Annotated in this window: 42 protein-coding genes and 5 pseudogenes; 21 read left to right on the top strand and 26 right to left on the bottom strand. The window is 70.9% G+C overall.

Annotated elements, in window-relative coordinates; translation table 11 throughout:
* Positions 1–663: 663 nt before the first annotated feature.
* Positions 664–1395, bottom strand: a complete 732-nt coding sequence (locus ACF053_RS27320; protein ID WP_391956433.1) for a hypothetical protein — start codon at positions 1393–1395, stop codon at positions 664–666.
* Positions 1396–1884: 489 nt separating this feature from the next.
* On the opposite strand from ACF053_RS27320, the gene ACF053_RS27315 reads away from it, so the two are divergent.
* Positions 1885–2085: a RapZ C-terminal domain-containing protein gene (locus tag ACF053_RS27315; protein WP_391956432.1), complete on the top strand. Its 201-nt coding sequence runs from the start codon at positions 1885–1887 to the stop codon at positions 2083–2085.
* A gap of 188 nt (positions 2086–2273) precedes the next feature.
* On the opposite strand, the gene ACF053_RS27310 is transcribed toward ACF053_RS27315, so the two are convergent.
* Positions 2274–2651 (bottom strand): hypothetical protein, encoded by a 378-nt coding sequence (locus ACF053_RS27310; protein ID WP_391956431.1) that lies wholly within the window; start codon positions 2649–2651, stop codon positions 2274–2276.
* Between the two features lie 23 nt (positions 2652–2674).
* On the opposite strand from ACF053_RS27310, the gene ACF053_RS27305 reads away from it, so the two are divergent.
* Positions 2675–3646, top strand: a complete 972-nt coding sequence (locus tag ACF053_RS27305) for an alpha/beta fold hydrolase (RefSeq protein ID WP_391956430.1) — start codon at positions 2675–2677, stop codon at positions 3644–3646.
* A 475-nt stretch (positions 3647–4121) separates the two neighbouring features.
* Positions 4122–4349: a hypothetical protein gene (locus ACF053_RS27300; RefSeq protein WP_391956429.1), complete on the top strand. Its 228-nt coding sequence runs from the start codon at positions 4122–4124 to the stop codon at positions 4347–4349.
* Between the two features lie 51 nt (positions 4350–4400).
* Here the strand turns inward: ACF053_RS27300 and ACF053_RS27295 are convergent, their stop codons facing one another.
* The 5 genes from ACF053_RS27295 to ACF053_RS27275 form a co-directional block, all read right to left on the bottom strand.
* Positions 4401–4745: a hypothetical protein gene (locus ACF053_RS27295; protein WP_391956428.1), complete on the bottom strand. Its 345-nt coding sequence runs from the start codon at positions 4743–4745 to the stop codon at positions 4401–4403.
* Positions 4746–4779: 34 nt separating this feature from the next.
* Entirely contained in the window at positions 4780–5373 is a 594-nt protein-coding gene (locus ACF053_RS27290; RefSeq protein ID WP_391956427.1) for a hypothetical protein, read from the bottom strand.
* Complete coding sequence (locus ACF053_RS27285; RefSeq protein WP_391956523.1) at positions 5370–5705, bottom strand: hypothetical protein; 336 nt, start codon at positions 5703–5705, stop codon at positions 5370–5372. Before ACF053_RS27285 ends, ACF053_RS27290 begins: the two co-directional genes overlap by 4 nt.
* A gap of 526 nt (positions 5706–6231) precedes the next feature.
* Entirely contained in the window at positions 6232–7122 is an 891-nt protein-coding gene (locus ACF053_RS27280) for a hypothetical protein (protein ID WP_391956426.1), read from the bottom strand.
* Between the two features lie 277 nt (positions 7123–7399).
* Entirely contained in the window at positions 7400–7642 is a 243-nt protein-coding gene (locus ACF053_RS27275) for a DUF6411 family protein (protein ID WP_344422623.1), read from the bottom strand.
* Between the two features lie 1775 nt (positions 7643–9417).
* Here ACF053_RS27275 and ACF053_RS27270 point away from each other — a divergent pair.
* Entirely contained in the window at positions 9418–9939 is a 522-nt protein-coding gene (locus tag ACF053_RS27270) for a pyridoxamine 5'-phosphate oxidase family protein (protein WP_391956425.1), read from the top strand.
* A 2-nt stretch (positions 9940–9941) separates the two neighbouring features.
* Positions 9942–13133 carry an amino acid adenylation domain-containing protein gene (locus tag ACF053_RS27265; RefSeq protein ID WP_391956424.1) on the top strand — a complete coding sequence of 1064 codons (3192 nt, stop codon included), beginning with the start codon at positions 9942–9944 and terminating at the stop codon, positions 13131–13133.
* 44 nt (positions 13134–13177) lie between these two features.
* On the opposite strand, the gene ACF053_RS27260 is transcribed toward ACF053_RS27265, so the two are convergent.
* The 5 genes and pseudogenes from ACF053_RS27260 to ACF053_RS27240 all read right to left on the bottom strand — a co-directional run bounded on the left by ACF053_RS27260 (position 13178) and on the right by ACF053_RS27240 (position 19451).
* Positions 13178–14671: an FAD-dependent oxidoreductase gene (locus ACF053_RS27260; protein WP_391956423.1), complete on the bottom strand. Its 1494-nt coding sequence runs from the start codon at positions 14669–14671 to the stop codon at positions 13178–13180.
* A gap of 49 nt (positions 14672–14720) precedes the next feature.
* Positions 14721–15749 carry a cytochrome P450 gene (locus ACF053_RS27255; RefSeq protein WP_391956522.1) on the bottom strand — a complete coding sequence of 343 codons (1029 nt, stop codon included), beginning with the start codon at positions 15747–15749 and terminating at the stop codon, positions 14721–14723.
* A 654-nt stretch (positions 15750–16403) separates the two neighbouring features.
* Positions 16404–16724, bottom strand: a complete 321-nt coding sequence (locus ACF053_RS27250) for a hypothetical protein (protein WP_391956422.1) — start codon at positions 16722–16724, stop codon at positions 16404–16406.
* Between the two features lie 1180 nt (positions 16725–17904).
* Positions 17905–18297, bottom strand: a pseudogene (locus tag ACF053_RS27245) (hypothetical protein); the annotation flags it as partial.
* 299 nt (positions 18298–18596) lie between these two features.
* Complete coding sequence (locus tag ACF053_RS27240) at positions 18597–19451, bottom strand: hypothetical protein (RefSeq protein WP_391956421.1); 855 nt, start codon at positions 19449–19451, stop codon at positions 18597–18599.
* Between the two features lie 86 nt (positions 19452–19537).
* Between ACF053_RS27240 and ACF053_RS27235 the strand changes: the two genes are divergently transcribed.
* From ACF053_RS27235 to ACF053_RS27215, 5 genes are all read left to right on the top strand, one after another.
* A complete protein-coding gene (locus ACF053_RS27235; protein ID WP_391956420.1) occupies positions 19538–19987 on the top strand; it encodes a hypothetical protein in 450 nt (149 codons plus the stop codon).
* A 387-nt stretch (positions 19988–20374) separates the two neighbouring features.
* Positions 20375–21262, top strand: coding sequence for a protein kinase domain-containing protein (locus ACF053_RS27230; RefSeq protein WP_391956419.1), 888 nt, complete (start codon positions 20375–20377; stop codon positions 21260–21262).
* Positions 21256–21759: a GNAT family N-acetyltransferase gene (locus ACF053_RS27225; protein WP_391956418.1), complete on the top strand. Its 504-nt coding sequence runs from the start codon at positions 21256–21258 to the stop codon at positions 21757–21759. The genes ACF053_RS27230 and ACF053_RS27225 overlap by 7 nt, the downstream gene beginning before the upstream one ends.
* Before the next feature lie 39 nt (positions 21760–21798).
* Positions 21799–22449, top strand: coding sequence for a hypothetical protein (locus ACF053_RS27220; RefSeq protein WP_391956417.1), 651 nt, complete (start codon positions 21799–21801; stop codon positions 22447–22449).
* A 2404-nt stretch (positions 22450–24853) separates the two neighbouring features.
* On the top strand, positions 24854–25087 hold the full coding sequence (locus tag ACF053_RS27215; RefSeq protein WP_391956416.1) for a hypothetical protein: 234 nt from the start codon (positions 24854–24856) through the stop codon (positions 25085–25087).
* A 2335-nt stretch (positions 25088–27422) separates the two neighbouring features.
* On the opposite strand, the gene ACF053_RS27210 is transcribed toward ACF053_RS27215, so the two are convergent.
* Positions 27423–27809 carry a DUF6233 domain-containing protein gene (locus ACF053_RS27210; RefSeq protein ID WP_391956415.1) on the bottom strand — a complete coding sequence of 129 codons (387 nt, stop codon included), beginning with the start codon at positions 27807–27809 and terminating at the stop codon, positions 27423–27425.
* Between the two features lie 202 nt (positions 27810–28011).
* Between ACF053_RS27210 and ACF053_RS27205 the strand changes: the two genes are divergently transcribed.
* From ACF053_RS27205 to ACF053_RS27195, 3 genes are all read left to right on the top strand, one after another.
* Positions 28012–28500: a relaxase domain-containing protein gene (locus ACF053_RS27205; protein WP_391956414.1), complete on the top strand. Its 489-nt coding sequence runs from the start codon at positions 28012–28014 to the stop codon at positions 28498–28500.
* Positions 28501–28747: 247 nt separating this feature from the next.
* On the top strand, positions 28748–29209 hold the full coding sequence (locus tag ACF053_RS27200; protein WP_391956413.1) for a hypothetical protein: 462 nt from the start codon (positions 28748–28750) through the stop codon (positions 29207–29209).
* Between the two features lie 221 nt (positions 29210–29430).
* Positions 29431–29778 carry a hypothetical protein gene (locus tag ACF053_RS27195; RefSeq protein ID WP_391956412.1) on the top strand — a complete coding sequence of 116 codons (348 nt, stop codon included), beginning with the start codon at positions 29431–29433 and terminating at the stop codon, positions 29776–29778.
* A 421-nt stretch (positions 29779–30199) separates the two neighbouring features.
* Here the strand turns inward: ACF053_RS27195 and ACF053_RS27190 are convergent, their stop codons facing one another.
* Positions 30200–31090: a hypothetical protein gene (locus tag ACF053_RS27190; protein WP_391956411.1), complete on the bottom strand. Its 891-nt coding sequence runs from the start codon at positions 31088–31090 to the stop codon at positions 30200–30202.
* A gap of 58 nt (positions 31091–31148) precedes the next feature.
* On the bottom strand, positions 31149–31895 hold the full coding sequence (locus ACF053_RS27185; RefSeq protein WP_391956410.1) for a hypothetical protein: 747 nt from the start codon (positions 31893–31895) through the stop codon (positions 31149–31151).
* A 940-nt stretch (positions 31896–32835) separates the two neighbouring features.
* Here ACF053_RS27185 and ACF053_RS27180 point away from each other — a divergent pair.
* Positions 32836–33126 (top strand): hypothetical protein, encoded by a 291-nt coding sequence (locus tag ACF053_RS27180; RefSeq protein ID WP_391956409.1) that lies wholly within the window; start codon positions 32836–32838, stop codon positions 33124–33126.
* Positions 33127–34629: 1503 nt separating this feature from the next.
* Here the strand turns inward: ACF053_RS27180 and ACF053_RS27175 are convergent.
* Positions 34630–34848, bottom strand: a complete 219-nt coding sequence (locus ACF053_RS27175) for a hypothetical protein (RefSeq protein WP_391956408.1) — start codon at positions 34846–34848, stop codon at positions 34630–34632.
* Between the two features lie 1613 nt (positions 34849–36461).
* Between ACF053_RS27175 and ACF053_RS27170 the strand changes: the two genes are divergently transcribed.
* Positions 36462–36602, top strand: a complete 141-nt coding sequence (locus ACF053_RS27170; RefSeq protein WP_391956407.1) for a hypothetical protein — start codon at positions 36462–36464, stop codon at positions 36600–36602.
* Here the strand turns inward: ACF053_RS27170 and ACF053_RS27165 are convergent.
* Together ACF053_RS27165 and ACF053_RS27160 are read right to left on the bottom strand one after the other, a co-directional pair.
* Positions 36590–40639, bottom strand: a complete 4050-nt coding sequence (locus ACF053_RS27165) for a CHAT domain-containing protein (RefSeq protein ID WP_391956406.1) — start codon at positions 40637–40639, stop codon at positions 36590–36592. The two genes, ACF053_RS27170 and ACF053_RS27165, sit on opposite strands and share 13 nt — an antisense overlap.
* Positions 40636–41217 carry a hypothetical protein gene (locus tag ACF053_RS27160; RefSeq protein WP_391956527.1) on the bottom strand — a complete coding sequence of 194 codons (582 nt, stop codon included), beginning with the start codon at positions 41215–41217 and terminating at the stop codon, positions 40636–40638. Before ACF053_RS27160 ends, ACF053_RS27165 begins: the two co-directional genes overlap by 4 nt.
* Here ACF053_RS27160 and ACF053_RS27155 point away from each other — a divergent pair.
* From ACF053_RS27155 to ACF053_RS27145, 3 genes and pseudogenes are all read left to right on the top strand, one after another.
* Entirely contained in the window at positions 41138–42118 is a 981-nt protein-coding gene (locus ACF053_RS27155; RefSeq protein ID WP_391956405.1) for an effector-associated domain 2-containing protein, read from the top strand. The two genes, ACF053_RS27160 and ACF053_RS27155, sit on opposite strands and share 80 nt — an antisense overlap.
* A gap of 367 nt (positions 42119–42485) precedes the next feature.
* Positions 42486–42795, top strand: a pseudogene (locus tag ACF053_RS27150) (hypothetical protein).
* Positions 42792–43664 carry an LLM class flavin-dependent oxidoreductase gene (locus tag ACF053_RS27145; RefSeq protein WP_391956404.1) on the top strand — a complete coding sequence of 291 codons (873 nt, stop codon included), beginning with the start codon at positions 42792–42794 and terminating at the stop codon, positions 43662–43664. Before ACF053_RS27150 ends, ACF053_RS27145 begins: the two are co-directional and overlap by 4 nt.
* Positions 43665–44565: 901 nt before the next feature.
* Here ACF053_RS27145 and ACF053_RS27140 read toward each other — a convergent pair.
* The 7 genes and pseudogenes from ACF053_RS27140 to ACF053_RS27110 all read right to left on the bottom strand — a co-directional run bounded on the left by ACF053_RS27140 (position 44566) and on the right by ACF053_RS27110 (position 50732).
* Complete coding sequence (locus tag ACF053_RS27140) at positions 44566–44862, bottom strand: hypothetical protein (RefSeq protein ID WP_391956403.1); 297 nt, start codon at positions 44860–44862, stop codon at positions 44566–44568.
* Positions 44859–45062: pseudogene (locus tag ACF053_RS27135) on the bottom strand (helicase associated domain-containing protein); the annotation flags it as partial. The gene ACF053_RS27140 and the pseudogene ACF053_RS27135, both read right to left, overlap by 4 nt.
* Before the next feature lie 60 nt (positions 45063–45122).
* A complete protein-coding gene (locus ACF053_RS27130) occupies positions 45123–45377 on the bottom strand; it encodes a hypothetical protein (RefSeq protein WP_391956402.1) in 255 nt (84 codons plus the stop codon).
* 324 nt (positions 45378–45701) lie between these two features.
* Positions 45702–46658, bottom strand: coding sequence for a TniQ family protein (locus ACF053_RS27125; RefSeq protein WP_391956401.1), 957 nt, complete (start codon positions 46656–46658; stop codon positions 45702–45704).
* Positions 46655–47640: pseudogene (locus tag ACF053_RS27120) on the bottom strand (TniB family NTP-binding protein). The gene ACF053_RS27125 and the pseudogene ACF053_RS27120 overlap by 4 nt, the downstream one beginning before the upstream one ends.
* A gap of 116 nt (positions 47641–47756) precedes the next feature.
* A complete protein-coding gene (locus ACF053_RS27115) occupies positions 47757–49913 on the bottom strand; it encodes a Mu transposase C-terminal domain-containing protein (RefSeq protein ID WP_391956400.1) in 2157 nt (718 codons plus the stop codon).
* Positions 49894–50732 (bottom strand): annotated as a pseudogene (locus ACF053_RS27110) (TnsA-like heteromeric transposase endonuclease subunit). Before ACF053_RS27110 ends, ACF053_RS27115 begins: the two are co-directional and overlap by 20 nt.
* Positions 50733–50915: 183 nt before the next feature.
* On the opposite strand from ACF053_RS27110, the gene ACF053_RS27105 reads away from it, so the two are divergent.
* Genes ACF053_RS27105 through ACF053_RS27095 form a run of 3 tightly spaced genes read left to right on the top strand, consistent with a single transcriptional unit; the run spans position 50916 to position 54678 of the window.
* On the top strand, positions 50916–52316 hold the full coding sequence (locus tag ACF053_RS27105) for a 3'-5' exonuclease (protein ID WP_391956399.1): 1401 nt from the start codon (positions 50916–50918) through the stop codon (positions 52314–52316).
* The gene (locus ACF053_RS27100) at positions 52313–52996 is read left to right on the top strand and encodes a DarT ssDNA thymidine ADP-ribosyltransferase family protein (RefSeq protein ID WP_391956398.1); all 684 of its coding nucleotides are present in this window, start codon (positions 52313–52315) and stop codon (positions 52994–52996) included. The genes ACF053_RS27105 and ACF053_RS27100 overlap by 4 nt, the downstream gene beginning before the upstream one ends.
* A 17-nt stretch (positions 52997–53013) precedes the next feature.
* Positions 53014–54678 (top strand): ADP-ribosylglycohydrolase family protein, encoded by a 1665-nt coding sequence (locus tag ACF053_RS27095; RefSeq protein WP_391956521.1) that lies wholly within the window; start codon positions 53014–53016, stop codon positions 54676–54678.
* Between the two features lie 33 nt (positions 54679–54711).
* Here ACF053_RS27095 and ACF053_RS27090 read toward each other — a convergent pair whose 3' ends face one another.
* Positions 54712–57543: a helicase associated domain-containing protein gene (locus tag ACF053_RS27090; RefSeq protein ID WP_391956520.1), complete on the bottom strand. Its 2832-nt coding sequence runs from the start codon at positions 57541–57543 to the stop codon at positions 54712–54714.
* Positions 57544–57671 lie beyond the last annotated feature (128 nt).

The following is a 57671-nucleotide window of genomic DNA, read 5'->3' as shown; positions in this document are numbered from 1 at the left end:
CAGTACGGCCGGGGCCGCCCCCCACCCCGCACCGCCGCGCCTGCCCGGCCCGCGCCCCGCGGCGGCCCCTGGCCTGTGGTCCTGGTCCTTGGGGTCGTCTTGGTGGTGTTCGCCGGAGGCGTCAGCCGCTTTCTCCGCCCAAGAGGTTCGTGAGAATGCCGAGGGTAAAAAGTTCTGCGCCGCCGCAGTGCTGGTAGCTGTCGTCCTGGGGGACCTGGGTGACGTTCCCGCCGGCGGTGCTGGCGCTGGCCGCTGCCGTGCCGTCGGCACCGGCGTGGGAGGTGTTGTGGCAGAGGTTGCCGAAGGCCGGTCGGGCAGGATGCCACCAGCCGAGGCGGGTTGGGCGCCGGCGAGTACGCCGAGGACGACCGTGCAGCCGATACCGACACTTCTGGTGAAAATCCGTGTGCGCATGCCGCACTCAACGTGCCGGTGAGCGGGGTGGTTAGACATGCCCGACGGCTGACACCAGGCCCTTGGCCCTGCCGGGAGGGCCCTGTTCGTCGTCCTGGCGGTGCTTGATGAAGCCGGCCCCGCCCCGCGCGACGTCCACCGTATCGATCTGGCGGGCATGCTCCGCGTGCCGAATGTGACGATAACGGAGGGGTGGGAAGCCACGCGGACCAGGTAAAGGGCGTGCGGACTGCGGGCCCACGAAGAACATCAAGGACGAAGAGTGTCGTCATCGGTGTCGAATGAGTAGCGTGATGCCGTGTCGGAGTAGGACAGGAAGGGGCGGCCGCCGTTATCGATTTCCGTCTTCCCTTCTTTTCCGTCAGCCACCCAGTGGAGTGTTGCGGTCCACTCCACCATTTTTTCTGAATAGCCGTTCAGTTTGAAGACTTCAGGGTCATCGGACGATACCTTGTATGGGAAGTCCGGTGTTCGCTTTCCGCTAGCATCTATCTGTGGGGACAGCTTGGGATTGCCCGCGTCGAGATCAATGCTGAACAGTCTCTCTTGCAGCCCTTCGCCACATCCGGTGCCTACATGCATCAACGCGTTTGGCACGGGCTCGGTGCGCTTTTTGACAGATATCTCCAACCGTGTCAGCACGATGGCCTTATCGGATGGGTTCTGAATTGTGACCTCGACCAGGGACCCTGTTGGCAAGTCCGACCCCGTCGCCCGGCGGACGCGGTCGAAGATTTCCGCTCGACGGTGCCCATCCGCATTGGACGAAGCCGAGGTGTTGCGAAGCGCTTTCTTCAACTCCCCGGCGACTGATGTTGCGCCTTGATGCAAAAGCCACGTCGTGCATGTGGCGTCGTACTCCCTCGGGGCGACATGTATTTTTGGCCGGAGCGCATCGTCACCACTGAAAATGGCAGAGACCAGTGAAGTGCCGCCCTGCTGCAACCAGCCGCTGACCACAGTCACAGCGACTGCTGTCACGGCCGCCAGAACTGTCGGTCGCCGCCACCAAGGGACGGTTGCCGCCGGGCCATCAGGCCCTGGCTCTGGTGCCGTCGGGTCACCGGACCCAGGATCTGTCACTCTTCCACCAGCGCTGGACACTTGCCCCCCGAAGCAGTCCTAGAAGAGAAGACGAAGATACCGCCTGGGATCCAGGGGCGGGGCGGTAACGACATCTCACCGGGTCCTCATAGCCTTCCGACACTGCCACCCGGCCGGGAGGGTGGGGGCATGCAGGCCACGCACCTTGCCGGTACCGCCCTGTCGCCGCCGTCATCCGCTCGATCGGTGCCCGCCACGCCGGCGCCCACGACCTGGTCACCGACGGCCTCTACCTCGACCTGCGCCGCGCGCTGCGCAACCCGGCCGACGATCCGACGATGCGTCACCGCACCGGTCTGGACGCGGACGTCCACGCCCACGTCCTGGCCACCCCCGGCGGCCCGGGAACTGATCACCCGCACCGCCGTGCAACTGCGCGCCCTGGCCGACGAGACTCTCCCGGGCCGCCTGGTCCGCCTCACCGTGGCGTGCCAGGGAGGCCGCCACCGCTCGGCTGCGGTCGCGGAAGTGGTCGCCCGCCGGGTGTGGAGCGCGTGGGGCGGCACCTACGGCGTCGACATCGAGCACCACCACATCGACCACCCCGTACTGCCCGCCAAGGACTGATCCGGAAGGCCGGCCGCCGCGCCGGATGGGCTACGTTCACACCGGCCCCGCCCGGCGGCGGTTGCCGGCCGCCACCGCCGCCGTCACTGCCGCCGAAGGGCCGGGGTGCGCCAGTCCCCGCGCTGGGAGAGGCGCTGTACGGCATCTCAGCACCTACGAGGCCGGAAAGCCAAGTAGTTCCTTGGCGCTCAGCTGTCTTTTTTGTTCCGGACATCGGCGGTCATCATCTCGACGAGCTCTGCGTACTTGGTTCTGTCCTGTAGCTGCTCGCGTAGATCCCTCGGCCCCGTGAAGCTCAGCAGCTTGTCCCGGAGCGGTTGGTTCGCGACGAGCAAGGCCTCGGAGAGTTTCGTGCCGACATCGAGGTCGTCAGCACCCACTCGGTGCACTGCCTCAAGCAGGCCGGCGTACTTTTCGCGCCTATGCACCTGCCAGGCCGCGGCGCGCGCCATATCCTCCACCTTGATGGTGGCCCCGCTGGCGTGCTTGGCTTGCCGCACGCCGAACCACCCGCCCGCCATCGCGCCGAGCAGGCTCAGCACTGCTACCAAGGCTGTATCGGCCATACGCCACCTCCTGCCTTGATGAAGTGCGCTCTTTAACGAGCTGGTCAACCCACATCGTGAACGCTGCGGCAGCGTGCGAAGGCCACCGGAGGTTCCCTTGGGACCGCGGCGGAAGCGTCAGCACGCTTGGGCGCTCTTCTACCGTCACCCGCTGCGGAAGGTGTCGCCACTGCGGCGGAGGCGCCCGCCCGCGGGCCCGCCCCGGCCGGGCGCCGCGCCCCTCTCCCGCTCCTCCGTGCCGATACGGCGGAAGCGGTCGGCCGGCGGGTGTGGAGCGGGTGGGGCGGCGCGTACGGCGTCGACATCGAGCACCACCACATCGACCACCCCGTACCTTCGCTCGCCTGGCCAATGAGCTGCAGGAGCGTTGGTGGATCATCGCACCTGACCAGGGAGGGCACGGCCATTCCGACCGTCCTGCGGACTTTTCCCGCGACGGCTACGTGAGAGACGCAGCCAACCTTCTCGACTGCTTGGGGCTCATTGACACCGTCGTGCTCGGGCACTCACTGGGAGGCGTCAACGCCTACCAACTCGCCGCTCGACACCCGCACTTGGTCAGCGCTCTGATCATCGAAGACATCGGCGCCGAGGTCGATGATGACCTGTCTTTCAGCCGGTCTTGGCCGCATCGAGCCCCGACCCGAGCCGGGCTTCTGGAGGGTCTCGGGGCGTCAGCGAACTACCTCACCGACGCCATCCGCGAATACCCCGACGGGTGCGGCCTCGCGTTCAGTCCGCAGGACATGATCACCTCACAGCAGCAGCTTAACGGCAGCTACTGGAGCGACTGGCTCGCCAGCGATTGCCCTGCCCTGCTTATCCGCGGCAGCCGCAGCTCGGTTCTCAGCAGCCAACACGCGAAAGAAATGGCGGCACGACGCCCCCACACCCAGCTCATCGAGCGGCCGACTGGTCACACCGTCCATGAAACCGACCCGGTCGGCTTCGCTGCCACTGTCAGCAGCCTTCCTTGCCTCCTTGTGACCCCATAGCGGCCAGCCGTGTTCCACAGAGGCCTCTGCCCCTGTTGTGCACTGTTCCTCGTCTGGCTGCCGCCGTGGCGCACCACGCCGCTGCTGGATGTGCAGTTGCCGCCCCGTTCACCCGCCGCCGTGCGGGTGCCTGGTCGATCCCTGGCTGCGCCTGGCGTGCCGCGGCCGCCGACGGCTCCGGCACCACCGCTTCCTCGGGCCGGGCCGCAGACGGCGGTCGGGTCGGTAATCAGAGGGCACGGTGCCCACTCCGGGCGGCCTCCTTCCGCGGGTGCCTCGCCGCAGCGGTTGCCCGCCGGGCCGCCTGTGCCTACTGTCCGGTCGCTGCCGGCTGCATGGCCGCGCGGGGCGGCAGTCTCAGTCCTGGGTGATGACCGAGCCGTCCTCGGCGGCCCGGTCCACAGCTTGCTGTAGACCCGCAGGTCTTCCTCGGACAGGTTCGCATCGCCGTAGACGCGGACGGTGGTGGTGCCGCGTGCTGGAACTGCGCGACGGCAGCGATCACGGCAACAGGGGAACCGAGATCTGGTCGAGTCAGCTTGGCATCAACCAACTCGCCCGCGCCGTGATCCGCTGCTTCGACGAGGTCGCACAGACCCATGGCGAGAGCGGCTACCGAGGCAAGTGGGGCGAGCACTTCCCCCGAACCGAACTCGAAGCTCGCAGACGCCTCTGGCGTATTCACCAGCCCCAAGCAACGTAGTCGCGCCAACAGACTGCTCAGGTTGAGTGAGACAAGTCAGCAGGGCAACTGTCACCGCTCAGCTCCGCGGACTCCCGTACAGGCGAGGACTGCGTCGGCGTCGTCGGCGAGGAAGAGCATGAAGGCCCACGTCCGGTCTGGTGAGAAGATGCAGCCGATCCTGACCTGAGCGGCTTCGAGCCGGGTGAGGATGTCGACGGTGGACGGCAGGGCGAGAGTCTCAGCACCTCGCTTCCTCGCCCGTCGGAGACGAGCCGCGTAGATGCTGGCAAGCTGCTGACTGGGAACGCGGCCGTCCCATACGACGAAGTCGCCTCCGGCGAGAAGCGCCTCCCTGGCGGCTTCGCAGGCCGTGGTCTGGTCGCCCAGCATCCCGGCGAGTTCCGCCCGGTCCATCTGTCCTCCTCCCGCCTGCTGTCCCGTAGTCCGCTCAGTCGTCGAAATGGAGGCCGGGCCGGGTCCAAAGTGTGAGGTCACTGCTGGTGGCGACCGCCAGGGTCAGGCCGGAGGGAGAGAACCCGGCCGCGCGGAGTTCTGAGTACTCGGAGTGGAAGACGTGCCACCACGTCCCTCCCGCCAAGCCTTTGTGGGACCCACCGTCGGCGGAGAGGATGACGCGGTCGTGGGGCCACTCGGGGCTGACGACGTCCAGGGTCCAGCCGTCCGGCGTGGTGCTGTGCAGGCCGCCGCCGAAGAGTCCGGCTATGCGTACCGGGACGCCCGCGATTGGGCCGAGCCCAGGGCAGGTGAGGTCCGGGTGGGCGTCGGGGGTGCTCGTTTCCGGGGCAGGGTCCCGGTCACGGGCGATCTTCTCGCCGGTGACCGCGTCGAAGAGTCCATGGCCGTTGCTGGACACGGCCATGATGAGGTCGTGTCCGCTGTCGGGATGGACGGCGAATCCAATACCGAGAAGGCCCCCGATGGGAGTTCTGCGGTCCATCACCGGCTGCCATGGCTCGGGAGCCGGCATGACGGTGGCGGCGAGATAGCGCTCGCGCAGCTTCTGCTGGTACTCCGTGATCAAGTCGTCTCCTCGGTGCGATCCGCGTCGAGGGTCTCCCGCGCAGCCGCCCACGTCGACTCGAATTCTTGGCGGGTGATCTCGGTAGCGCCATCCGCCTCTTGCCATCCGCGCAGTGCGCCTTCCGCGAGGACGCCGTACTGCCGCTCGTAGGCGGCTATGGCAGCGAGGTCGCCACGGTCACGGATCTCGATGACCTCCGCCAGCGAGGCTGCGGTCTCGGGCTGGCGCTGAGGTCCTTGCAGGTCGACCTGGCGCAGTGCCCATTCCTCGCAGTCGAGCTCGAGGTACGACCAGACATCGCTCTCGCCGTCGTAGGCGCGGATCCACAGCATCACGCTCACATGATCTCTTGGTGAGGAGAAGGCGCGTTCGGCGAGGCCCACGGGCCGACCGCCCCGTTCCCATGGAAGCCCGTCCGACGCTGTGCGGGGACTGCGACCAGCGGCACGAGCCCGACTGGGAGGAAACCTGGCCGGGCACCAATCGTCAGGACCAGGACCAGGACCAGGACCAGGACCAAGACCAGGACCAAGCCGTGCCCGAGCAGAAGGCCGGCGGAACCTGGCTCTCACGCTTCCGTAGGTGACACCACCGGACCCGGCTGCCAGTGGTGGCTGCAAGGCTGAACGGATGGACCGTGATGACGAGCAGCTGCTGCGACGCGGCCGGGTCTACGGCGCCGACCACGACCCTCCGGTCCCGGTGTGACGTGCCGCTTCTATTACTTCGGTGACACGCCTGACCGTCGGCGGTGGCACGACGCTGTACGGCGCGTGCCCGGTAGCGCAGCCGCCGGGCTCGTCGTGGCGGTCGATCACCACGTTCTGCCGTGCTTTCCCCTCCACTCGGTGAGCGCGGTCAGGGCCTTCTGGGCACGGACAAGTTCGCCTCCGAAGGCGCCAGCGCGGCGGAGCGGCCAGATGTCTGTGAGTTCCGCCTCGATAGCGGCGGCGAGGCCGTTGTTGTCGTAGCCCCAGGTGGAGTGGAGGAAGAACTCTCCCGCCCAGGGATAGGCGAGGAAGTCGTTGTCGGCGTCCATGGCGATTCGACGAGACGGAATGGGTCGCGCAGCGTGTCCTTCACCCAGTTGCTCTGGGGGTAGAGCAACTTGCCCCCGTTCCCGGCCGGGTGCATGTCGTGCATGCCGTCGGTGCTGAGCACCCGGTTGGGGTTGAGGTACCAGGCCGGCCCCTGGCGGCTGTGTCCGGAGCGGGGAACAGCCCACTCTGGGCGGTGAAGGGCGGTGGCCAGCAGTTCCTCGCGGTGGCTGAGGACAGCGGCGACGCCGATCGTCCAGGTGGCCAGAAGCGCCGGAAGGTGGCGCAGCTTCTCCAAGTATTCGTTGTAGGTGCCCGGTGTGGTGTCGCGAAGGCGGACGAGCCGCTCGACGGCGCGCTGCCATACGTGGTCGTGGGTGCCGTCGTCGTGGAAGACCCCGTTGGCCAGCAAGTGCAGCAGGGTGTCGCTGTCGGCTCGGTATCCGCGGACGTTGGAGCCGAAGGTGTCCGCCCAGGTGGTGGATGTGGCAAGCACCAGCTTGTGCTCGGGCGTGCTGCGGTCGACGATCTGGCTGACGGCCTGGTCGACGAGGTCGAACAGCTCGATGCGGCGCAGGGGGTCGGGCAGGGCCCGCTTGAGCTGCACGACGGCCACATCGCGGATGATGGGCGCGGTGGTCAGGTGGTCGAGGGCTTCGATACGGCGCACGAGGTTGGTGAACAGCTCGTCCGCGTTCTTGCCGTCGATCACGATTGCGTCGTGCTGGGCGGTGAGACGCTGGGCGGCGTCGCTGAACCGGCCGTACTGCGACCAGAACAGGGGGTACCGGCGCGGCCGGGTGGACTCGATGGCGCGGACGAGTACGTGAAGCGGCCCCGGCGGCTGTCCCAGTCGAAGCCGCCGATTGCCTCTCCCAGCCGATCGAGGAGATCGAGCAGCGCGGGCAGACTCTGCTGCTCGCCCTCGCAGACACACCGCGGCCCGGCCGCCAACGGGGATCGCGTGCCGGGCCGAATGGGACGTCGGGTCAGAAGGGCATGTGGCCCCGAATGCGGCGGCCGGCCGAGCCACTCTTGCCGACCGCCTTCGAGCTGCTGCTGAACGGCTTGCTGAAAAGGCGGCCCAGCGGGCCGGGGGCCTTGCCGCCCGCGCGGGAACCCAGGCCGAGGGTCTTCTGCGTACCGCGCTCAGGGTGCTTGGAGAGGCGGGGCAGGAAGAACGCCAGAACGGCGAGTATGACGCAGACGGCAATGATCCCGGCGATCATCATGGTTGGACCCCACTTCCTCGGTGGTGCGCTGACGCTTCGTCGTGTGCGACCGCGTGTACCCGTCGAACCCTCGGTCACGCCCCGGCTCCGGCCGTCGTACGGCCGCCGACCGAGGTCGCCGTACGGCCGAGGTCGCCTCAGGCCCCCGGGCCACTCCGCCCTACGGCCGCCGCGCCGGTACCAGACCATCCACCGGGGGATCACGGCGAAGGACCACAGCCAGGCGGTGCCCGTCCTCGTCACTACCCTGGAGCAGCTCCAGGAGCATGGCGTCGGCGCGGCGGCTCGTTGTCGTTCCCCGGCCGCGCCGCCACCACCGCGCCGCCGTTCGCCCCGCCGGTCCCGCCGCGTGTCGGCTGCCGTCACCGGGCTGCTGCCGTCCGCCGGTCCGGCCGTTGAGCCGCTGAGCCGCCGTCCCCCGGGTCCCGCGCTGGCCGTGGCCCGAGCCGTTCCGGCGCCTGCGCGCCGTGCTGCACGCCGTCCGGCCGCAGGCCGGTGCCCGGCGGGCTGCGGGGTGCCTCCCCACCGCGGTGGCCCGCCGGGCTGCTTTCCGGTGTGCCCGGCGTCGGACCGTCCCGCCGCCCGCCACCGCTCCGCGGCGTCCTGTCCCGCGCCGCCTGCCCCGTGACCCCCGTCGCGCGCCGCCGGACAGCCCCCCGTCGCGCACCGGCCACGCGTCGGTCGCCATCTCGCCGCCGGGTCTCTCGCCGCTGTGGCCTCCCCGGCCGGCCCGGCCGCTGTGCCGCCACGGTAGCCTCGAGGGCCCGCCGGGTCGCCGTTCCGCCACCGCTCTCCGGTCGCGCGCCGCGCTCGTCCGCTGCTCGTGGCGCCGCCTGCCGCCGCCCGGTTCCCCGGCGGCTTCCTGCCGCGGGGGGCCTGGCCGCCGCGGTTGCCCGCCGGGGCCGCTGTCCATCCGATGTGCCGTTCCCCGATGTTGCGCCGTCCTGCCAGGCGCGCCGCCGCTGCCCGCCCGTCGTGTCGCCGCTGCCTTTCCGGCCGCGCTTCACCGGGTGCCCGCCCAGCCGCCAGCCGCCAGCCGCCAGCCGGCCGTGGTCCGGGCCGCCCATGCCTCCGCGACCGCCGCTACCAGGTCCCAGGAGCCCGTTGCCCCAGCCGCCTCCGCCGCCCTGGCCGGGTGCGGCGAGCGCCGTACCGAGGTCGCCGACGACGACGCCCGAGCTGGTTCCCGGGCTACCGTCGTAGCCGTTGTCCCCGTTCCATGGCCTGGTGCCGCCTCCCTCGCCGCTGGCCGCCGCGTCGCTCGTGCGGGTGGACCAGGCGCCCGACGCTAACCGGCGCGGCGGCCGGTTTGTCGCACGGGTATGAGCACCCGGGGCCGGAGCATATCTGTTGCGCGACCGTCGCGGGCTCCCACCCGCTCGTGCTCCGCCCGGAACCGGCACCCCACCCGGCCCTCGGCACCGCCGCCTGCTTCTGTGCCGGACGAGGTCCCCACCCAAGTGATGCGACACGACCCAGGACCGGGCGCACCGGTGTGGCATGAATCGGCCAGGTTGTGCGGAGGCGCGGTGGTCGTGAGGGAGGTACACGGCTCACCCGCCATGTGGCTGCGCCGCACCGTACACCCGCCCAAGCCCTGTGGGTGAACCCCTGGGCGCGACGGCATGGGTAGGTGCCAGGTGCACCCCATCGGGCCGGTGCCCGTGTGTGCGGCGGCTGCGAGGCCGCCTTCGCATCATTCCACCGCATCGGTGCGGAGCGTCCGCCGACCGGTCGGTAATGCCTTCTCGGACGGACACGGAGGTGGTCGAAGCATGTCTCCTGGGATGAGCCGGGCGGAGCGGGAAGCGTTCCTGGCCGGGGTCCATGTCGCCGTGCTGGGCGTCGGTACCGGAGACGGTGGCTGCCCGCTGCTTGTGCCGGTCTGGTACACCTACCGCCCCGGCGGGGACGTGGTCCTGCACACGGGCCGTACCTCGTTGAAGGCGACGCTCGTCCGGGCGGCAGGCAGGGCCACCCTCTGCGTGCAGACGGAGACGGCACCGTACAAGTACGTGACCGTCGAGGGGCCCCTCGTCGCGTTCGAGGACTGCGTCGACCCGGAGGAGCGCACGTCGATGGCCCACCGCTACCTTCCGCCCGACACGGCCCACGCCTACCTGGCCGCCACGGCCCAGCAGCTTTCGACGGACGTGACCATCCGCCTGCGCCCGCAGCGGTGGCGCTCCGCGGACTTCACCTCCTTCGCCGCGTCCTTCTCCGCCACGCCCCCGTCGCACGAGAGCGGGGCCGTTCCGCACGGCGCGCCGCCGAACGCCCTCGATGCGAGGTACTGACCATGGCCCTGCCCACCCCCCGCCCCGGTGGTGACGACCGCGTCGCACGCTGGAACGACACGGCCGTCCCGTACCCACGCGATCACTGCCTCCACGACCTCTTCGAGGAGCGGGCAGCTGCCTCCCCCACCGCCCCCGCCGTACGCCAAGGCGGCCGGACACTGACGTACGGCGACCTCAGCCGGCATTCCGACGCGCTCGCCGGCCGGCTGCTCGCCGCCGGGGTCCGGCCCGGAGCCACCGTGGGCGTCACCGGTCATCGCGGTCCCGAGGCGATCACCGCCTTCCTCGCCGTCCTCAAGTGCGGCGCCGCATACGTGCCCCTGGACGACGAGTATCCGCCGGCCCGGCTGCACGCCATGGCCGAGGACGCCGACGTCCGCGTGGCAGTGAACCTGCCGGGCGGCACCTGCCGACTACGGCGCCTGAGCGCCCGCATCGACGCGGACCTGCTCGTACCACGGCAGGACCCCGTCGCCCGGACCGGCCACGGCAGCGGCCCGCGTCCCCGCCCCGTCCCCCCAGCCGTCGGCGTCTCGGCCGACGACTGCGCCTACGTGATGTTCACTTCCGGTTCCACCGGCAGGCCCAAGCCCGTCGCCGTCCCGCACCGCGGCGTCGTGCGACTCGCCGCCTCCGGCCCGGAACTGTGCCCGCCGACCGCGCGGGACCGGGTCTTGCACGCCTACAGCTGTTCCTCGGACGCCTCCACGATCGAGATCTGGTCGGCGCTGCTGTCCGGAGCATGCCTGGTCGTCGCCGACCGCGAGACGCTGCTGTCCGTCGAGGCGCTCGAACGGCTGCTGACCGCGGAGCGCGTGACCGTCGCCTTCCTCACCACAGGGGTGTTCCACCATGTGGCGCGGCACCGGCCCACGGCGCTGCGTGGACTGCGCTTCCTCTCCGCCGGCGGTGAGGCGCTCGATCCTCGGCTGGCGCGCCGGGTGTTCGCCGCCTGCCCGGAGACGCTCCTGGTCAACTTCTACGGCCCCACGGAGAACAGCGTCGTCTCCACCGCGCACGTCGTCCGCGACCTGCCGCCTCATGTGACCGACGTGCCCATCGGCAGGCCCTTTCCCAACTCCACCTGCTACGTCACCCGTGACGACGGCACCCTCGCCGGTGTCGGAGAAGCGGGCGACCTCCTCGTGGGCGGCGACGGGCTGGCGACCGGATACCTCAACGACCCCGCGCAGACGGCAGCCCGCTTCATCCAGCACCCTTTCGATCGCAGTCCCGGTGCCCGCCTCTACGTCACGGGCGACCGGGCCCGCTGGCGGGAGGACGGAGTGCTGGAGTACCTCGGCCGCAAGGACCGGCAAGTAAAGGTACGCGGCTTCCGCATCGAACTGGACGAGGTGGAAGCGCGCCTGCGCTCACACCCATCGGTGGGAGAGGCCGTTGTCGACGTGCTCGGCGAGGGACCCCGGGCGCAACTGGTGGCCCACGTGACCCCCGGGAAGCCCAACGAGCCCGTCGCCGTGGCGGGACTGCGCACCCACCTGACAGCGTGGTTGCCACCCAGCGCGGTACCCGCGCGGATCCGCGTGGTGAGCCGGTTCCCCATGACAGGCGCGGGCAAGGTGGACCGCCGCGCACTGATCGCCGAGATCTCCTCCGGCCGGAACGGCGACACACCGCCCGCCGTACGGCCCCGGCCCGGCCCGAACCGCCAGGGTGAGCGGCCGCCTGCCGAGGACGGCCGGCTGGTCGTCCTCGCCGACATCTGGGAACGCAGTCTCCGCGTGCGGCCGCAGCCATCGGACAGCTTCTTCGATCTCGGTGGCGACTCGCTCCTCATCGCCGAGGTGACGACCAGGACGATGAGCGAGCTGCGCATCGACCCGGCCCACGGCACCTTCCTCGTACGCAGTCTCCTGCACGCTCCGACCCTGGAGGCCTATGCGGCGGCGGTGGAACGGACGATGGCGACCGATCCCGTCAGGCGCAGGCCCCGGCCCGGGCCCGGTCACACCGTCGACTTCGTCGGCGAAGCGCGTCTTGGACTGCGGATGCCGCCACCCCGGGGCCGTCCGCCCCGTCCCCACGCACCCGAGGAAGTGCTCCTGACGGGCGCCAGCGGCTTCGTCGGGGCCTTCCTTCTCGATCGCTTCCTGCGCGGCACCGAAGCGCGACTGCTCTGCCCCGTCCGGGCGCGCGACGCGTCCCACGCACGACGCCGCGTCCTGGCCAACCTCGCGCGCTACGGCCTGTCCCCGCACCCCCACGCGGCCCGCCTGCACTGCTTCCCGGCCGACTTGGCCCGGCCGCGCCTCGGGTTGTCCGACGAAACCTTCGCCGACCTTGCCGCATCGGCCGACCTCGTCGTCCACAGCGGCGCACACGTCAACTTCCTCTACCCGTACACCGCCCTGCGTCCGGCAAACGTGGACGGGACGAGGGAGCTCGTGCGGCTGGCAGCCGGCCGCCGCGTGCCCCTCCACTTCCTGTCCACCATCGCCGTCCTCGCCGGCTACGGAACGGCAGGAGTACGGCGCGTGGACGAGGACGCACCGCTGGACCACGCCGACCATCTGAGCATGGGCTACGCCGAGAGCAAGTGGGTGGCGGAGCGGATGCTGCGCGACGCCGCAGCCAGCGGGCTGCCGGTCGCGGTGTACCGGCCCTACGAGGTGACCGGTGAGCGGGATACCGGCGTCTGCAACACCGAGACGGCCATCTGCTCCCTGTTCCGCGTGATCGCGGAGACCGGACTGGCACCGGACATCCCGCTCCCGCTCGACTTCGTACCCGTCGACCACCTCGCGGACACGATCCTGCACATCGCCATCCACGAACCCGCCGACGGCCGCACCTACCACCTCACCAACCCTCGCCCGGCCCGCCTGGCGGACATGCTGGACCGGATGCGTCTGGCCGGCTACGGCGTACGCCTCCTTCCCTACGAGGTATGGGTCGAGGAACTCGTCCAGCACGTGGCCCGCGACCCCGGCAACCCCACGGCGCCCTTCGTCTCCCTGTGCGTCGACCGGAGCAACAAGGCCGACATCAGCGTGAAGGAGATGTACATCGAGGGCGTCTTCCCTCGGCTCGGACGGCACAACACCGAGCACGTCCTCCGCGGCACCGGTCTGCACTGCCCGCCCACCGACGCCGGCCTCCTCGACCGGTATCTGAACTTCCTCCGCACCAGCGGATACCTGCCGCCGCCTCGCCCCGCTCACCACACCTGAGGTCCCCGACGCATCGGCCCACGTGGCGGGGCGGCGGCACGGCACTACCGGCCGGGTTCCGCCCAGTGGAGCCCGTCCGGGGTGGCTACCAAGCCGCCGGGACGGAGCGGACTGCTCTCCGCGAAGTCGCTTCCCGCGGCTCCCAACGCGGCGAGCAAGTCGCTCTGGGCGAAGGTCTCACCCAGCATCGGGCTTTCGTCCCAAGGGTCGCCATCCGGGCTCGCCTGGTAGTCGTGTGCCGTCGCCCCCAGCACACGGGCGGCCGCTCCGAGGCGGTCCGCGAAGGCTTCGGCGTCGACGAGCACACGATCCTTCGATGCCACGCCTCCCACGAGGTTGAGGAAGGAGACGGTGGCGTCTGCCTGCCCTCCGGTCACCTTGTGCGCCTGCCAGAAGTAACCGTCCTTTTCGGCCTCCATGTTGTAGAACGCGGCGAGGAAGTCATGGAAGACGGAATACTCGCACCGGTACCGGCTCTCGAATTCCTCGAAGGCCCGCTGGTCGTCCATCCCGGTTCCCAGCACGCTGTTGACCGACCGGGCTGCCAGCATGGCCGAATAGGTGGCCAGGTGGACACCGGAGGAGAAGACGGGGTCGATGAAGCACGCGGCGTCACCGATCAGCGCCACTCCGGGCGCCCAGAACCGCGTGCTGCAGTATGAATAGTCCTTGCGGACGCGCACCCTTCCGTACGTTCCGTCCGTGACGCGCCGGGCCTCGGCCAGCATGTCGCGTACGAGCGGGCACCGGGCGATCAGGCGGGCCAGGGCCGCGTCGGGGTCTCCCTGGACTTGGGTGGCGTGCTCCTGGCGGATGACGGCGCCGACGCTGGTGAGCCGATCGCTGAGGGGGATGTACCAGAGCCAGCCCGCGTCGAAGGCGGCGCACACGATGTTTCCCTGGTTCGGCGGCGGCAGCCGGTGGCCCCCTTCGTAGTAGCCGAACACCGCGACGTTGCGGAAGAGAGGTGAGAACACCCGCTCGCCGCCGGCCGCGGCATGCAGCCGTCCGGTGTTGCCGGATGCGTTGACGATCCAGCGAGCACGGATGTGCCGTTCGGACCCGTCCGGCGTGTGGTAGGTCAAGCCGTCGACGCGGCCGTCCGTGCCGTGGGTGAGACGGCGCACGGTGCAGCCCTCCCGCACCTGTGCTCCGAGCCGCCGGGCGTGGCCGAGCAGCAGCGCGTCGAACCTGGTGCGTTCCACCTGGTAGGCGTACCCCTTGTCGGGACCCAGACCCGGCGAGTCTGCGAAGGAGAACGTCCACGGTTCCGGCGTCTTTCCCCAGCGGAAGGTTCCGCCGTGCTTGCGGACGAAGCCCGCTGCGTGGAGCGCCTCTTGCACCCCCAGCAAGCGGCCGATGCCGTGCACGGTCGCAGGCAGGAGGGATTCTCCGATCTGGTAACGCGGGAAGTGCTCGCGTTCGAGGAGCAGTACGTCGTGCCCGGCCTTGGCGATCAGCGCGGCGGCCGTGGATCCGCCGGGCCCGCCGCCGACCACGGCGACATCGAACTCCTCGGTGTTCACGGTACTCGTCATGGAAATCCCTCTTCTCGCTCTCGTACGGCGTTGACCTGCTCCGGGACGGTTACCAGGTCACGGGGAGGCTGAGCGGTGATCTGATGGGGGAGCTGTCGTCCCACGTGGGGGGTTGTCCGGTCAGGCGAAGGCCGGGGAAGCGGTCGAGCAGTGCTTCCAGGGCGACGTTCAGCTGGGTGCGGGCGAGGTGTGCGGCGATGCAGTTGTGCTGACCCCGACCGAATGCCAAATGCGGGTTGTCGGCCCGGTCCAGGCACAGCCGGTCCGGCTCCCCGAAGACGTGCTCGTCCCGGTTGGCCGCGGCCAGCACGGGCATCACGGCCTCTCCGGTGCGGATGGTGTGTCCGTGGAGGGTGATGTCCTGCCGGGCCTGCAGTACGACGACACCGTTCTGCACGGGCAGGAAGCGCAGCAGTTCCTCTACCGCGACCGGAAGTGCCGACCGGTCACGCAGGAGCTGCGCGTAACGGTCCGGCTCGGCGAGGAGGACCAGCACGGCGTTGGCGAGGAACATGGTGGTGGTGCGGTAACCGGCGACGAGCATCGACAGGCCGAAGGCGAGGACGGCCTCTTCGTCCAGCCGTCCGTCACCTTGCGTGCGGAGCAGCTGGGAGAGAATGCCGCGGCCGGGGGCACGCCGCAGGCGCTCCAGCAATTCCGTCATGTAGGCGCGTAGCACGTGGGCGGCCCGGCGGCCCTCTTCCAGGGTGATCAGTGCCCCGAGGGCGTCGTCCGCCAGGGGGAGGAAGAAGGCGCGGTCCTCGAAGGGGATGCCCACCAGGTCGCACATCACCCGGAGGGGGAAGGGCTCACAGAAGCTGCCCACCAGGTCACCGGGTGGACCGGAGGCGGCGAGTTCCGCCAGCAGTCCGTCCGCGGTGGCGCGCATGACGGGCCGCTTCCGCCGCACGGAGCGAACGCTGAACGGAGCGGCCAGGGCCTGCCGCAGGGCCAAGTGCCGTGGCCCGTCCAGCTCCATCATGGTGACCAGCCCGGGAGCGCCAGAAGTCTCCGCAGTCGCGGGCCAGTCGTCGATGGCCGGCCGGATGAACCGACTGTCGGCCAGCAAGCTGCGCACGTCCTCGTAACGGGTCACGTACCATGCCGGGGCGCCGAAGGGGGTGGTGACCCTGGCAACGGGACACCTCCGACGCAGAAACCGGTACTGCGCGGGCGGGCCCATGCTGCCCGGTGCAGGAGACGGAAAAGGCCGAAGGGTTTCCTCGGGGTCCGAATGAGGAAAGTCAAGCGGGCACGGCATCCTTCCACTCTCCTCGGGAATACGCGTGGTGGCAGTCGGGCACGTTGTCGCAGGGGAAAACTCGGGGAAAGGCATCGGAAAAGCGACGGAGAAGCGGACTCTTTTCGCGAGTCGCCGGACGAGACCGAGCGCTACAGCTGGAAATCCGCGTAAGGCCTTTCGCCTTCGCCGATATCAGACAGCTTTGTAGAAGTGGCGGCTTCGGGGAATTTCCCTTCCGGTGCATACCCCTGGTGTTGCGCATCGACTCGGCACCGCGCAGAAACCACCGATGCTGACGAACTTGATGCGCGGAGGCCACCGATGCGCGGCGGCGCATCCGGGCACCTCGAAAGCCCTGCTGTGCCCGGCAGCTAACCGTTTGATCAGCCTCTGACGCCACGCCACCCACTCCGCCGTCACCACCCCGCTGCTGCGCCTGCCTCGACGTGCTCCTGCTCGCCGAGGCCGCGCACGCCGCCGCCCGCGTGCCTACGCGCCGCGCGCGGTGGAGACCCGCGAGGCCCTGCACACGCCGTGGCACAGGAGCTCCAGCAGGAGCCGGCCGAGCGCGGCGGCCAGGAAGGAGTGCGCGCAGGGCTCCCCGTCGTGGTCGTCCACGGCGGTGATGGGGATGGTGACGCGCGCGGCGACGCCCAGGAGCAGCCGGTGCAGTTCCGGGCCCGTGTAGTCGGCGACCACGCAGGCGGTGCCGATGTCGTCGGCCTGCAACGCCCGGATGTAGGCGAAGGCGGCGGCGATGTCGTCCGGCTCCATCGGGGCGAGCGGCGTGGTGACGGTGTTCTCGGGCATGGGTGGCTCCTCATCTTCGGGCCGCCCCGCTGATCGCGGCGGCCTCGAAGACACCCTCGAACTGCGGCCCTGTGGACAGAGTCCGGCCGCCCCGGGGGGAGAGAACTCTCCCCCCGGGGCGGACCGGCGGCAGGAGATCGACAGGGAGCAGGCGTGGCCGGGCGGGATACGTCAGGAGCCGGAGCAGGACCAGGCCGTGCCCGAGCAAGAGGCGGAGGACCGCTGGTTCTCCCGCTTCCGAAGGTGACCCGGGCAAGCCTGCCGCCCGGGAGGCTTGCCCGGAGCGGTGGCAATCAGGAGTGGCAACGGAGGTTGCCCTACAACTTGCCTTACAAGTTGCCTTTCAACTTGCCCTACAAGTTGCTCTACAAGTTGCCTTTCAACTTGCCCCCAGGGTGTCCTGGATGCGGGGGAACCTGCACGTCAGAGCGCTAGTCAAGGGGTGGAAATCACGCCGACTACTTCTGTCAGACACCCCTGGATACCCGGATATCCACAGAAGCACGATTTGGCAGGTGGTCCAGTGACCAGGCCCGGCGGGTGGAACAGGTATCGAAGACCTCGTGCCAACGCGTGGGACGGAGAGGCTCATCCGACGCCACCAGCCCACCGCAGGCTCTACACAGGCTCCATGAGACGTAGCCGAGAAGAGACCGCACCCCTGGATCTGCCGGGCGAGTTGTGGCATGCCCTGTCCGAGCTCCAGCACACCCATCCCGACCCCGCGGGCCGCGTCGGACAGCTCGCCCGCCCGGCCGGGCTGCTGTCCTTCACCGCGGCAGCCGACACCATCCTCGTGGCCCGTGTGCAGCTGACCGGCGCGGAGACGATGCACGAGGTGAACAACACGCTCCGTGCGATGACCGGTGACCTCTCCCACGCTCACTTCACCGGGCCCGGCTTCGCCCTGGAGCTCACCCTCAGCAGACGCCAGGACCTCCCGGTCCACGCGGCGCATGTCGCCGGACCACACCCGGCTCTTCCGGCACGCCGCCGGCGCCATCGGTGCCCGCAGCACGCCGGGAGGCGGCCGGTGCTTTCACTGCGACGGGACGGGACGTGCCAGCCCGCTGTGGGAACCGGCCGGGCACGGGTGAGCGGCACGCAAGGAGAACGCCCGCGCCCCGGGCCGCCCGTCCGGGCAGTCCGGGGCGCGGGCGGGCGCAGCACCCCGGAGGGCTTACGCCGGTACGGGCGCCGGCTCCGGGCGCAGCGCCGCGAGCGGAGAGCGCCGGCCCTTCTCCACCGTGCGCAGCTGCTCCCAGTCGACCTCGGGGTGGGCGGGGACGACCGCGTCGACGGACGCCGTGGTGTAGAGCGCGACGTCGACGGCCCCGGCCCGGCTGGTGCCGAAGCGGACCTCGATCGACTGTGGGGAGCGGACCTATCCGAGCCGGACCGTGTGGTCGAAGTCGGCGCGGCGGACCCGGAGGCGGGCGGCGGCCTGCTCGGGTCCGAGCGGGGTGTCGGCGGCGACCAGGTCCGCCAGGTCCTCGCGCCGGCAGACCTCCGCGACTTGGCCGGGGTGGTGCAGCGTCCCGTCCGGATTCGCGCTCAGGTTGACCAGGAGGCCGCAAGCTGCTGCGTGCCGCCGCCCGTGCTGCCGCCGTCCGACCGCGCGCTGCCCCCAGATCCCGCCGTGTCGGGCGTCCCGTCGCGCCGGGCTGCGCCGCAGAGGCGGTGCGGTGCTCCGTCGCTGCGCCGCCCCGCTCTCCGGTCGCGCGCCGCCGCCGATCTGCCGCGTCTTCGCCACCGTCCGGTTGCCGCTTCCCGGTCTTGCACCCCCGTGCCGCCGGTCGCCGCGCGCCGTCATACCGCTGCCGCGCTGTTGCGCGTGGTCATGCCCGGCCGACGACCGACGACCACACGGCGTCAAAGTCTGCCTGTGAAAACGGGCAGCACGAGCTGGTACGTCCCGTAGTCCATGAACCCCGCGACGGCGGCGGCCACCAGCGACACGACCAGCATGAGCACCTTGTCGCTTGTCGGAGGGCAGACGGCGGCGTACCCGGGGTTTTGCGGGTGGTAGGCGATCCGGACGGTCTTTCCCTTGTTGTGGCCGAGGATGTAGCGGGTCACGCCGTCGGTGGCCGTGAACGCGTGGGCGGTGCCGCCGTCGTCCTCCCGGAACACCTGCCGCCCCTCCACGGTGATGCCGTAGCGGGGCAGGTACCAGTTCCGCCACACCATCACAAAGAGCATCACGACGAAGTAGGTACACGACACGCTCGCCGCCCCGAGCAGCAGTGTCGCGATGGCCCGGCTCCAGTCCCCGTCGAGCATCCCGACGAAGAAGGCGACGACCGTGACGGCGGCGCAGGCGGTGTACAGCAGCCAGGTGCCGTGGGTCGGCAGTCCGACGTGCACCAGGTTCTCGTCCGCTTCCTCGTCGTCACCGATGACCAGGCTCCGGGTCACGACCAGCGTGGAGCCGTCGACCGTCTCCTCGTCCGCGGCCCGTTCGGGCAGGGCGGCGTTCACCGCGTCGGCGAAGACGCCGCCGGCGGCCGCGCTGACGTCGGTGACGCGGTAGATCGTCGGCTCGCTTCCCGCCAGAGCGGTCAGCGCCACGACGACGTCGCGCCGTTCGGCGCGGACGCGGGCGATCGCGGCGAGCGGTATGCGCAGCTCGGCATCCGGACGCCGCAACAGCAGCTCCTCGCCGCTGCAGCGGAGTTCGGTGCCCTTGTCGCCTTGGAGGACGGGGACGGGCGAAGAGATCGACATGCGCGTGATCGTAGGTGGCGACGCCCGCGCTGGTGAAGGGGCTGTGGGGGTTTCGGACCGGACCTGTGGTGCCGTACCGTCCGCCTGTGAACCTGGTGATGACAGTGCTCCTCCTTGCGGTCCTCGCATCCGTGGCCTGCTGTTTCTTCGGCCTGGCGCAGATGAAGGGCGAAGGGGCGGAGCTCAAGAAGATGACGGAGCTGTACGAATCCGGCGTCGAGGTGCAAGCGGAGCTGGTCGGCCTGGCGCCGTTCGGCACCAACGGTTACGCGAGCGCTGTCTACGAGTGGCTGTCCCCGGAGGGCTCCGGCCGGTACCAAACGGGTGCGAAAGTGGGCCACGCCCACGTGGTGGGTCAGCGGTACCCCCTCGTCTTCGACCCGCGGAACATCAAGCGCGTGCACCTGGGGACGAAGGTTGCGGTCCGCAGGGAGCGCAAGCGCAGGCAGGGCTACGTGCGCAGCGCGCAGCGGATGGCGCTCCTGGCCTTCGCGGCTGGTGCCCTGGCGACGGTGGGGCTGGTCATCAGCCCCTGACGGTCGTCAGCGTTCGAACGCAGGAGTGCGAGGTAGCGGCGCCCACCGGCAGGGCTGTTGCCCGGCCGATCTTGGGCGACAAGGGTCGGAGCATAAGACGTCATCTCATTTGGTGGGTCTGTGCAACGATTCATCGGTCAGTGGAAAGGCACGAGCGGGGGCGAAGGCAGATGCAGTACGTCAATCTCGATGCACGGGTTGGCGACGTGTCAGGGGTCTTGGATCCGGCTCGCTACCTGAGTAACCTGCCCTCGATCTCCAGCGATCTGCCGCCGGAGGCCCGGGCTTTCCCACTGACACGGACCACTACGACTTCCGCAGCAGGCGATGTGTGAAGGACCTGACGCTGAGGGCCGTCCGGGGTGCCGGCGGTGAGGAGATCCGCGCATGGGCCAGACACCTTCTCCCCCCGGCGACGCCGTCGCCCTCCTCACCGGGCACACCGGCGAACCCACCGCGATCCAGCTCCTGAGCGACCGGCGCGGCTCCCGGGCCTGGAAACTCCAGGGCCCCAAGGGCGCCGTCGCTCTGAAGGCCAACAACCCCGACGGCGACGACGCCCGCGACAAGGCCGCCGAGATGGCCCAGGAGGACGACCACCTCGGTCGCCTCACCGCCGCCGACGCCCTGAGCCCCGACTACCGGGTGAGCGCCGGGGCATGGGACGGCGGCCGGTGGCTGGCCGTCAACTGGATCGACGGCGTACCCCTGTGGCGGGCCCTCGCCCTTGCCCGCGGCCCCGAGGGAGACTGCGCCTCGGTGCGCCCCTGGCTTGCGGGCATCGCCCGCACCTGGGCGGAGCACCTCGCGCTCATGCACGCCGCCGGGTGGACACACGCCGACGTCCAGCCCACCAACACCCTCGTCACCCGCGACGGCCAGGCGGCGGTCATCGACTACGCCCTCGCCTGCGGCCCCGACGATGGCCACCGCCGCGTCCCATACCGGGGAGCCCTCACCCACACCGCCGCCCCCGAGATCGCCACCGCGATCCTCGAAACCCCGGCTGACACCCACATCCCCGCCCAGCCGCCCGCCGACATCTGGAGCCTGGGCGCCTCCCTCTTCTGGTGCTGGACCGGCCACCGCCCCGTCCCCTACGACGACGACCTCGACCGGGTGGAGAAGCTGGCCGCCATCGCCAAGGGCACCACCACCGCGCTGCGCGACATCCGGCCCTGGCTCTTCCCCGAGCTGGAGAACGCCATCACCGTGTGCCTCGCCCCCGACCCCGCCGACCGGCCCACCGCGAAGGAGCTGACCGCCGCATGGTGACTCTGCGCGCCCTCAACCCCGACGACGCACCCGCCCTGACCCGCGTCTACAGCGGGGCCTGCATCCGGCACACCACCGGCAAGCCCCTCGCCCTCGTCCAGGCCCACGAGAAGATCCGCACAGCCCTCGCCCGAGCCGCCGAATCCCCTCGCGCGGGCGCGCAGTGGAGCTGGGGCATCCTCATCGAGGGCGAGGTGATCGGCCTGATCTCCTTGCGCCGTCGCACCTCGACCATGGGCACCATCAGCTACATCCTCCGGGACGACAGCTGGGGCCACGGCTACGCCACCCTGGCTGCCAGCCAGGTCGTCACCGTCGCCTTCACCACCGCCGGCCTCAACCGGCTGGAGGCCACGCACCACCCCGACAACCCCGCCTCCGGCCGCGTCCTGACCAAAATCGGGTTCACCCACATCGGGACGTCCGACCGGCAGACCTACGACGGAACCACCGTGCCGTACGAGATGTACGCGCTGCAGAAGCGCATCCTGGTGTGATTGGTGGGTGGCGAGCACTGATGCACAGGGTTGATCGGCATGGTTTCGGCCACTGCATCACCTCAGCAGCTCGCCGGTGAGGACCCGGACCTGGACGAGCAGACCAAGGAGACGATGACGCAGCCCGCCGCCTCCCTGGGCTGCGTCTACGACCTGTGCGTCGACTACGACTTCTACGACAGCGGAACGCCCTACTACGCCTGGTGGGTCCACCTGCCCGCCGCCCGGGGCGTCGCCGCGCGGCTGCGGCGCCCCCGCCGCCGCGCCCGGCGTGCCGCCGGGGCCGTCGGGGCGCCGTCGCGCCTCACGCCGGCCGCCGTGCTGCTGGCGCCCGTCCCGCTGTGCCTCGCCGTGGCGCCCCCGCCGCCCGCGGGCCCGCCGCCCGCGGCGCCGCTGCGGCGTCCGCCCGTCGTGCCGCCCGCCCCGTCCGCCGCCGTGCCGCCGCGGCCCCGCCCTCTCCCGCCGCGCCCGGCGTCCCGGCGTGCTGCCCTGCGGCACCGGCGCGGTGCTGTCTTCCCGCCGTTTCGCGGTCCTGCTGCGGTGCCTCCGCCGCTCCGCCCGGCTCGCCCGCCGCCTCGGGCTCGCCGCCCGCGGCTCCGCCCTGGCCGCGCCGCCCCGCTGCGGCGCCGTGCCACCCCGCCCGCCGCCGTGTCGCTGTCGTGGGTCTGCTCCTGGCGCCCGTGCTCGTGACTGCGGGGCGGGCGCCTTGAGCCGGGCCGCCGCGGGCCTGCCGCTGTCCCGGCCCCGCTCCCTCCCGCCGCCGCTCCCCAGTCTCGGCTGCCGCTGTGTCGCCGCTGTGCTTCCGGCCGTGCTGCACCAGGGTGCTGATGTCCCACCCTGGGCGCTCCGCCGTCGGGTGGCCGCTGGCTTCCCGGCGCCGACCCGGCACGGACCTGGCCGACCTCGCGCGGCCCAGCCGGCCCGGACGACCTGGCGCAGCAACTTGCCGACGTGGTTCTGCACCTCCAGTGCTCCCTTCAGGGGCGACCGGTGCAGATGCTGTACCAACTCGGCGGGTACGGCGGGTTCTGGTCCGTGCCCTGAATGCCAGCCCTCGCGATACCAGTGAAGCGATCTGGGTTGTCCCAAAGGCCGATCGGGAAGATTGCCAACGCCCTCCGATGGACGTGCCAGTCGACTGCGTTGGCGGTCACGCGGAACTCGACGTAGTTGTGTTCCGTTCCTGCCCCGCCATAGTGGACACCAGGCCAGCACGCACCATGGGTCGACGCGGACGGTGTGGCTACCACCGTCAGGCCGACCGTAAAGGCGAAGGCAATTGCCCCCCTCCAGGCACGGCGGAACCTCCGTCCACCAACCATCTGGTTTGCGGACTGTTCTCGGCTCATGCTCTCCCTCCTCAACGCTCGGCAAAGGTTGTTACGCACCACGGGTACGGAACTGCCGGGAGGGCCTCCAGCCGCTGTCCGTGCGGCCAGTAGCTGGCTGCGGCCTCACTTCCACGCTAGCCGCCACCTTGGTTGGCTGCCTGATGAGGCCAGCGCGTTCCCCGCGCGGCGTTCCGGCACCCTCACCGGCTGCCGGGTGGCCGCCGTGCCGCTCCCGGGCGCCGGGCGCCCCGCCGCTCGCCACCGCTCCCCGGCACCCTGCCAAGCGCCACCACGTCCGCCACCACGTCCGCGTGCCGGTCGCTGTGCCGCGGCATTGGCGCCGCCCGGTTCCTGCCATCCCCGCTGCTGCCCCACGTCCGCGCTACCGCCCTGCCGTTCCACCGTGTTTGCCGCCTCCGGCCGCCATGCCGCCTGCCTCCAGCCGTGCAGTCCTACCGCCCGTTGTCCGCCGTCGTGTCCAGAGCCGGTGTCGCAGTCGCCGTCCGGCCTCCCGGCGGCTTCCTGGCGCGGGTGTCTCGCTGCCCGTCCGTCCCCAGGCGTCCGGCCGCGGCGGTGCCGCCGGACCGAGGCCGACCACCGTCGGCTTCGGTCTCCTGGTCGCCGCGGTCGGGCACGCGGAACGTGAACGGCACCTTCAGGTCGCCGTGCAGCCGGTTGTAGATGACAGCGGCCTCCACACCACGCTGCCAATGCTCGTGCTCCGGGTTCAAGACCCGTCGTCCCACTGTCACCTTTGGGCCCGTTCGGCGTCCGTCGTCCAGTCGTGTGGGGGCCGCTTCCCGCCCGGGGGCCGCCCGCGCCCCGCCGCCCGTGCCCCGGCCGCGCCGGGTCCTGCTGTCTCCTCAGCTGTCCGCTGCTCGTCCGTCGATCACCGTTCCCCGGCCGTGCCGTCGTGCCGTGCCGCCGTCCCTTCGCCGGTCTCGCCGTGCCGCGCGCCTCCGCCGCCACCGCCCCGCCGCCCGTCGGGTGCCGTCTCCGCCGCTGAGCCGCTGAGCCCCGGCCCCCACGCCGCCCATCCCCCGCCTTGTCGGGCGTCCCGTCGCGCCGAGCTCCGCCGCGGGGACGACGCGGTGGCCCGTCGCTGTGCCGCCCCGCTCCCCGGTCGCGCGCCGCCGCCGATCTGCCGCCTCTTCGCCACCGTCTGGTTGCCGCTTCCCGGTCTTGCACCTCTGTCTGGACGAACGGAAGGCGAACCCCGTAGGAGGTGCTACGGAGGTGGCGAGAGCCAGGGCACGGCGCACAACGCTGCGGCCGCCCCGTGCCTTGGCCGCTTACCGCTCCGGGACACCTGACGACCTCGCCACGAAACCACACGAGGCTTCGCTCACGAGAACGTGACGCCACTTCCGCGGGGTGGCGGCTCGGGAGGGGGGATCCGCGGGTCCAGATCGCCGTCGAGCGGCCGCCTGTCGAGTGGACCGCTGAGCCCACCCCACCTCGTCCGCCGCCGCCGATGGCCTGGCGCACTTCCACTGTCACAAACCATCTTCGTCTGTCCATAACTAAGGCGGAGTGGAGGAACGGCTAGCCCCAGCCTGGCCCTGATAAAGAGCTGTAGACCCGCAAACGTGCTGGTCGAAGCCTTGAGCGGGGCAATTGCGCTGGGCCTTGCAGGGCTAAGGGCGTGTGGTCGCACGCCGCTGTCCGCCCCGCACCCGGCCGCTGAAAGCGGCCAGGGCACGGGCGTTGCTGTGCTTTGTCTGCGGACCGCCCGCAGGCGCCTACTCGGGAGGGGAACCTTCATGTCCACTGCTACCGACCAGTACCAGCAGCCCATCCAGCCGGCCTCGCAGCCTCCGGGCACCGACCCCGTACTGCTCCTACTCCTGGGCATCGTCGTCGCCCTGGTCCTGGGCACCACCGGCTATCTGTGCCTGGCCCACCCCTCGCTCGTCGCGCCACTCGGCGCCATGGGCACGATGGCATCGGTGCTGATCGCCGCGTTCGGTATCGCCTTCGCCCTGCGCCGCCGGTAACGACTACCCGTCGCGGGACTCGCACCCCTCGCTCAGCCGTAACCCGCCCGGCGCTGCTGCGCGCCGGGCGCCGCCGCGGGTCCGGCTGACCCCGGCATCCCGAGCATGCCGCCCATTCAGGACCGTGGGTACTCCGTGCCGGTAGGGAATGCGCGGGCTTAACAACCGCGCCGCCGAGTCGGCGCCCCCGTCGCGCTGTGCTGCGCCGCCGGGGGGCGGTGGTCTCTCTCGCCCTGTCGCCGTGCCGCTGTCGTTCGCTGTTGTCCCGCCGGGCCCGTTGTGCACTCCCCGCTGCCCGGCCTCCCCCCGGCTGCGCGTTGGTCGCTGGCTCGCCGTCCGGTCTCCCACCGCTGTGGCGCCCTAACTCTTCTGCGGCCGACCGGTCCCCGCCGTTCCGCCGCTGTCGCCTCGGGGCCCCGCCGGATCGCCGTCCCGCCGCCGCTTTCCGGTCGGGGGGCGCCGAGCGTCCGCTGTGCCGCCGGCCCGCTGTACCACCGCCAGGTCGCGCCTGTGGCCGCCAGTCTCTGCTCCTCGGCTCGTTCATCGCTGCGCTGGCCTGGCGCACCGCTGGGCCGCTTCTCGCCGTGTTCGTCCTACCACCGTGGTCCGCCGCCGCGTCCTGAACCAGTGTCGCGGCCGCAGTCCGGTCGCGGTCCGGCTTTCGGGCGGCCTCCTGCCGCAGGATGCTTCGCCGCCGCGTTTGCCCGCCGGGCCGCTGCCGCTGCGTGCCGAGACTCCCTCGCGAGGCTGGCCGGTCACCTTCCATCGTCGCGAGTTCGGCCCCGGACGCCCCCTGGCAGCCGCGCTGCCGCCGCCCCGCCGTCCTCTGTTGTGCCGTCGGCGGGCCGGGCCGCCACATGCTGCCGCTCCCAGCCGCTCGCCCCTCCGCCACCGCATGTCGATCGCTTCCCACCCGCCGCTGCTGCCTGCTCGCCGTCTCCTGTGGCCGTGGCGTCCTAGCTCCGCCGCCGTCCGTGTGGCCGGCGGTACTGGCGCCGTGGGTCCCGCCTCGTCCGTCGTGTGGCCGCTGTCCCGCTGCTATGTCACGGGCCGTCTGGCACCACCGCGCCTGGAACCTGGTCGCCGTGGCAAGGGGCCACTCTGTTTGTTGGACTTGTGGATCACCATTCCCGCTGCGCCGCGGCGCCCGGAGATCCCGCCGCCGCGTGCGCCGGGCAGCCGCCGCTCCCCGGTCACCGTCCTGCGGCTGCTAAACCCCAACGTGCCGCCGGACAGCACGCCGTCCCCGAGTGGGGTGTGCTCCGTGGTCTGCTCGCCGGTCGGTGACGTTACCGGGGTGGCCGACCGCGCGCCCTCGTGGCGGCCCCGGCCTGACCTCGGGCCATCCGGTCATCGTGCTCGTCGCGTGTCCACGCCTCATCCACCCCCGGCCAGCGCGGTCCGCGGCGTGTTGGCAGGGGCGGGTGCACCGCCGTCCCTCCGCCTTCCCGCTAGCTGCGGGTCGGGCCGCAGTCGTCCGCCAGCCTGTGCCGCCCGTGGTCGCCGTCCCCGCGCTGCCGGGCGCGCGCCGTCCTGCCGCTGTGGCGCCTCAACTCTGCTGCTGGGACTGCGGTCGTTGTTCCGCCGTCCGCCGTCCGCCGTCCGCCGTCCGCCGGGCGTCCGGCCCGGATGTCCCCGCCGCCGCGCTGTCTCTGAGCGGCCTCCGCCCCGCTGTTCCGCCGTCGGCCAACCGGGCTGCCGCGCGTCGCCGCGTCCCCCTGTTCCGCCGCTGGTGTTCACTCTGGCGTGCTGCCGTCGCAGGGGCAGCGTCGCTGTCGTCCCCGGTCCGGTTACCACCTCGCCTGGGTCGTCGCTGTGGCTCTCGAGCCGCCCCTGCCTGGTCCAGAGGCAGCCGCCGTTCAGTTGCCGGGCCTGCGCCGAGGACCCGGCGCCCGGGCCCGTGTTGTTTCCGATCGGGGCTGTTGTGCCCCATGGCGCCGTTTGCTGCCGCGTCTGCTGGATTCCGCCCTGGGGCCGTTCGCTGGCCGTGACTCGTCCTCTGCACCACCCCGTTGCCCGTCCGGCTGCTGGATCCCGCTGAGCTGCCGCTACGTGGCGTCCCACCACTGTCCCGCGTGTGGCTACTGCACCCCGGCAGGTGCCCCGGCCGCGCGCTGCCGGGTGGCCGCCGGACTCCTGCCGCCTTCGTCCGCCGCCGTCCTGCCGCCTGTCCGCCGCGTCGCCGTCGGCGTGCTGCGCCACCGCTGGTTGCCGGGTGGCCGCCGGGCCGCCCCTGGCCCGCCACCGTTGTGCTTCATGCCGGTGCCGTCGGCCTTTCGCCATGCTGCGCTGCGCCCGCGGGGCGTCCTCAGCTCTGCGGCTGGGGGTGGCCGGGTTACCGCTGCCCGCCGCTGCCCGGTGTCCCGCCGCTTTCCGGCCGCGCGCCCGCTTGAATCGCCGTCGTCCTGAGACCGTGGCGTCCCGTTGTGGGGTCGGTTGCTCGACATTCCGTCTGCCGCCGCGGGCGGCGGCCCGGACGTTCCACCGCCCGCAGGCCGGGCCGCCCCCGGTGTGCCGGCCGCCGTCCCGCCGGGCTGCCGCCGGGCTGGTATCGGGCACTGCCTGCGGCCCCTGTGCCGTGCTCTCCGGCGTTCGGGATGCCGAGGTCGGTGTCGGGCCGGCAGACCACGCACGCTGGCACTCCCTCGGCCAACGCCCGGCGCGCCGCGTCCTCCGGCAGCTTCCCGGCCCTGGCTTTCGTCTGCCGTCGGCCGACCGCCACACCGGCGTCCTACCGGTGCTTGTTGGTGTCGTTCGGGTCGTGGTGTGCGTGCTGTCGGAGAGCGATGACATTCGCGTCCGGCCCGGGGTCGCTTCCCGTCTGGCGGGCACTTGAGAAGAAAGTTCGGCTGCTGCTCCCGCCTGGCGGGACGCCGGGCTGATCGGCCTTTTCTTGCAGGTCAGAGCCGTGTGGCGTGGTCTGCATGACAGTCGACATCAGGGTGAGTTGGGCCGGTTGGATGTACCGCTACTACCTGCGCGAGAACGTCGTCGGCGACGGCCGCCGCCCGGCCCGCACGCCGCTGCGCGCCACCCAGGAGCAGGTCGGTGTCCCGGCCGGGCGATGGATGGGCCGCGGCCTTGCCGCGCTTGGACTTGCGCCGGGTGAGGAGGTCACCGAGGCGCAGCTGCGGAACCTGTTCGGCGAGCGGGGCCGCCACCCTTACGCGGACCGGATCGAGGCCGACCGGCTCGCCGCGGGCGAGTCGGCGAAGAAGGCGTATCGGGCCGGCGCCCTCGGACGCCGGGTCACGGTGACGGGCGTGGACTTCGTGTTCCGGCCGCAGCCGACGATCTACCTGTTGTGGGCGCTGGGGGATGGGGAGACGCGGCGGGTGATCGAGGCCGCGCACGAGCGGGCGATCGAGCGGGTGCTGGAGTGGATCGAGGACGAGGTCGCGGTGATCCGCTAAGGCAAGGACGGCATCTACCGGGTGAGGCCGTCCAGCGGTCTGGTCGCCGCTCGCTTCCGCCACTACGAGGCACGCTCCGGTATGCCGCTGCTCCATGACCATCTGCTGCTGTCCGGCCGCTCGCGCGGCTGCGCGCCTGGTGGAAGACGAGCGCGATCCTCACCTCCGGGGTCGCCGCCAACGTCATATCTCCCTCCTCGAGCACGCCCGCGCCGCGGCCGCCGTGATCCGGGCACGGTTCGCCGCCGTGGTCGACGTAGCGCTGGCGGCCGTCGACGTCGCCGCGACGGTGTTCGTGATGAACGAGGGCGGCCGCTTCCACCGCCGGCACCTGCTCACCGAAGCCAGACGCCACCTCGCCCTCGTCCTGCGCGGCCAACTTCGCGACCCCGGCCTGGACGACAGAATCGTGGCCGCCGTCATCTCCACCCACTGCCTGGACATCACCGAGCCGAAGACCGTACGTGGCCGGGAGGCCGGCTACCGCCTCTACACCGCCCGGTGGGCCCTGTCCGACCTCCCCGCCCGGCGCCGCCCACTCACCCCGCCCCGACCCGGACCGGCACCCCCCGGCCGATTCCGGCGAGCCAGCTGCGCCCCGGGCTTCGGGCCAGGACGCGCCCGGTGCGCCCAGATGACCAGCAGGCGCACCGCCCACAGCAACCCGGAACGCACCGCGGCCGGGAGGCCGGCCACTGAGTGGACCTGATGGCGCGCACCGAGTGCGGTGGTGCGCACCGACGACGCCCCGCGTCCACTTCACCGAGTGGAGCCCATCGGCCTGAAGTGGACGCCATCGACGGGAGTGGCGCCCGCGCCTCCACCCGGGTCCACTCCACCGCACCGCCTCTACCCGGTGCGCACCACTCCCGCGCGCCGGCCGCACCAGTGCGCGCACCGCCCACCGAGTGGAGGCGCACCGGATGGACGGTGGTGCGCACGGGTTGGACGCAGATCGAACGGGACTGGGTCCGGCGCGCCGAGGGCTGCTGGGGCGAAGTCCGCCGGGTACTGCTGACCCGCGAGCAGACCATCGAGTACAAGCTGCTGTCGGCCGAGGGCAAGCACGGCGGCCCGAGATGGCCAGCCTTCGCCGAGCGCTACAGCTTCGACCCCGCACGTCCGGTGCAGTGGGAGGTGCAGGCGCTGGATCCGGACGAACTGCAGCGCCTGGTCCTGGCCGACGTCGAACCGTACGTTGACCGCGCCGTGCTCGAGCAGCAGATCGCGAGCGAGGAGGAACAGCGCCGCGCCCTGGCCGACTTCTTCGATGGCTGAGGCGCGGCACCGGGTGCCTCTCGCGCTGTGGGTGGTCTGGCCGGTGTGATCGTGGGTGGATCAAGAGGTAAGGGCGACCGGGGGCCTGTGCTGCCCAGGGGATTGGTGGTGCGTCGTCTGCTGGAGCGGCAGCAGGTGGGGGAGCGCGCTACGCGGCATGTGCGTGCGGTCGCTGAGACGGTGGGTGGCTCCGAGCGTACGGTGTGGCGCTGGCTGGAGCAGGCGAAGGTGACCGGGCAGGTGGAGGCGCCGGTCTGGCAGGGGTATGCGATGTCGGACGAGGTGTGGGAGCTGCTGGGTGAGGGGGGTGGAAATGTCTCGGAGCTGAGGCGTCGGCTGGTGGCTGCCGGCGGCGAGCTGCCATTTCCGTCGATGTCGACGTGGAGCCGGGGCAGCGACACGCCCGGAGCACCCGGACACCTCAGTCCGCGCGGAAGGCGACGCGGACCGCGTTGCCCGCCGGGATCACGAGCACGCTGCCGCCCGTCTCGGACCAGTTCTCTGGGATGAGGAATATCCGGCCGTTCACCTCCGCGAGGAGGCGCAGGCCCTCGTACCGGTACCGGAACCGCTGCGGGTGGTCGGCGACGGGCAGTACGGTCTCGCGTGCCTGCCGGGGCGGGAAGTGGAGCCGCTCCGCCGTGTCGACGATCACCGCCGGGCGCAGCCACAGATTGCGCGCCAGATACCGGGCGTCGTCGTCGCCGTGCTGCTTCGCGTACGCGTGGACCGCCCAGAAGGACGACAAGCCGACCAGCGCGGCGACGAGCGCGAGCGCCAGCCGCTCGCGCGCCACCGGGTAGTCGGCGCCGTTCAGCTTGAAGAACAGGGCCCGGCCGTACACGACCAGCACCAGTCCGCTGCCGAGCAGCAGTGGGGTGTCCATGGCCCCGGCGCCCCACACGCCGAGCCCGCCGAGCATGCCAAGCGTGAAGAGGACCAGGCCGCAGACCGAGAGCAGGTACGCCGCGAACCGGCCGCCCGGCGGCAGGGGGCCGCTCCTGGCTCCCAGCGCGCGTGCCGCGTAGTAGACCAGGACGGCGACCAGCGCGACGGTGAGAGCGGCGCCGGCGGGTACGTAGAGGGCGCCCGCGCTTCGCAGCGCGTAGTCCTGGGTGGAGAAGCCGAGGGTCGCCGCGTCGACGCCGAAGTGCGCGTAGAGGGCGTCGGTGTAGGCGAAGCCGAAGTACAGCAGCAGGGCGCCGATGAAGGTGGTCGGGGCGAGCAGCGTGGCGAGCGTGATGGCCCAGTTGCTCCAGGGGCGCCCGGCGCTGTCGGAATCCCCCTCGGCCGTGAGGGGCCCGTCGGCCATGGGGCCCCATCGTTCCTCCGGTTCCCTTCGGCCATACGGCCCCCTTCGCTCGGGCGGCTCAGCCGACCCCGTCGGACTCACCGGTGCCCCCGTCGGTGGTTTCCCCCGTGGTCTCGCCCGTGGTCTCGCCGGTGGTCGTCTCCTCGGTCGTCTCGCCCGTGCCCCCGTCGGTGGTTTCCCCCGTGGTCTCGCCGGTGGTCGTCTCCCCGGTGGGCGTCTCTTCGGTCACTTCGCCGGTGGGGGTCAGTTGAACGGAGAGCGCGTCCTTGTCCTCACCCCTGAACCCGCCCTCGTCCCGAAGGGTCACGCAGATGATGCGCGGCTTGTTGGAGGTCACGTCTCCCTGTCCCCGAGGGAAATCGAAGGTCGCCCTGAAGTCCTTCGTCTTCGGCGGGACGGTGACGGTCTGGCTCGATGGGGACATGGGTTGGCGCTTCCCGTCCGGCGAACAGTCCACGACCGCGACCGTGCCCACGTAGGGTTCGGACGACGGATTCTCCACGAACTTCTCGTAGGTCTCCGGTAAGTAGCCATCGAAATCGTCGGAGAGCCGGCCCGCGCGGCTGAAGCTTCCGCTGTCCTTCTCCCGCCTCCGCCGCTCCTGCGCTTCCTCGTCCTGGTCGCCTCCCCCCGTCGTCCCGGCGGTCGCCGTGGCGTCCGAGGCGACGCCGCTCTCGGGGGTCCGGTCCTCTCCCTCCGACCCGGAGGAGCAGCCGGTCAGCGGGGCGGCCCCGGTACAGAGGAGAACGAGCGCGAGAAGCGCGCCCCTGGTCCTGCTACGACGACGAGTCGTCCGGCCACGCATGGAACCTCCCGATCCGGGGCTGTCGGAATGGACTGCATCCGTCCCGTGTCCCGGCAGCCTAAAACGGCGTCATATCGGGTGAAACCGCCGTTCGGGTAACTGTCCCGGATGGCCCGCGTGCGCCTGCACGAGGCCCTCTTGGCGCAACTCCGTTCGGGTCTTGCCCAGACCGGAGCCGTGTGCGGTCCCCTTGCGGGCGATCGGGTCGATGTCTTCCAGCTGCTCGCGCCGCTCCGCCGACAGGGCCCCGGGCCCACGACTCCACCGGCAGCGCCTCGCCGCGCATACGGCAAGCCGGTCAGGTCCAGGCCGCCCGCGTGGACCAGGTCGAAGGCGACGTAGTGCGCTGGCCGCTCCCACCCGCCCCGTGCTGCGGCCGCCCCGCGGCGGCCCAGACGCTGTTGGAGCCGTTCGAACGCCAGCCGGCCGCCCTCCCACACCACCAACTCCCCGTCCAGCCCCGTGTCCGCCGGCAACTGCGCGAGCGCAGCAGGACCGGACTGTCCACGGCCACCGTCAGCATCGGTGCAGGCAACGACCACGTCATGCGCTCATCCCTTCTACCCCCGCACCCGTCCCGGCCGGGAACGGAGGAGTCCACCCGACAAGCGACACCCCGGCCCGCGACGCCGGGCCCCCGGGCGGTAGGCGGCGGTTAGGCTCGCTCCCAGCCTGCGCCGGTATGGAGCGGAGCGTGTGGGATAGGCCCCGGTCCCCGGCTGACGGGACCGCAGTACGGCCGGGGCCGCCCCACACCCGCGCTCGTCAAGCGCGCGGTCCCGCCCGCGGCGGCTTGTGCTGGTCCTGGTACTCGGCATCGGCGGGCTGCCACGCATGCGTGCTGCTCGTCGCTCCGCCCCGCGCCGCCGGTCGGTTGGGATGCGTTGTGCTTGTCTGCGCCAAAGACTGGTCATGTAGGGCTGAGGAGGATCACTTCACCTTGGCTGGTGTGCAGCCGGATAGGAGCTGGTTGAAAGTGGAAACAACTGAGTGTAAGAGCGCCAAGAAGTCCCTTGAGCGGGCCGTGCGGGAGGAAGAGGGCACTCGAAAGCGTCTAAATGCGCAGCAGCGCAAGCTTGAGGAACTACGCGTCAAGGGCGCGCATCCGGATGTTATCGCTGCACAGGAAGGCAGGGTGCAGGACGCCGCTGATGAGGTATCGAGTGCCGCCGAGGCCGTGGAGGGGTGGCAAGACGCGGTCAAGATGGCTTGCGACGGGCCACTTTCGTGAGCGATGCAAGCGAAATCAGGGGAAGGTGATGGGCGTCGTGTGATGCGCATGGGCGTGCGTCATACGTCTTCGCCGCTGCCGCGTCGCCGCGTCGCTTGAGGGCCAGCCCGGCGGCGCGCCCGCCGACAGCCGCCGCCCAGGCCCCGTCGGCCCGGCCTGGCCGGTCGGGTGCCGGAGCTGTATCTCCGCCCTCGCCGTCCCGCCGCTGTCCTGTTGCTGCGTGTCGAGACTCCCCCTACGGGGCCGGCCGGTCACCTTCCATCGTGTTGTGCCCGCGAGTCCGGGCCCCGACTTTTCCTGGCAGCCGCACGTTCGACGGGTGGCGGGCGCCCCGCCGCCCTCTATTGCGCCGTCGGCGGGTCGGGCCGCAATATGCTGCCACTCCCAGCCGCTCGTCCGCTGCCACTGCTCCGCGTGCCGTCGGCACCCCGCGCCGCCCGCTGCCGTGCCGTAGGCGTGTCGCCAAGCTGCCGGTCCCTGGCGCCCCGCCGCTGCGCCACCGCCACCGGGCTACCGCCGTCGGGCGGCCATAGCGTTCCGTCTCCGCCGCTGAGCCCCAGCCCCGGCCCCGCGCCGGTCGTGCCCCGAGCCGCTGGGCCATCGCGCCATGCTCCCGCCGTCCCGTCGCCGGTTTCCCGGCCGTCCGCTTACCGACCGGGCGCTGCCGGTTGATCGGTCCCCGGATTCCGCCGTGCCGGGCGCCTCGCCGACGCCGGACCGCGCCGCGGGCGTGGTGCGGTGGTCTCAGGCCCCGCCGCGGGGTTGCCGTGTGCCGTCGTGGTGTCGCCGAGCCGCGGCTGTGTGTCACCGGGCAGCGCCTTTGGGTGTTGTGCCTTGCCTTGCAGGTCCTCGCGTGCGCCGAGCCCGAACAGCCGGTTCCTGCCTCTTAGCCTGTGCTCTCCGCCGCTGTCCTGCCGCCGGGCGGCTTCCCGCTGTGTTCGTCCTGCCGCCCGAGGTCCGCCGCGGCGTTCCGAGCCGGTCTCGCGGTCGCCGTCCGGCCTCCCGGCGGCCTCCTGCCGGTGCCTCGCCGCCGCGGTTGCTCGCCGGGCGGGGCCGGCGCCCCGCTGTCCGATTGCTGTACCGCTCCCCGCCGTAGGGCCGTCCCGTCGCTGTCCGTCCGCGTCCGTGCGCCGCCTTCACCGCCTGTGCCGGGCCGCGCCCTGCCTGCCCCGCCGTGCGCGTCCGGGGCCGCCCGCCCGCCGCCGGGGGGCCACCCCTGTCGCCGTCGGGTCACCGCGGCCGGGCCGCTGCGGGCCGGGTCGTTCGTTCCGCCCTCGGCTCCCGGTTCCCGGCCCTCGACATCCGGTCTGTGTCCGGCTTCCGGCATCTTTCGCCGTCCGGCCGCGGGGTGGCCGTGATGCCCGAGCGGCCGCCGTCGCGCCGGGCCCCGGCACGCCGCTGCCCCACCGTCCTCTGTTCCGCCGTCAGCGGGCCGAGCCGCATGCGGGGGCCTGACACTTTTTGGAACCGTGCGGGGGCCATGTCGAGGCACTGTGGTTGGGGTTATGGGCGTGGTCGGCGGCTGATGCGGTAGATGAGGTAAGTGATGCCGAGGATGATGTCGGCGGCTGCCCATAGAGCGATGACCAGACCGACCCCTATGGCGGTGCCAAGGTTCTCGGCGTCATTGCAGACTGGTTGGCCGAGGGTGCCGCAGTCCTCCGGCGTGCCGGCTCCGCTTACGGTGCCCATGATCACCCAGATCAGGAACAGCAACTGCACGGCGAGGAAGATCCACAAGAACACTCTGCGCGGGCGTCGCCGAGGGCGACTGCCCTGGCTCGGCTGGTCGTTCGGACGGGGACCCCACTGAGGCGAAGCCATGACCGTGACCCCCTTCCCCATGGACGAGGCTGGCCTACCCCTTACTGAAACGGTACGCCTGACCTGCGGGAAAGACAGCCCGCATGCCCCGCTATGCCACTTCGTGATCTGGGCTGGCTGTCCACCTGTTCCCTGTGTGCTGACCCCGCCTTCCCTGGCCCTGGGCGTTCGCGGGGGTGCTGCCCCGTGCCTGCGCCCCTGCCGCTCGTCGTCCGATCGCCGCCGCCCCGGGGTCGCTGCTCCGTCATGGTGCCCCCGGTCATTCCCTCCCCGACCTCCCGGGCCCGTGACCTGTCTCCGGTGCTTGGGCCCCCCGGGACACCCGGGCTCTGTCCGCGCGGCCTTCGGCCCGGCCCGCGGGGGCTGCCGGTCGTCGCGCTTGCCCGCTGGGCCGCTGCTCTACTTTCCGGTCGCTGTGCCGCTCCCTGATGTCGCGCCGTCCTGCCACCGTGCGCCGCCGGGTGGCCGCTGGCTTCCCGGCGCCGACCCGGCGCGGCCTGGCTGACCTGGTCCCGGCCGGGCGTCCCTGCGGTTCCACCGCCGAGCCCTGGCCGTGTGTTGCCGGACTGCTGCCGGGCGGTGCCTACAGGTCGGTGCCCCGGTGCCGCTGCTCCCTCGCCGCACCGCCGCCGCTGTGCTGGTGGGGTTTCCGGTTCCCGTTGCGCGGCCCTGCGTGCCGACCGCCGCCGTGCCGCAGTCGTCCTGCCACCCGGTGGCCCGTCCCAGCGCCGTAGCCGCACCGTAGGGTGCCACCACTGGCCGTTGGACTGCCGCTGTGCCGCCGTCCGGTCGCCCGCCACCGCTGGTAGGGCCGGGCGACTGAGCCCGCTGCCCGCCGTCCCACGGCCGCGGTTCCGTTGCCGCCCGCGTGCCGCAGGCCCCACGTCGCTTCCGGCCGTGCCGGGGCTCTGCCTCTACCGGGTGTGGCGGCCGGTGGATTCCCGGTGCCGGGTGTCGCCGGTGCTGTTGTAGGGCCGGGCCTGAATTCGGCCCGCATCTCGGCCTCCGGCCGCCGTGCCGGCGCGCTGCCTCTGACCGGCTGCGCCCTGGGATGGTCACCACCTACAGTCGTCGTGCCGCCGCCCTGGATTGCGTAGCCGCGCCGTCGCAACCTCGCTGTGCCGTCGGTGCTCCGCCACTGGCCGTTGAACTGCCGCTGTGTCGCCGCCGTCCACAGGCGCATTGCATCCGCTAGAGGAAGAGGCCCGCGCGGATGTGGCACCGATTCCAGCAGCCGCTGCGATGAAGAGGTCGACAGGGCCACAGCGGCGCCCGGCGTACTGCGGCCGCCGACGGCTCCGGCACCACCGCTTCCCTGGGCCGGGACCGCATACGGCGGCCGGGCCGGCCTTCAGACGGCGCGGTGCCAGCGGACGAGCGGCTGTGTGCGCTACCGTCCGTCCCAGGTGTCCCGCCGTCGGTCCGTCGCCGTCGTGCCCCGCCCGCCCGCGCCGTTGCCGGCCGCCGTGCCGCCGAGAGCTGAACGAGACGCTCCGTGGATCACCGGGGGCATGCTCGCCCACTTCACCGGCCCCGGCGTCGCACTGGAGGTCACGCTCAGCAGACGGCAGGAGCTCCCGATCCACGCGGCGCACACTGCGGGCCTCACCCGGCTCTTCCGCCACGCCGCCGACACCGATCACGCACCGTAGTGCACGTATGCCGACCACACGTCGGGACGTTCGGGAACACGGGTGCGCGCCCGGTGCAGGGCCTCGTGGAGGGCGCGGGCGGGTGGGGTCGTGGGGTGCAGGGAGTCGTAGAAGTCCGCCGCGGTGTGCGGGGCTTCGGTGTCGTGGACTGACCACAGGGTGCCGACGACGTTGCGGTAGCCGGCTAGCAGGAAGGCGGAGGCGACGGTGATGGCCTCGTCGGGCACGTCGTAGCCGCCCTGGGCGGTGCTGCAGGCCGACAGGAAAGCGAGCTCGGCGTTCAGGTCGAGCCGACTGACGTCCGTCACGGGCAGTGCGGCGCCGCCGTGCAGGACCAGACAGCTCGACGATGGGCTGTAGGGCGAGTTGACGCCGTGACAGGCGAAGTGCGCCCGGTCCGCTTCGGCCAGTCGGGCGAGGACGCGGTCCGCCGTCGCGTCCGGGCCGGTGAGGAAGACGCCGTCCGGGAATCGCTCGCGCAGCGACGCGATCTCCGAGGCCACGCCGTGCAGTGGCGGAAGACCGGGGGCGTTCGGTACGCCCACGCCCAGGAATGAGCCGCTGGCGTCGCGAGGTTCGGGGCGGCGCGCATGGGTGAGGGCCCGGATCGTCGGGGTGAACGACGAGACCACGCGGTCCAGGACCGTGTCGCCGTAGCCGTGGTGACCGGCTGCGGCGAGTGGGAGGAAGGTGAACAGACCGGTCGGGCACCACCACAGGCGTGGCGCCTCGTGAGGTGGACGCGCGGTGTCCAGCCCCAGGGCACTCAGTACGGGATGGGCGACCTCGTCCCACAGCCATTCGAGCGTCTCGGACACGCGCCGAGCGGCGTCCGGCTGGGTCGCGGCCTCAGGCTGGTCCCGAAGCAGATCCTCGACCGCTCGTCCGACATCTTCCTCGGTCAGCGCCAGCCGTACCGCATCGACGTCACCGTCCTGGACCAGGAGCGCGTCGGTGCGGCCGCCGTGCGCTGTGACGATCACCACCGGGCCCTCGGCGGTGGCGTCAGACAGCACCGTACGGGAGATGGGGGCCAGTAGGTCCGGCATGCCGGGCACCTCGGCCAGCTCCTTGCGCAGCGCGTCCCAGCGCGCTGCCCGTCCATGGCGCTGGACCAGGTTCTCCGGGAAGCGGACGGCGGCCTCCTGGCGCAGTTGCTGCCACCGCGCGGCCAGATGCGGCGCGTGCTGGCGCGTAATTGCCAGGGGGCCGCGCAGGTCGATCGCCTGGGTGATGAGCGTGGCCCGCCCCGCTTCGAGCATGCGAACGGCCCGGAGCGGATCGGCCAGCTCCAGTGCGCACGACGCGGCGGCGATTGCCACGCCGGTCGTGTTCGGCAGTAGGGCGTCCTGGGTCTCCCGGTTCAGACGCGGGCCCACCACGAAGGGCAGCTGCCCGACCGCCAGCGCGTACGCCTTCATCGCAGGGCCCCAGTCGCCGCGTGCGGCGTTGAGTTCTGCACTGCGGCGGCCCACGAGGAGCAGGTCCTGAGGGGAGGCGTTCGGAGTCCGCGCGGCCTCGTCGTACGTGTCCAGAGCGGCATTCAGGTCGGCCACCCGGCCGGTCGCGCGGTACCGGGCCGCGTACAGCATGGCGAGCTGGGCGAGGTGGCCGGGCCGGGCGGGGTTGTCCGCGGCTTCCGCCTCCGTCAGGGTGAGGAACGTCTTGATGGCCTCATCGAGCGGCCGGGGGTCGTCGTCGAGGCGGGCCTTGCGCATCAGTCCGTGGCCCAGGTCCAGCAGGTATTGCGGCCTCTCGTGCGAGTCGGACGGTGTCTGTGCGACCAGGGCGCGGGAGATGTCGAGCGCCTCGTCGAGGTGGCGCCTGGACCGGGTCCGGTCGCTGTGCAGTTGGAGGGCGGCGCTGAGCAACGTGAGGGCGTTGCGGTGTCCGCGTGTCCCGGTGGGCAACAGCTCCACGGCCTCACGGACGTAGCGGATGGCGTCCGTGACCGCGGTAGGCCCCTGGAAGTCGACCGCGTGGATCAGTAGGACGCACAGCCGCTGGGCGACGTCCGCGCGGATGCGGTCGAGGCGCGCCAGCAGGCCGTGCGCGCGCCGCAGCACAGCGGTCGCCTCGGTCAGTGCCACGGGGTCGCCGTAGCTGGCGTAGAGCTGCATGAAGGGGATCGACTGGGCGATCAGGTACTGAGGCATGTGCACGTGGTACTGCGCCCCGGCCGAGCTGGTTTCGGTGGCCGTCGTGATGGCCTCGTCGAGCAGTTCGGGACGCGGGTCGAACTGATGGAGGGAGATCAGCGCGTTGGTCAGGGCGACGAGAAGTTCGCAGTGCTCGGCCGAGCCGGGCTCGGAGTCGCGCAGGCGTGTACGGACCATGGGGACGAGCCGCGCCAATTCCTCGGGTGCCACGACCTTGGCTGCGACCGCCTCGCGCCACGCGAGCGGCAACAGGCACAGGATCCTGCCCACGTTGAACCGGTTGGGGGAAAGTGCCTCGCTTGCCGCCCGCAGGTCCCGCACGGACTCCTCCACATAGGTCCGCCGTTCGGTACGCCTGTACAGCTCGTGGAGGATCTCGACGTGAACGGCGAGGATGGTGGGGTAATCAGGATGCGCGGGGCTCGCGGCGTCGAGGCCCTGGCGCAGCAGCCGGTGACATTCCTCCAGGACGCCCGTGTCGTCGGTGCCGCGGTCCGTCTCGGCCAGTGCCGCGACCACCGCGCCCAGCCGGAGGAGGAAGTAGGCGTGCCCGGGAGCGGTCGCTGCTACCGAGGCGCGGGCCATGCGCAGCGCCTCTTCTGCGGTGCCGGGATCGTCGGTCAGTGAGGTGAGGGTGTTCAGGGCGGCTGCCAGGTTGCCTGTATAGAGGCCGTAGTTGGCGTGCTCGGGCGGGGTGAGTTCGACAGCGCGGCGTCCTGCCTCGACCGCTCGGGTGAGCCCTGCGATGTCGGTCGTCGGCAGGTAGCGGGCCCTGAGTGCTTCACAGAGATTGCCGTGAGGCATGCCCGGGTCGGGATGCCCGGGCTCCACCGGGAGTTCGGCGGCACGGGTGTACCACTCCACGGCCTCGGCGATGTCCTCCGTACGTTCCGTGAGCCGGTGGCGCATGCTGAGCGACGTAGCGTGATTACCGGCCCTCGCGGGCCAGTTGGGATCGTCCTTCGGCGTCTGCTCGACAGCCTGACGGCCGTACCGTATGGCCTCGTCGATCCGGTCGAGCGTCGGCGACAGGGTGAAGGCGACACGCAAGGCCACCGCGAGACGGGAAAGCATCCGCGGGTCCACGCCGCCAGCCGCCCGCGCCCTGCGGACGGCTTCGCGGCTGAGCGCGATGGCCTCCTCCACCGCCGCCAGGTCGCCGTACGACTCCCCTTGGGAGCGCAGGCAGTCCGAGAGCTGGTCGGCCAGTCCCGGCCAGTACTCGGCGGGGCTGAGGGAGAGCGCCGTACGGCAGGTATCGATGGCCCGTTCCAGGTGCTCGCGCAAACCGGTGCGCAGGAACAGGACCTTGTGGTTCAGGGACAAGGCCGACTGGGCGGAGATCAGCTGATCCAGCCACCCGTCGGCGAGAGGGGACGCCTGGTCGAGGCCGTCCGGTGCGGCCTCCAACAGGTCGAGAGCCTGGCGCAACGGTGCGAATTCCCTGGTGACCTGATGTTCCTTAAGCCTGCTCGCGGCGAGCGACAGGGCGGGGGAAGGGGCGATCGGGATGAAGACCGGCAGTGTCTCCCGGGGCACGGAAGCAGGATCGACCTGGTAGGCGGTGAACAGGATGGACAGCGCCCGGGACAGCCCCGGTCCGCCGTTCTCCCGGTGCCGGGCAACAGCTCGCAGGTACTCCAGCCAACCCAGGGCGGTGATCGCTGCGATGTCCAGGCTGTCGCTGTCCACCTCCTCGCCGGTCCCGAAGCGGTCCAGCGCCACGGTCTCCGTCAACGCTGCGAGGGCCCGGTCGGTCTCGGCGGACAGGGCGACCGTCAGCAGCATCTGCTGCTGCTTCGGGTCGCGCTCCTCGTGCACGTGCCGGGCGGCCCGGATGAGGGCGTCCGACCAGTTCAGAGCCTCCTCCCGGGTCACGCTTCGGCGTCCGCCTGCGGGGGGTTGTCCGTGCGGGGCGGCAGGCTGCCGTCCGGCGGCGCAGGGGTGGCGGGGAAGGCGCTGGTGCCAGCTTCTGTGCTGCGGGGCGCGGGGGAGGCGTCGATGGTGTCCTCCCCGCTGCCGTCGGGTGCGGTGTCTGCGGCGGCGGCCTCCACGCTGCGCTCCGGCGGAGCGTCCGTCGGCTCGATGACCCAGATCCGTCGGGCGTAGTCTTTCCTGACAAGCAGCCAGGTGTTGGCGTCCGAGGGCAGCCGCAGGCTCAGGATGGCGGCGGTCTCGCGGTCTGTCAGGTCCGCTGGCAGCTCGAAGACCAGGCGCCGTACGGAGTCAACGAGGCAGATCTGGCCCTCTTCGGTCAGCCGCTCTTCGACCTCCCCTGCCTTCCGGCGGGGGAAGAATCCACGCGCCCAGCTGTAGATGTCCTCGCCCGCCCTGCCCGTCACGCCTTGCAGCAGGGGCAGGAGCACCGAACCCGCCATGAAGGTGAGCAGGAGCTCCCCAACCGAGCGGGTAGTCCCCGCTTCCCCCGGCGGCCGCTGTGCGGAGTGCTGTGCCATGCTGCCATGGTGCCACGGCAGGGGTGCGGAACGATTGCCTTTGCTGAAAAGGGAGTTGCGCGGCGAGTCGGTCTCCCGGAAGAGCCGCGGAGGTTGCCTCCGGCCGCAACAATCGACGTTGGCTGGTCGGCGACGGACAACCTCAACTCCCCCGAGGAGCCGGCATGGCGAGAGTCAGTACAGGCTGCGGGTCACGTTCCTGATACAGGAGCCGGTAGCGCGCGGGGCGCTGGGCGAACTGGGCGCAATCCGGGGGGGCACGCTGGACGGATTCCGCGACACTCCCATGCGTACGGTGATCATCGACGGATTAGGCCCGCGGATCTCGTCGCAGATCCCGCGCCACCCCTCGGTACGGCAGCAGGTCCAGGCCATCGTGCAGATGTGTCTGCGCGTTCCGGGCGGGCTCGCCACACTGGCCGACGTCCTCACGGCATTCCATGGCGACGACCGCACGGTGGAGCGGTTCCGGCAGCTCGTCGAGGCGCTGTCCCTTCCCCCGGAGCTGCGGGTCGACGAGCGGCGAGACGCTCGACTTGCCCGCATTGATTTCCCCGACCAGTACCGTGTGTCCCGGGCCCGTGCCGGGTGCCGTTGTCTCGTCGCTGTCCGCTGTCCGCTGTCCGCTGTCCGCTGTCCGCTGCCCGCTGGCTGTCCGTCGAGTTGCCGTTCCCCGGCCGTGCCGCCGTCACCGCGCCGGTACCAGACCATCCACCGGGGGATCACGGCGAAGGACCACAGCCAGGCGGTGCCCGTCCTCGTCACTACCCTGGAGCAGCTCCAGGAGCATCGCGTCGGCGCGGCGGTATGGCGGCTCGTTGCCGTTCCCCAGCCGTGCCGCCGTCACCGCGCCGCCGTCCGCCGGTCCGGCCGCCGGGCCGTTGAGCCGCCGGGCCGTTGAGCTCCGGTCCCGCGCCGGCCGTGCCCCGAGCCGTTCCGGCGCCTGCGCGCCGTGCTGTCGCCGTCCGTCCACCATCCGTCCGTCCGCCGGCCGCGCGCCGTCCTGGTTTCGCCGCGTGGCTGCTGCGCTCCGGCCCGTACCTCCTGCCCGCTCGTCGCGCGCCGTCCTGTCGCTGCCGCCCGCTGCTGGTTCGCTGCCTTCACCCATGGCGGGGCCGACCGGCCGGTGTGGCGGGTCGTCGGCCACGGTGAGGAGCGGCGGACGCTGTCGCTGCCCAACCCGCGGTGAGCACAGCGGGCCCGGCCTCCACCCAGGCCGGGCCCGCCGGTTCTGCCCGGCTGTCGGTGGCGGCTGGAAAGCTGATCGGATGAACGGAGACGAGCAGCTGCGAAATGGCCGCGTCTACCGCGCGGAGCACGACGCCCCCAACCCCGGCCCGCTTCCGCACCGGACCCGCCGAACTGGTCGGCGGGCCACTGGACGGCCTGCTGCTGGACATCCGCGGCTCGCGGACCGAGGAAGTTGACGATGGCGTCGCTCTCACCCCCTCATCGGTGCCTGCTCGGTGCCGGGCCTCGTTTTTGCCACCGGCACCTACCGCGACGGTCGGCAGCCGACCCCGTACCGGCAAAGCCGTTGATCACCTCTTCGGCCGGACCGTAGGTTCCGTCGCATGACGAATCTCCGGATCGGCGTGATGTACGACCGCGACTGGGTGCCCGAGGAGTTGCCCGCCTTCGCGCAGCGGGCCGAGGCGCTCGGCGCGGACGACCTGTGGGTGGTGGAGGACCTGCGCTGGAACGGCGGGGTGTCGGCGGCGGCCGTGGCGCTGGGCGCGACCGAGCGGCTGCGGGTGGGCATCGGGATTGCCCCGGCGCCGTTGCGCAGCCCGGCCCTGCTGGCGATGGAACTGGCCACGCTGGCACGGGTGTTCCCCGGCCGCCTGGTGGCCGGGATCGGTCATGGCGTACGGGAGTGGATGGAGCAGGTCGGGGTGGCGCCGCGCTCTCCGCTGGCCCTGCTGGAGGAGACGATCACCACGGTGCGGGCGCTGCTCCACGGGGAGCGGGTCACGGTGGACGGGCGGGAGGTGCGGATCAACGGCATCGAGCTGGTGCATCCGCCCGCCGAGCCGCCGCCGCTGGTGGCGGGGGTGGTACGGCCGCGCTCGCTGGAGCTGTCCGGGCGGGTCGCGGACGGCACGCTGATCGCCGAAGGCCACGGACCGCGGGACCTCGAGCACATCCGGGCGCTGCTGGCCAAGGGCGGCGCGGGTGACGACCACACGCTGAACGTGTTCGCGTTCGCCTGCGTCGGCGACGACCCCGAGGAGGTCGCGCGGACCCTGCACCCGCACACCGAGGGGCACGGCGCCTGGCTGGGCCGCCCGCAGGAGGAGGTCTTCACCGTCTCCGGCGACGCCGCCGGGGCCGCGGCACGGATCGACGCGCTGCGGGAGTCGGGCGCCGACACCGTCGTCCTCCGGTTCGTCGGCGCCGAGCCGCTGCGGCAGCTGGAAGCGGTCCTGGAGGCCGCCCGGCGCTGACCCACCCTGCGTCGACACGCAGGTCAGCGAGCTCTCCTCGCTCCGGACCGGCTTCGCCGTGGACGACACGGCCCTAGGCCATCTGGGACGACCCGCAGCGGGTGGAGTGGCGAGGCGGGACCCACGTGTTACACGCAGCCTGACGCAGGCGGCGGGCGCCGGCGCAGCATGTGCACTCGGCGCCCGCCGCCGGTCAGCCGATCAGCTTGCGCAGCACAGGAACGCCGCCTCCAGCGGCCACCAGGCCCGCAGCGACGGCCGCGGGCACGGACTTGTCATGGAGGAACATGAGGCCCCCATGACGAGGCCGATGATGACGGCCGCCAGGAACACCACGGCGGCGTGCACCGACAGCAGCGGGGTCTCCAAAGGCGTCCCTGCGCCGGCCGGGCCGGGCGGTTCGGAGCGGGCGGGTATGGGGGAGCGCGGGTGCGGGTCCCGAGACATCGGGAGTCTCCTACGAGGCGGAGGAACACAGACGGCGGACACCTGTGGTGGTGTCGTCCGCGTGGGGGTGGCGCGCGCCTCGCGGTCGGCGGTCCTGCGGCCCTCTACCTGAGAGCATCCCTGCGGGGCTTCTGCCCGAGCCCAGGGCAGCGTGTTCAGCGTAACGGCGATCGGCGCGGGTGTTGCCCCGGGCGTCTGGCGTCTGGTCATCGGTACTGCCTCCGGCGTGAGTTCGACATGGCGGGCGGGACAGTGACAGGGCGCAGGTGCTTGCGTCTCGTCCTGGCGGGCACAGCTCTTTCACCCCGTAGGGCCGGAAGCTGGGACCCGGACAGCAGCGGCCGGTGAGAAAGATCCCGGGGCACGACGAAGGCCCGGACGCCTGGTCCGGGCCCTGCGCTGTCAAATGGGTCTAATGGGTCGACTGCCTATAAGGGAGTCGGCGACCTTCCGTCTACTCGTGCTCCCCCCCCGGGTGCGGTTGGCGACCCAGTCCGGATCGCGTACCGGGCGTGTGCGTCTGCGTCTCGGTGGCCGGGGTGCGCATGATGCGCCAGCTGGTGCGCGGCGCGGTGACGGCGTGGGCCAGGACGACGACGGCCTGGCGGCCAGCGCCGCCCCGGACCCACGCCCCGGTGAAGCGGACCTGATCAGCCACCCAGTCGCCCAGGTGCTGCCACGGGCGCAGCCGCCCGAGCAGATAGCCGGCCGCGAGCGCGGCGGCCGCGATGACGACGACTCCCACCGTCACGCCCACCGCATGCCGACCGCGGACAGCTGCTCGATCCGCTCGGGTGTCAGTGTCGCGGCCCGCGAGCGCTGGTTGCTGATCCATGCTCCGAGCCGGAGCTCCCGCTCCTCCCGCTCCTCCTGGCCCTCGCCACTGCCGACACTGCCACGGCTCCTGCCGCCGCTGCCGCCGCTCCCATCACCGCCGACGACGATCCGTTCGACGTGCTTCCTGGGGACCTGAAGGTGTCCCTCGCGCTCGTAGAACTGCTTGGCGGCCGCCTAGTTCATTGCCCACTTGCCGGCCTGCGTACAGCGTGGGAGCGGTTCCTTGTCCTCGCCGGCGGGTGTGATCCCAAGGACGTGTTCGTACATCCACTGCTGCACCGTCGTGAGCTTCTCCCAGCCCAGCCGCTGCGCCCGCACCCACCGCCCGAGATCCTCGCCCTGGCACACGACGGTGCCGGCCTCCATCGGCAGCTCGCCGCCGGCCTCCAGCTGCACGCGGGTGAGGTGGAAGCACCTCTGCCACTCCACCGGCCAGGCCGGGCACCACGACGCGTCGATCTCCTCCAGCTGCTCCCGCCGCGCTTTTGTCAGCGTGTGACGGGTCAGTGATCTTCAGAGGGCTGGGCTGTTTTGGTCTGATGTTTCGTCTTTGGCGGTGGGATCCGGGACGGGGGGAGTGGTCGCGCTTAGGCGTGATGAGCGTGGTCTGGGGGCGTGTTCGATTTAATTGTTCGGGGGCTTGGCCTGCGGTTCGGTAATTGTGTGGGATTGATCTTGGCTTTCTCGGAGGTGTCGTGGCACGTCTATAGGCGGCTGCGCTTTCTGGGAGCTCGGGGTTCCCGATGGTGCTGGTCAGTGGCGTGTGTGAGTCAGGAAGGCCCGGAGGGGATCGTTCGTGTTGCTGTCCAGGCGGGGCAATGCGAGGCGGTGGGCGATGAGGCTGAGGACGTCGTCAGTGGTGCGGTGTGGCTGGTGCGGCAGCACGGCGAGTGTCCGGGCGAGGGCAACGGTTTCCGGGTAGGTCACCAGGTCGCGTGCCAGGAGTGCGGGGGACGCGCTGCTGGTTGTGGTCAGGTGAGGGTTGGTCGCGCAGAGCTGGGTCAGGCGGGTGTGCCAGCGGTGGGTGCAGTGTTGCTGGTGGTCGTACCAGCGTGTGGTGATAGCGCGTGCTGTGGTCCAAGCGGTGGCGGCTCGGGGGTGTCGTAGCAGGCGCTGGTGGGCGTAGCTTGCGGCGGCGAGTTCGGGCACGGCCCCTGTGTAAATGGGGGAGGTGAGCCGTGGGTCGGGGGTGGCTTGGTGGTGGCGTGAGCACACCAGTCGGTGCCGCGGCCGGTGAACCCAGGCGGTGTCGGTGGCGTTGTGGTTGCGGTGGCGGGTGCACAGGGTGCAGGCGCGGACGGGCTGCTGTGCGGCCTCGAGCCGTTTCCAGCGTGCGGCGGCTGCGGTGCGGCGGACGTCGCCGTTGGGGGCGAGGCGGGGCAGGGCGCGCGCCAGGTGGGGGAGTGGGATGCGGGTCATGGCGGCGAGATTGTGGCAGGCGGCAGGGCTGAGGTGGAGTTCAGCTGTCGGTAGCGTGCCGTGGCCGGTCAGGGTGATGCCGGCGCCGTCCAGGAGCTGGGGCAGCGTCAGCCGGTACGCGGTGGCAAGGCGTTGCACATAGGAGGCGGTCGCTTCGCTGGGCAGTGGCCGTACGCGGAGCACGCCTGATGCTGCTGGCGGGGCCTGCAGCCACGCCCTGGCGGTGACGACGCTGGGCTGCGCGGGGACGCTCGCGGTTCGGGCACGGGCTGTGACGTCTGTCTGGGTCACGGGGGGTTGGTGTTCCGGCTTCGTGGCCGGGTGCGGGGTTGGTAGTGCTGTTCGGCGAGGTGGTCGAGGCGGATGGCGTCGAGGGTGGTTTTGGTGATGCGCTCGGTGCCGTCGAGGAGCGCGGTGATCGCGGCTTGGCGGATGAGGCGGGCGAGGCTGCCGATGCGGCCGGCGGTGCGCTCGTGCAAGTAGGGGGCGAGCTGGGGGAGGGTTCCGGGCCGGTGGTGGCGTAGGTCGAGTGCGCCTTCCATGGCGGTGATGAGGTCGCGGAAGGGCTCTTCGTCGCCGAGGCGGGAGGGGAAGGGGTCGCAGTCGATGAGGGAGGCGCGCCCGGCGAACTGGGCTCCGCGCACGCCGGTGAACAGGGGCGTGGTGGTGACGTCGATGCCGGCGTAGACGAAGGTGGCGCCGATACGTTCGGTGAGGTCTTTGATCAGGTCGGCGCTCTGGGCGCCGGTGGTGGTGCGGGGGTTGAGCCGGTGGATCTCGTCGATCACCACCAGCTGTCCGCCCGCGGCGGTGTAGGTGTGGCAAACAGCGTTGGTGATCTGGGCTTGGGACATGCCGGCGGTGACGGGGATGCCGAGGTAGCGGGCGAATTCGATGGCGAGGGTCTTGGCGCTGGCTGCGGGCGGGACCAGGACGTAGGCGACCGGGGCCTGTCCGGCTGTTGCCGTGGGGCCGTGGCGGCGGGTGTGGGCGAGGTGGCAGGCGCGTCCGACCTGGAGCAGGGCGGTGGTTTTCCCGGCGCCGGCGGGGCCGGTGACGATCAGGGACGGCCGTGCGGTGACCGTTTGGTGGCGGCCGAGGATCATCAGGGTGCGCACGTTCTTGGCGAGGGCGTCGATGGCGGGGGTGCGCACGGTGACGAACCGTGAGTGGTAGGCCAGGCGCTCCTCCAGACTGCGGCGCGGCGCCCCGGGTGGGGGAGGAGCCGTCACGGGAGTGGTGACGAAGGCCTGGAGCCGTCCCAGGTGGTCACCGATCGCTGCTGCGCATCAGTGGCGTCGTCGGTGGTGCTTGTCGCGGCCCCGTGAGCCCGGTCCGCCGTCGATGGGGATCTGCGGGCCGATGCATCGTTCGTGCCCGGTGAGGCGTTCACCACTGCTCGGCTTCCGCTTCGGCGTCCCACAGCCCGTACCCGCCTGCCTCGGCCGGCAGCACGCTCGCGCCCTCCATCTCGCTCGTGCCGGTCTCGGCCGCCGTGTCGACGCTGATGAGGTCGTCCAGGCTCTCGTTCCAGTCCGGTGCCGGGGCCGGTGCGGTCTCTGCGTCGAGTGGGCGCCGCTGGCCTGGAAGATCGGGCAGCTGTGCTGCCGTACCGGAGCGGGAGGCTCTCCGACGGCGGGGTTTCTGCTCGGTCTCGACGGGGTGGCGGGTGCGGCGCAGGAGCTGGTCGAGGGCGTCGGCGAGGCCGGCTTCATGCTGGTCGCGATCCCCGCGTTGTTCGACCTCGGCCTGGACGTGACGCCAGAGGGCGTCGTTGAAGGGCTGGTGCACGTGGTCGCGATGGATCCACGGGATTTCGTGAAGCTGTCCGTCGGTGAGGCGGACGAAGATCTGGCGGGCGTCGTGGGGGTTGTGGTGCACCTCCCACCTGCCGCCCCTGGCCGTGACGGGGGAGCGCTGGCCGCGGTGGGGGTCGAGGATGTCGTGGTTGTAGGTGCGGTAGTCGAGGCGGATGCCGCGTTCGGTGATGGGCTGCCACCGCACCGGCAGCAGTTCGAGGTAGTCGGCCCCGCTCAGCGGGACGGGCACGTAGCCGCTGACGGTGATCAGCGCGGCCCACATCTGGGCCGGCGTGAGCGCTGTTTTGGGCAGGACAGGGTGGCGCAGGCCGTCGTGGGGCCGGTTCTGCCAGCCGCAGGCGATCCACTCGTCGAGAAGGTCCTGCAACTGCGCAATCGTCCACCGTGCCTCGGCCGCCGTCGCTGAGCCGCGGCGCTGCGGGTTGGAGCCGGTGTGGCCGGCCACGTGCTGGCAGAACAGGTCGTTGATCGCACCGAACGTCCGCTCCACCACGGCCTTGGCCTGCGGACGCCTCGGAGAAGCGGGCTGCACGCTCACCCCGAGCGTCTCGCAGGCGGCGACGAATCCCTGGGAGAGGTAGATCTTGCCGCGGTCGACGACGATCGTCTCGGGTACGACCACCGGCCGCGCGGCCGCGCCCTCCAAGCGCTTGTCCAGCGACAGCATCCGCTCAAGGGGCACCTCGGCCCGCGACAGATGAAGCGAGGCGGGCCAGGTCGGCCGAGCAGGGTGGGGAACAGCCATCTCGGCCAGGAGGAGGGCGGCGTCGACGGCTTTGGTGCTGTGCGGGCGCAGAACGGCGGCCAGGATGGAGCGGGTGGCGACGTCGACGGCGATCGTCAGCTCCGGCCGGCCCAGGCTGCCGTCCTCCAGGACGGCCATGACGTCCAGGCGGGTGGTGTCGATCTGCACCTGCTCCCCGGGCCGCAGCACCACCGGCGCCGACGAGGCGCGGGCGGGTGCGGTGGTAGCGGTGCGTGCCGGGCGTCCCGGACGATCGGCCGGGTCGGCCAGCACGCTCACCAGCCGGTAGAACGTCGAGCGTGACGGCATCTCCACCACCCCGCGCCCGTGCGTGTCCTCCAGGATCTGCCCGACCAGTACCTGCAGTCCCTTCACCGTCCCCTTCGACCGGCCACGCTGACGCCGCAGCGCCTCCAGCACCGTGGCCACGACCCGCTCGTCGGCATACCCCGTCGGATGACGCCCACGGGCCGGCACCGCACGCTTGTCGACCAGCCCCCACAAGCCCTGCTTGCGGTAGGCGTGCCGCATCCGCTCCACCGTCGTACGCGTCACCGGCGCGAAGCCAAGCGCCGCCAGCTCCTTCGCCTTGGCCGCGTCCCGCTGCGCCAGCGTCCACCGCTCGGGGTCGTACTCCGGCCGCATCGCCTGGCCGTCACGGCCACCCTCAGGGTGCGGCCACTCGGTCTCCACCTCCCGGATATGGGGCAGCCAGGCCAGCGCCCGCTGCTGGGCCGCCACAGGAACGGTCTCGAACAGTCCCCACTGCGGCACCGCGGCCGGCGCCCGTGCGCCCACTACTTCGAAGCCCGGATCGGCGAACAACCGCCCCAGCAGCAGTCTCGTTTCGGTGCCGTCCTCCTGCAGCAGGTAGACCTGCTGGCCCTGCAAGGCGGCGACCTGCCAGGTCTGTCCCCGGTAGGCGACGTGCGCGCCGACCTCCACCACCGGCCGCTGGCTTTTACCGTGTGTGCCGCCCACTGCGCTCACCCCTTCCTCGGCCGCCCCCGGCGCCCAGACGCTCTTCGACGCCCCCACCACGTTCTGCGTCAGCGCAGACCAGCGTCTCCTCGTGCAGCGGCTCATCAAGAGGCGTCGTCAGATGCCCGCACCACAGCGCGTGATAGACAGCCGGCAGTACTTGCAGAGGATCACCCACCGCGGCTGCGCCGTCGGCCAGCGGCCGGAGCCCGGCGAACGCCTCAGCAACGCGGCCCGCAGCCCGGGCGGGCCCTGCTTGCGTGGGTGGCGGTAGCCAGCCAGCCATCGCAGGTTCGCCGCCACCACCGGGGGAGGCGGCTCGAGGCGCCGATATGACCAGCCCACGTGCGCGCACGCCGCCTCCAGGACCATCCGCGCCCGCTGCGCCCCGTCTTCACCGGCAGTTGGGCTGGAGGGGCAGTCGGCGAGCAGTCCGGTGCCGTCCGCGTACCGGGCGAACAGCTGAGGTACCCACGAGCGCACCCGCCCGTCGGCCGTGTCCCGCCACAGCAGCCGTACCGGACGCGCAGCCAGTCCGGTCACTCCCGGGTCCCGGTCCAGGACCATCAGCTGGGTGCGCATCGCTGCCGAGCCGTGTATTACGTGCCGCCCGGTGGTCGCCGACCACCACCAGCCCGGCCCCCACCGGCGGCCTGGCACGACCGGAAACGCGGAGACGGGCGTCAGGTCCTCGAACCGCGCCGATGTCGTCGCCTGAGCCCACGGCAGCTGCGTCACCTGTCCGTCAGCGGTGGCGAACGCCGCCTCGACGTCCAACCCATCCCACCCATTGACAGCTTGCTGCTCCACGTCGGCCAGCCAAGTACCTGCCCCCTCTGGGGGAGGTACATCTCAGCAGCCATCACTCGAACGAGTGGCCGATGTGTCACTTTCTGCAATTCTGCGACAGACTGCTTGTCCGATCTTCAACCCACCTGGCGCCAAATGCTTCTAACATGGCCTCAGGTTTGGGGGAGCGAGTCTTGGGGAGGGACCGCGCGGATGAAGGTTCTCAGGCCGACTCAGCCGACGAGCGAGCAGCTCACGGTGATCACCAACCACAAGCCGGGGGTGTTTGTCGTACGGGGCGCCGCCGGCAGCGGCAAGACCACCACCGCCCTCTACCGGCTGAAGTTCACCGTCCGGTACTGGCAGCGCCGCCGTCGTGACGGCTTCATCGACGGCCCCGTCCGCGTCCTGGTCCTCACCTACAACAAGACTCTGCGCGGCTACATCGAGGAACTGACCAAGGAACAGATCAAGGGCAACGACGTCGAGCTGACGATCTCCACCTTCGCCAAGTGGGCCACCGACCGCGTGCCCTACGAGCGGATCCTCCAGGAGCACGAGCACAACGGAAAGCTGGACGCCCTGGCCGCGGCCCTGCCCCTGTCCGAGGACTTTGTACGCTCTGAAGTGGACTATGTCCTGGGCCGCTTCATGCCGGACCGCCTGGCCGAGTACATCGAGTGCGAGCGGCAGGGCCGTGGCCGCTCCCCGCGCATGCCGGCCTCGCTGCGACGTCGGTTGCTGGACGAGGTGGTCGTTCCTTTCCAGGAGTGGAAGAAGGAGCAGCAGGCCTGGGACTGGTCTGACCTGGCCAACGCCATGGCGGCCAAGCGCGCCGACGACCCTTACCACGTGGTGGTGGTCGACGAGGCTCAGGACTTCTCCGCTAACCAGGTCCGGGCGGTCCTCAACCACGTCACCGACGAGCACACCCTCACCTTCGTCCTCGACGCGGCTCAGCGCATCTACCCCCAGCGCTTCACCTGGGCTGAAGTCGGCTTGAGTGTGGGGCCGCACAACAGCAAGCTGCTGTCGAAGAACTTCCGCAACACCCGGCAGATCGCTGCCTTCGCGGCCCCTTTGCTGCACGATGTAGAGACCACGGACGACGCCGCGATCCCGGATCTCTCCTCGTGCGGGGAGGACGGCGACAAGCCTTTGCTGGTCCAGGGGACCTTCACCCAGCAGATGGACCACGTCGTGCAGTTCCTCAACGACCTCGGCCCGGAAAACGACGATTCCGTCGCCATCCTCCATGCCAAGGGCGGGGGCTGGTTCAGCGAGGTCAAGGCACGGCTGAATGCTGCCGGGCTGGCCTGGGTCCCGCTCACACGTACCGGGGAATGGCCCACCGGCCCGGTGAACGTGGCGCTGTCGACCATGCACTCCGCCAAGGGGCTGGAGTTCGACCACGTGATCATTGTCGGACTCAACAGTGAGGTCATGCCGCACGCCACCGAGCCCGGCGACAGCGAACGAGACGCCCACCTGCGCCTGCTGGCCATGTCCGCTGGACGGGCCCGCAAGACGTTGACCATCACTTACAAGCCCTCCGAGGCCAGCGACCTCATCGCCTGCATGGACCCGGACACCTATGACGTGAAGGCCGTATGACCACCACAGAGCCGAGCCCGCCCACATCGGACGGCGAAATACACGCCGAGGGGATCAGCACGCTCATCCAGGAACGAAAGATCACCGAAGTGGTGCACTTCACCACCAACCGTGGTCTGCTCGGCATCCTCGTGCAGCGGCTGTGCAAAGCTCGGGCCCTTCTTGCCAAAGATGAGTATCTCGAGAGCATCTACCACGAGAACACCAAGTGGCGTCGTGAGGACCCCAAGTACTGGTTGTACGTGAACCTCAGCATCAGTGAGCCCAACCACCGCTTCCTTCGCATCAGCAGTGAAGACTGGTGGGCGAACGAAGACCTGTTCTGGGCTGTCCTCAGCTTCGATCCAGTGATCATGACACATCCCGGCGTCCTGTTCGCCCCAGGCAACATGGGATACGACGGCATCGCCCCCGTGGAGGGGCTGGCCGGGGCCGAAGCCCTCTTCGCTGACCGCGTCCCCAAGGGCTTCAACAAGACGATGCCGCGCTGGGAGCGAGCGCCCCACCTCCCGACGAATCCCCAGGCCGAGGTGCTCTACCCGCAGGCCGTCTCTACCCGACACCTGCAGCGCATCTACGTCCTCACCGACGAGGACGCAGCGAAGGCTGAGGCCATTGTCAGTGTCAGCGGACATGATGAGGTCGACATCATCGTCGACCCGGTCACGTTCGGCAGGTAAGGACTACGGTGAGCGCCATGCAATGGGAGGCAGTACGCGCCTCAGCCCAGTGGGCTGCGTACGGAGACGCACTTGGCTTCATCACCGAACTGACCGACACCGCCGGCGTACGTCGCCGCATCGGACGGGACGAAGTCACCACCACCGTGCCCTGGAAGAGGCGCATCGGAGGACGCTACGGGCGCGACATGCCTTTGCCGGCCGGCGCGTACTCCGATGACACTCAGCTGCGCCTGGCAACTTCACGCGCCATTCGAGGAGACGGGGAATTCGACGCCGAGGCCTTCGCGAAGATTGAAGTCGTTGCCTGGCAGGCTTACGCACTCGGAGCCGGCCGTGGGACCAAAGCTGCAGCCACGGGTTTGATGCGGGTCGAAGCCAAGTGGTCGCAGAACATTTTCGCCACCAAAGCCGCCCGCTACGTCGAAATCGGCGGTAACGGTGCCGCTATGCGGATCCAGCCCCATGTCTGGTCCGCACGGGACCTCACCAACTGGGACCACATCACTCGCGACGTCGTCCGTAACGCCATCAGCACCCACGGCCACCCCCGTGGCATCCTCGGCGCTGTGCTGCACGCCGTCCTGCTGGCCCACGCCCTCGACACCAACGAACTCCCTGGTCCCAAGCAGTGGCGCCCTGCAATCGACTGGCTAGAGCAAGTACCGGACGTCATCGCGAAGGACGACGAACTCGCGTATCTGTGGCTGCCCACATGGAGTGACGCCGCAGGCATCGACTTCCGCTCAGCCGCGATCACCGTCGCCAACGAATGTCGCGCGGCGCTCGAAGCCTTCGAACCCACGTCCCCCCTGACCACTGAGACCTATGCGGCCCTGGTGGAGCGGTGGGGCGGCTTCAACGACGCGACTCGCGGATCAGGCACAGTCACCACGCTGCTTGCCGCGGTTCTCGCACATGCCTACGCCGACTCACCAGAAGCCGGCCTGCTCCTCGCCGCTAACACTCTCGGCTCGGACACCGACACCATCGCCACCATGGCTGGCGCACTCCTAGGCGCCGTCACGGCAGGCCCTCCACCTGGCAGCGTGCAAGACGTCCAGGTCATCGACTCCGAGGCACGCCGCATGTGGGATATTTCCCAAGGGCGTGAAGCCGCCACATTCGCCTACCCAGATCTGCTCCGCTGGAGCCCCCCCAAGGCCACGCTCGACCTTGTAGGCCACACGCCAACGGGGCCAGCACTGGCCGGTCTCGGTCCCCTTACGCCTATGGGCACGCCGACGGCGAGCAACCAGGCCACATACGTGTGGGGCACCTTGCCGTTCGGCCAGAGCATCCTGGTCCGCGCCAGGCATGATCTCAGGCCGCTGGATGGGAGCCTGCTCCCAGGAGAGGTGAGACAACCACGGAGCCGGCCTGCTGAGGATGCCCCGAGAGAACAGCAACTCCTCTTCGAAGCTCCGTTGCAGGTTGCTGCACCAGCCGAGCAAAGGCCTGTCCTTGCCGGAACAGCGCCCGGTGCCGTGAGTGAGCGTGCTCATAGGCATGCACCGCCGCCTGTTGAGGAGATCGTTCAAGAGCTGGCGAGGAACGGGTTCGCTCCCGAACAGGTAGGCCGTGCATTGCTGCAACAGATCCGGGGCGGCCGATACAGCGTAGAGCGGGCCGCTGTGTTCGCTGGGCTCCTTGCCCGTGTCTACCACCAGGACGATCAGTAGCAGTCCGAGCCAGCGAGCTGTCAAGGTCACCTATCAGGCGAGATGGCCTTGCCGCTCCGAGTGGAACAGGAGCGCGTGTAGGCCGATGGCGGTCAGCAGTCCTTGCTGGTGGGGGTGGAGCTGCTCCCGCAAGGCCGTCTGTTTGCGCATCCAGCGCTGAAGTTCGGTCGGCAGCGGCTCGCCTGTGGCGAGGGTGGTGCGGTACTGGTGGTAGCGCCGTTGCCAGATGTAGGCCCAGGGTGGGTTCCACCAGGGGTCCAGGGCGGTGAGTTCTTGCAGGGTGCGGGCGGACAGTCGGCCTGAGCGGGCTTTGCGCCGTTGCTGCAGGAGCCAGGATCCCAGGGGAAAACCGGCGTGCTCGGTGGGGGTGGAGACGGCGAGGTGGCCGTGTTCGCTGGCGTAGCTGCGGGCGTGCGGGAGCCCCTCACTTGGCGGGTAGCGGCGTTGCGGGGTGATCGTCGGCGGTGTGGTGGCGGGTTCGGCGCCGAGCTGGGTGAGGAGCTGTTGCTGGAGGGGGTGGAGGCTGTCCCGCAGTCGGCTCTGGGTGGTGATCCAGCGGCGTTCAGCGTCCGTGACGGCGTCACTGGCGGTTGCGGTGCGGGCTCGGTGGTAGGCGCGTTGCCAGGCTAGGGGCCAGGGCGGGTTCCAGTGGGCATCGAGGGTGTTGAGGGCGGCGAGCCGTTCGGTCTCAATACGGCCCTGGGCGGCGCGGTGCCGCTGGCGCATCAGCCAGCCGCCCAAGGGAAAGCCGTGGTGGCTGCTATCTACGGTGATCGCGAGGCTGCCGTGCTCGGCGGCGTAGCTGCGGGCGTGTTCCAGCCCGTGATCCACGGGCGTGCGGCGGCCTGCGATGGCGACCATGTGGGCGGTGGCGGCGGTGATCCCGATGTCCGCCAGAAGGTTTTGCTGTTCGGGCTGGAGGACATCGTGGCGAGCGCACTGGCGGAGCAGCCACGCCGCTACCTCTTTCGCCTCATCCTCCCGGTCGTCGCGCTGCTGGTGATGAATGGTGGGCGTGCCGGGCAGGGTGAGCCTGCCTGCTTGCCACAGGGTGCGGGCCTGCTGGTAGCGGCGCTGCCAGGAGTAGTGCCAGGGCGGATTCCACCAGGGATCCAGGGCAGCGAGCAGTTGCCCCCGCGGCCACGGGCCTCTGCTCGACCGGGCATGCCTGCTGTCCTGCATGCGCTGTGAGGCCAGCCACCGGCCCACGGGGTACCCGTTGTGGACGTAGTCGGAGGCCACTGCCAGGTACCCGTGTTCTGCGGCGAAGCGACGGGCGCTGGCCAGGCCCGCATCCGGCATCGTTCCGGCGGTATCCACATCCTGGTCGTCTCCAACGGCGGCCGGAGTCTTCTCGCCGTGTTCCACCATGCCGATCTGTGCCAGCAGACGGCGCTGGTCAGGATGAAGGCTCTGCGGAGCGGCACGTTGCTGTGACAGCCACCGGGTAAGTTCGGCATCGATCCCTGGCAATCCGGCAGTCGCATCCAGCTGGTGGCCGGTTTCCACGAGTCGGCGGACGTCAGCGTAGGCGCGTTGCCAGGCAAGCGGCCATGGCGGGTTCCACCATGGATCGATGGCATCGAGTGCGAGGGACCGCTTCGTGGCGCTCGGGGCGCGGCGTGCTCGGCTGCGCTGGCTGGTGAGCCAGGCTCCCAGCGGATAGCCCTGATACCGCACGCTCTTGCCCGAGACCGCCAGGTGCCCGTGTTCGGCGGCGTAGGCCCTGGCATGTTCCAGTGCCGCTTCGAAGCCGGCTTGCATGCTGGCCCGCCGGGGCCGGGCCGTGTGGACCACCTCGGCGGTGATTCCGATGTCGGCCAGCAGACGCTGCTGCTCCGGATGAAGCGAGCCGTAGTGGTCGCACTGCAGATACAGCCACTCTCCGTTGAGGATGTGGGTGCCCGGAAAGCCGGCAGCCGCATCCGGCGGCCCGTGCACCGCGGCGTGATCGCGAGCTCGGTAGTACGAGCGCTGCCACTGCGTCGGCCAGGGCACGTTCCACCACACGTCCAAGGCTTCCAGTGCCTCTACACGCTCCTGCGACAGTGCCCAGGCCCTGGTCTTAAGGTTGTGCAGCCATTCACCCAGCCGGAAGGAATCCACCACGGTGTCCTTCTGGACAGCAAGGTTGCCGTGCTCCTGCAGATGCCGACGGGCGTAGGACAGACCGGTAGCGAAGGCCTTATCCGCTTGCCGGCTGTGCCCTCGCCGTCTCTTGGACCCTGTGCTGCGCCCAGTGGGCCTGGCCGCCTCGGCGAGCTCATCTGCCACTGGCCGTGGACGATGGGCGGAGGCCACCGCCCACATATCCCGCTCCACGGCCTGCCCGCCCCGGCGCGCCCGCACGCACTGATGAGCCCATGTGAACAAGGGGCCTGACGTCTGCGCAGCGAGTTCCTCCGCAAGCCAGGGCCGTCGCAGACATCGCGCGACCGCGTCGGGTAATGACGGCAGATCAGCCAGCCGGAACGGGACGCTCCCGCGTGCATCGGCCACCACACGCTGGCGAAAAGTGCCGTCGGCGAGCAACGCGGCAAGCGCCACGGTCTCCGGATACGTCACAGCCTCCCGTGCCACCACCTGCCACGTCTCCCACTCCACCCTGGACTCCCAAAGCGTGCGCAGCCGCGCCGGCCACAGGTGCTCGCGCGGCCACATCCGCTGCCACCACGACGCGGTCACCGCCTGAGCCACCTCAAAGGCGCCCACCGCCACCGCACCGCGACGCAACAGCTTCCGATGCCGCTTCTGAGCCTGCATCCACAGCTCACTCGCCGGCAGCGCGACCACACAGCCTGCCGTGCCGGGCACCTGCATCAGCCAGACGCGGTGCAAGCCGCACAGACGCTGCCAGGGCTGCATGTACAAGCGCACCCCCTCTGGACGCCCAGTGCGCCTAGGGTCTGTTGCGAAAGTGGATCTTGTTCGGTGATGATCACGTCCTGTGGGACGTGGGGATCTGACGAACAGCCAGTGGGCCCGGCTTGAGC

Origin of the sequence: Streptomyces kanasensis (assembly GCF_043077165.1) — a bacterium.
GTDB lineage: Bacteria > Actinomycetota > Actinomycetes > Streptomycetales > Streptomycetaceae > Streptomyces > Streptomyces changanensis.
Note: the sequence above shows the minus strand (reverse complement) of the source record. Positions and strands in the feature narration are given on the sequence as shown.

What these genes read in the sequence shown, in the direction of transcription:
- ACF053_RS27310 (WP_391956431.1), bottom strand. Translation starts at nt 2,651, where the DNA reads ATGGCCGATACAGCCTTGGTAGCAGTGCTGAGCCTGCTCGGCGCGATG.
- ACF053_RS27295 (WP_391956428.1), bottom strand. Translation starts at nt 4,745, where the DNA reads ATGGACCGGGCGGAACTCGCCGGGATGCTGGGCGACCAGACCACGGCC.
- ACF053_RS27285 (WP_391956523.1), bottom strand. Translation starts at nt 5,705, where the DNA reads ATGCTGTGGATCCGCGCCTACGACGGCGAGAGCGATGTCTGGTCGTAC.
- ACF053_RS27275 (WP_344422623.1), bottom strand. Translation starts at nt 7,642, where the DNA reads ATGATGATCGCCGGGATCATTGCCGTCTGCGTCATACTCGCCGTTCTG.
- ACF053_RS27270 (WP_391956425.1), top strand. Translation starts at nt 9,418, where the DNA reads ATGTCTCCTGGGATGAGCCGGGCGGAGCGGGAAGCGTTCCTGGCCGGG.
- ACF053_RS27265 (WP_391956424.1), top strand. Translation starts at nt 9,942, where the DNA reads ATGGCCCTGCCCACCCCCCGCCCCGGTGGTGACGACCGCGTCGCACGC.
- ACF053_RS27260 (WP_391956423.1), bottom strand. Translation starts at nt 14,671, where the DNA reads ATGACGAGTACCGTGAACACCGAGGAGTTCGATGTCGCCGTGGTCGGC.
- ACF053_RS27250 (WP_391956422.1), bottom strand. Translation starts at nt 16,724, where the DNA reads ATGCCCGAGAACACCGTCACCACGCCGCTCGCCCCGATGGAGCCGGAC.
- ACF053_RS27240 (WP_391956421.1), bottom strand. Translation starts at nt 19,451, where the DNA reads ATGTCGATCTCTTCGCCCGTCCCCGTCCTCCAAGGCGACAAGGGCACC.
- ACF053_RS27230 (WP_391956419.1), top strand. Translation starts at nt 20,375, where the DNA reads ATGGGCCAGACACCTTCTCCCCCCGGCGACGCCGTCGCCCTCCTCACC.
- ACF053_RS27225 (WP_391956418.1), top strand. Translation starts at nt 21,256, where the DNA reads ATGGTGACTCTGCGCGCCCTCAACCCCGACGACGCACCCGCCCTGACC.
- ACF053_RS27220 (WP_391956417.1), top strand. Translation starts at nt 21,799, where the DNA reads ATGGTTTCGGCCACTGCATCACCTCAGCAGCTCGCCGGTGAGGACCCG.
- ACF053_RS27215 (WP_391956416.1), top strand. Translation starts at nt 24,854, where the DNA reads ATGTCCACTGCTACCGACCAGTACCAGCAGCCCATCCAGCCGGCCTCG.
- ACF053_RS27205 (WP_391956414.1), top strand. Translation starts at nt 28,012, where the DNA reads ATGACAGTCGACATCAGGGTGAGTTGGGCCGGTTGGATGTACCGCTAC.
- ACF053_RS27190 (WP_391956411.1), bottom strand. Translation starts at nt 31,090, where the DNA reads ATGGCCGACGGGCCCCTCACGGCCGAGGGGGATTCCGACAGCGCCGGG.
- ACF053_RS27185 (WP_391956410.1), bottom strand. Translation starts at nt 31,895, where the DNA reads ATGCGTGGCCGGACGACTCGTCGTCGTAGCAGGACCAGGGGCGCGCTT.
- ACF053_RS27170 (WP_391956407.1), top strand. Translation starts at nt 36,462, where the DNA reads ATGCTCGCCCACTTCACCGGCCCCGGCGTCGCACTGGAGGTCACGCTC.
- ACF053_RS27155 (WP_391956405.1), top strand. Translation starts at nt 41,138, where the DNA reads ATGAAGGTGAGCAGGAGCTCCCCAACCGAGCGGGTAGTCCCCGCTTCC.
- ACF053_RS27160 (WP_391956527.1), bottom strand. Translation starts at nt 41,217, where the DNA reads ATGGCACAGCACTCCGCACAGCGGCCGCCGGGGGAAGCGGGGACTACC.
- ACF053_RS27145 (WP_391956404.1), top strand. Translation starts at nt 42,792, where the DNA reads ATGACGAATCTCCGGATCGGCGTGATGTACGACCGCGACTGGGTGCCC.
- ACF053_RS27105 (WP_391956399.1), top strand. Translation starts at nt 50,916, where the DNA reads ATGAAGGTTCTCAGGCCGACTCAGCCGACGAGCGAGCAGCTCACGGTG.
- ACF053_RS27100 (WP_391956398.1), top strand. Translation starts at nt 52,313, where the DNA reads ATGACCACCACAGAGCCGAGCCCGCCCACATCGGACGGCGAAATACAC.
- ACF053_RS27095 (WP_391956521.1), top strand. Translation starts at nt 53,014, where the DNA reads ATGCAATGGGAGGCAGTACGCGCCTCAGCCCAGTGGGCTGCGTACGGA.
- ACF053_RS27090 (WP_391956520.1), bottom strand. Translation starts at nt 57,543, where the DNA reads ATGCAGCCCTGGCAGCGTCTGTGCGGCTTGCACCGCGTCTGGCTGATG.